Source organism: Shewanella sp. TB7-MNA-CIBAN-0143 (genome assembly GCF_040310065.1).
In the GTDB taxonomy this organism is placed as follows: Bacteria; Pseudomonadota; Gammaproteobacteria; order Enterobacterales; family Shewanellaceae; genus Shewanella.
In genome coordinates this window covers 57672-115342 of record NZ_JBEOPL010000007.1, presented here as the reverse complement: position 1 = coordinate 115342, position 57671 = coordinate 57672, and the positions used below count along the sequence as shown (strand labels likewise).

General features: G+C 41.5%; 47 protein-coding genes and 1 riboswitch (2 of these 48 cut by a window edge). Of the genes, 29 read left to right on the top strand and 18 right to left on the bottom strand.

Annotated features, from left to right (window positions below; all coding sequences use genetic code 11):
• The 6 genes from napA to serA all read right to left on the bottom strand — a co-directional run.
• Positions 1 to 1236 carry the start of a nitrate reductase catalytic subunit NapA gene (napA, locus tag AAEY97_RS07800; RefSeq protein ID WP_101086182.1) on the bottom strand. Its footprint begins 1248 nt before the window's first position, so 1236 of the gene's 2484 nt are visible here — the first part of the coding sequence; it begins with the start codon at positions 1234 to 1236; its stop codon lies off the left edge, out of view.
• 377 nt (positions 1237 to 1613) lie between these two features.
• Positions 1614 to 2792 carry a lipocalin-like domain-containing protein gene (locus AAEY97_RS07795; RefSeq protein ID WP_335690609.1) on the bottom strand — a complete coding sequence of 393 codons (1179 nt, stop codon included), beginning with the start codon at positions 2790 to 2792 and terminating at the stop codon, positions 1614 to 1616.
• Positions 2789 to 5386 carry an ABC transporter permease gene (locus AAEY97_RS07790; RefSeq protein ID WP_162022263.1) on the bottom strand — a complete coding sequence of 866 codons (2598 nt, stop codon included), beginning with the start codon at positions 5384 to 5386 and terminating at the stop codon, positions 2789 to 2791. Before AAEY97_RS07790 ends, AAEY97_RS07795 begins: the two co-directional genes overlap by 4 nt.
• Before the next feature lie 4 nt (positions 5387 to 5390).
• Entirely contained in the window at positions 5391 to 6095 is a 705-nt protein-coding gene (locus AAEY97_RS07785; RefSeq protein WP_101086180.1) for an ABC transporter ATP-binding protein, read from the bottom strand.
• Between the two features lie 145 nt (positions 6096 to 6240).
• Positions 6241 to 7203 carry a tRNA-modifying protein YgfZ gene (gene ygfZ / locus AAEY97_RS07780; protein WP_101086179.1) on the bottom strand — a complete coding sequence of 321 codons (963 nt, stop codon included), beginning with the start codon at positions 7201 to 7203 and terminating at the stop codon, positions 6241 to 6243.
• A gap of 166 nt (positions 7204 to 7369) precedes the next feature.
• Positions 7370 to 8599 (bottom strand): phosphoglycerate dehydrogenase, encoded by a 1230-nt coding sequence (serA, locus tag AAEY97_RS07775; RefSeq protein WP_101086178.1) that lies wholly within the window; start codon positions 8597 to 8599, stop codon positions 7370 to 7372.
• A gap of 192 nt (positions 8600 to 8791) precedes the next feature.
• Between serA and AAEY97_RS07770 the strand changes: the two genes are divergently transcribed.
• The 5 genes from AAEY97_RS07770 to katB all read left to right on the top strand — a co-directional run bounded on the left by AAEY97_RS07770 (position 8792) and on the right by katB (position 13340).
• Positions 8792 to 9415 (top strand): DUF2238 domain-containing protein, encoded by a 624-nt coding sequence (locus tag AAEY97_RS07770; RefSeq protein ID WP_162022264.1) that lies wholly within the window; start codon positions 8792 to 8794, stop codon positions 9413 to 9415.
• Between the two features lie 481 nt (positions 9416 to 9896).
• Positions 9897 to 10565, top strand: a complete 669-nt coding sequence (locus AAEY97_RS07765; RefSeq protein WP_101086176.1) for a helix-turn-helix transcriptional regulator — start codon at positions 9897 to 9899, stop codon at positions 10563 to 10565.
• Positions 10566 to 10710: 145 nt separating this feature from the next.
• Entirely contained in the window at positions 10711 to 11148 is a 438-nt protein-coding gene (locus AAEY97_RS07760; RefSeq protein ID WP_101086175.1) for a PaaI family thioesterase, read from the top strand.
• Positions 11149 to 11373: 225 nt separating this feature from the next.
• Positions 11374 to 11616, top strand: a complete 243-nt coding sequence (locus AAEY97_RS07755; RefSeq protein WP_350997861.1) for a hypothetical protein — start codon at positions 11374 to 11376, stop codon at positions 11614 to 11616.
• Between the two features lie 263 nt (positions 11617 to 11879).
• The gene (katB, locus tag AAEY97_RS07750) at positions 11880 to 13340 is read left to right on the top strand and encodes a catalase KatB (protein WP_350997858.1); all 1461 of its coding nucleotides are present in this window, start codon (positions 11880 to 11882) and stop codon (positions 13338 to 13340) included.
• Positions 13341 to 13492: 152 nt separating this feature from the next.
• On the opposite strand, the gene AAEY97_RS07745 is transcribed toward katB, so the two are convergent.
• Positions 13493 to 14977, bottom strand: a complete 1485-nt coding sequence (locus AAEY97_RS07745) for a CYTH domain-containing protein (RefSeq protein WP_350997855.1) — start codon at positions 14975 to 14977, stop codon at positions 13493 to 13495.
• A 236-nt stretch (positions 14978 to 15213) separates the two neighbouring features.
• On the opposite strand from AAEY97_RS07745, the gene AAEY97_RS07740 reads away from it, so the two are divergent.
• From AAEY97_RS07740 to putA, 4 genes are all read left to right on the top strand, one after another.
• Positions 15214 to 15894 (top strand): TIGR00153 family protein, encoded by a 681-nt coding sequence (locus AAEY97_RS07740; RefSeq protein ID WP_059747637.1) that lies wholly within the window; start codon positions 15214 to 15216, stop codon positions 15892 to 15894.
• Between the two features lie 25 nt (positions 15895 to 15919).
• On the top strand, positions 15920 to 17188 hold the full coding sequence (locus AAEY97_RS07735; RefSeq protein ID WP_101086171.1) for an inorganic phosphate transporter: 1269 nt from the start codon (positions 15920 to 15922) through the stop codon (positions 17186 to 17188).
• A 140-nt stretch (positions 17189 to 17328) separates the two neighbouring features.
• Positions 17329 to 17910, top strand: coding sequence for a TIGR04211 family SH3 domain-containing protein (locus tag AAEY97_RS07730; RefSeq protein WP_101086170.1), 582 nt, complete (start codon positions 17329 to 17331; stop codon positions 17908 to 17910).
• Between the two features lie 402 nt (positions 17911 to 18312).
• Entirely contained in the window at positions 18313 to 21507 is a 3195-nt protein-coding gene (putA, locus tag AAEY97_RS07725) for a bifunctional proline dehydrogenase/L-glutamate gamma-semialdehyde dehydrogenase PutA (protein ID WP_197708415.1), read from the top strand.
• 105 nt (positions 21508 to 21612) lie between these two features.
• On the opposite strand, the gene AAEY97_RS07720 is transcribed toward putA, so the two are convergent.
• Complete coding sequence (locus AAEY97_RS07720) at positions 21613 to 21897, bottom strand: hypothetical protein (RefSeq protein WP_101086168.1); 285 nt, start codon at positions 21895 to 21897, stop codon at positions 21613 to 21615.
• Between the two features lie 368 nt (positions 21898 to 22265).
• Here AAEY97_RS07720 and AAEY97_RS07715 point away from each other — a divergent pair, with 368 nt between their 5' ends.
• The 3 genes from AAEY97_RS07715 (at position 22266) to AAEY97_RS07705 (ending at position 25348) form a co-directional block, all read left to right on the top strand.
• Positions 22266 to 23609: a Na+/H+ antiporter NhaC family protein gene (locus tag AAEY97_RS07715; protein ID WP_101086167.1), complete on the top strand. Its 1344-nt coding sequence runs from the start codon at positions 22266 to 22268 to the stop codon at positions 23607 to 23609.
• A gap of 276 nt (positions 23610 to 23885) precedes the next feature.
• The gene (locus AAEY97_RS07710) at positions 23886 to 24578 is read left to right on the top strand and encodes a hypothetical protein (protein WP_350997850.1); all 693 of its coding nucleotides are present in this window, start codon (positions 23886 to 23888) and stop codon (positions 24576 to 24578) included.
• Between the two features lie 53 nt (positions 24579 to 24631).
• Positions 24632 to 25348, top strand: a complete 717-nt coding sequence (locus AAEY97_RS07705; protein ID WP_350997847.1) for a 23S rRNA pseudouridine(2604) synthase RluF — start codon at positions 24632 to 24634, stop codon at positions 25346 to 25348.
• A 3-nt stretch (positions 25349 to 25351) separates the two neighbouring features.
• Here AAEY97_RS07705 and AAEY97_RS07700 read toward each other — a convergent pair whose 3' ends face one another.
• Both AAEY97_RS07700 and AAEY97_RS07695 read right to left on the bottom strand, forming a co-directional pair.
• Positions 25352 to 27508, bottom strand: coding sequence for a S46 family peptidase (locus AAEY97_RS07700; protein ID WP_182743552.1), 2157 nt, complete (start codon positions 27506 to 27508; stop codon positions 25352 to 25354).
• Between the two features lie 215 nt (positions 27509 to 27723).
• Positions 27724 to 28926, bottom strand: a complete 1203-nt coding sequence (locus AAEY97_RS07695) for an aromatic amino acid transport family protein (protein ID WP_101086163.1) — start codon at positions 28924 to 28926, stop codon at positions 27724 to 27726.
• A 258-nt stretch (positions 28927 to 29184) separates the two neighbouring features.
• A riboswitch (yybP-ykoY riboswitch) is annotated at positions 29185 to 29296 on the top strand.
• Between the two features lie 95 nt (positions 29297 to 29391).
• Between AAEY97_RS07695 and AAEY97_RS07690 the strand changes: the two genes are divergently transcribed.
• The 3 genes from AAEY97_RS07690 (at position 29392) to AAEY97_RS07680 (ending at position 32015) form a co-directional block, all read left to right on the top strand.
• Positions 29392 to 29946: a TMEM165/GDT1 family protein gene (locus AAEY97_RS07690; RefSeq protein WP_192115431.1), complete on the top strand. Its 555-nt coding sequence runs from the start codon at positions 29392 to 29394 to the stop codon at positions 29944 to 29946.
• Positions 29947 to 29957: 11 nt separating this feature from the next.
• Complete coding sequence (gene mdtD / locus AAEY97_RS07685) at positions 29958 to 31367, top strand: multidrug transporter subunit MdtD (RefSeq protein WP_101086161.1); 1410 nt, start codon at positions 29958 to 29960, stop codon at positions 31365 to 31367.
• Between the two features lie 267 nt (positions 31368 to 31634).
• Positions 31635 to 32015, top strand: coding sequence for a SpoIIAA family protein (locus AAEY97_RS07680; protein WP_162022277.1), 381 nt, complete (start codon positions 31635 to 31637; stop codon positions 32013 to 32015).
• A gap of 100 nt (positions 32016 to 32115) precedes the next feature.
• On the opposite strand, the gene AAEY97_RS07675 is transcribed toward AAEY97_RS07680, so the two are convergent.
• Positions 32116 to 32310, bottom strand: coding sequence for a cytoplasmic protein (locus AAEY97_RS07675; protein WP_101086160.1), 195 nt, complete (start codon positions 32308 to 32310; stop codon positions 32116 to 32118).
• Positions 32311 to 32473: 163 nt separating this feature from the next.
• Here AAEY97_RS07675 and ohrR point away from each other — a divergent pair, with 163 nt between their 5' ends.
• From ohrR to lysS, 6 genes are all read left to right on the top strand, one after another.
• Positions 32474 to 32965 carry a transcriptional regulator OhrR gene (gene ohrR / locus AAEY97_RS07670; RefSeq protein WP_162022278.1) on the top strand — a complete coding sequence of 164 codons (492 nt, stop codon included), beginning with the start codon at positions 32474 to 32476 and terminating at the stop codon, positions 32963 to 32965.
• Positions 32955 to 34088, top strand: a complete 1134-nt coding sequence (rlmC, locus tag AAEY97_RS07665; RefSeq protein ID WP_101086158.1) for a 23S rRNA (uracil(747)-C(5))-methyltransferase RlmC — start codon at positions 32955 to 32957, stop codon at positions 34086 to 34088. The genes ohrR and rlmC overlap by 11 nt, the downstream gene beginning before the upstream one ends.
• A 178-nt stretch (positions 34089 to 34266) precedes the next feature.
• A complete protein-coding gene (gene chrA, locus AAEY97_RS07660; RefSeq protein ID WP_335690628.1) occupies positions 34267 to 35418 on the top strand; it encodes a chromate efflux transporter in 1152 nt (383 codons plus the stop codon).
• Positions 35419 to 35557: 139 nt separating this feature from the next.
• The gene (locus AAEY97_RS07655) at positions 35558 to 37222 is read left to right on the top strand and encodes a methyl-accepting chemotaxis protein (RefSeq protein ID WP_350997841.1); all 1665 of its coding nucleotides are present in this window, start codon (positions 35558 to 35560) and stop codon (positions 37220 to 37222) included.
• Between the two features lie 299 nt (positions 37223 to 37521).
• A protein-coding gene (gene prfB / locus AAEY97_RS07650) for a peptide chain release factor 2 (protein ID WP_162022282.1) occupies positions 37522 to 38620 on the top strand; the annotation gives its coding sequence in 2 pieces (ribosomal slippage) (positions 37522 to 37596 and positions 37598 to 38620; 1098 coding nt in all).
• Between the two features lie 54 nt (positions 38621 to 38674).
• Positions 38675 to 40177 carry a lysine--tRNA ligase gene (gene lysS / locus AAEY97_RS07645; RefSeq protein WP_182743557.1) on the top strand — a complete coding sequence of 501 codons (1503 nt, stop codon included), beginning with the start codon at positions 38675 to 38677 and terminating at the stop codon, positions 40175 to 40177.
• A 124-nt stretch (positions 40178 to 40301) separates the two neighbouring features.
• Here the strand turns inward: lysS and AAEY97_RS07640 are convergent, their stop codons facing one another.
• The 5 genes from AAEY97_RS07640 to AAEY97_RS07620 all read right to left on the bottom strand — a co-directional run bounded on the left by AAEY97_RS07640 (position 40302) and on the right by AAEY97_RS07620 (position 44667).
• A complete protein-coding gene (locus tag AAEY97_RS07640) occupies positions 40302 to 40730 on the bottom strand; it encodes a PaaI family thioesterase (RefSeq protein ID WP_350997838.1) in 429 nt (142 codons plus the stop codon).
• 62 nt (positions 40731 to 40792) lie between these two features.
• A complete protein-coding gene (locus AAEY97_RS07635) occupies positions 40793 to 42502 on the bottom strand; it encodes an FAD-dependent oxidoreductase (RefSeq protein WP_350997835.1) in 1710 nt (569 codons plus the stop codon).
• Between the two features lie 39 nt (positions 42503 to 42541).
• Positions 42542 to 42985 carry a transcriptional repressor gene (locus AAEY97_RS07630; RefSeq protein ID WP_350997832.1) on the bottom strand — a complete coding sequence of 148 codons (444 nt, stop codon included), beginning with the start codon at positions 42983 to 42985 and terminating at the stop codon, positions 42542 to 42544.
• 45 nt (positions 42986 to 43030) lie between these two features.
• Positions 43031 to 43312: a DUF134 domain-containing protein gene (locus AAEY97_RS07625; protein WP_059747677.1), complete on the bottom strand. Its 282-nt coding sequence runs from the start codon at positions 43310 to 43312 to the stop codon at positions 43031 to 43033.
• Between the two features lie 350 nt (positions 43313 to 43662).
• Positions 43663 to 44667 (bottom strand): WD40 repeat domain-containing protein, encoded by a 1005-nt coding sequence (locus AAEY97_RS07620; protein ID WP_350997829.1) that lies wholly within the window; start codon positions 44665 to 44667, stop codon positions 43663 to 43665.
• 218 nt (positions 44668 to 44885) lie between these two features.
• Here AAEY97_RS07620 and pyrC point away from each other — a divergent pair, with 218 nt between their 5' ends.
• Positions 44886 to 45923: a dihydroorotase gene (gene pyrC / locus AAEY97_RS07615; protein ID WP_101086150.1), complete on the top strand. Its 1038-nt coding sequence runs from the start codon at positions 44886 to 44888 to the stop codon at positions 45921 to 45923.
• Positions 45924 to 46050: 127 nt separating this feature from the next.
• On the opposite strand, the gene AAEY97_RS07610 is transcribed toward pyrC, so the two are convergent.
• Positions 46051 to 49485 (bottom strand): EAL domain-containing protein, encoded by a 3435-nt coding sequence (locus AAEY97_RS07610; RefSeq protein ID WP_350997826.1) that lies wholly within the window; start codon positions 49483 to 49485, stop codon positions 46051 to 46053.
• A gap of 645 nt (positions 49486 to 50130) precedes the next feature.
• Between AAEY97_RS07610 and AAEY97_RS07605 the strand changes: the two genes are divergently transcribed.
• From AAEY97_RS07605 to AAEY97_RS07595, 3 genes are all read left to right on the top strand, one after another.
• Entirely contained in the window at positions 50131 to 50574 is a 444-nt protein-coding gene (locus AAEY97_RS07605) for a DUF2057 family protein (RefSeq protein WP_157822782.1), read from the top strand.
• A gap of 828 nt (positions 50575 to 51402) precedes the next feature.
• Entirely contained in the window at positions 51403 to 52992 is a 1590-nt protein-coding gene (locus AAEY97_RS07600) for a S41 family peptidase (protein ID WP_350997823.1), read from the top strand.
• On the top strand, positions 52992 to 53384 hold the full coding sequence (locus AAEY97_RS07595) for a hypothetical protein (protein WP_350997820.1): 393 nt from the start codon (positions 52992 to 52994) through the stop codon (positions 53382 to 53384). Before AAEY97_RS07600 ends, AAEY97_RS07595 begins: the two co-directional genes overlap by 1 nt.
• Positions 53385 to 53750: 366 nt before the next feature.
• On the opposite strand, the gene AAEY97_RS07590 is transcribed toward AAEY97_RS07595, so the two are convergent.
• The gene (locus AAEY97_RS07590; protein WP_350997817.1) at positions 53751 to 55199 is read right to left on the bottom strand and encodes a DUF4892 domain-containing protein; all 1449 of its coding nucleotides are present in this window, start codon (positions 55197 to 55199) and stop codon (positions 53751 to 53753) included.
• Between the two features lie 328 nt (positions 55200 to 55527).
• Here AAEY97_RS07590 and AAEY97_RS07585 point away from each other — a divergent pair, with 328 nt between their 5' ends.
• The 4 genes from AAEY97_RS07585 to AAEY97_RS07570 form a co-directional block, all read left to right on the top strand.
• Positions 55528 to 55800, top strand: a complete 273-nt coding sequence (locus AAEY97_RS07585; protein ID WP_502959438.1) for a Flp family type IVb pilin — start codon at positions 55528 to 55530, stop codon at positions 55798 to 55800.
• Between the two features lie 61 nt (positions 55801 to 55861).
• The gene (locus tag AAEY97_RS07580) at positions 55862 to 56173 is read left to right on the top strand and encodes a Flp family type IVb pilin (protein WP_350997814.1); all 312 of its coding nucleotides are present in this window, start codon (positions 55862 to 55864) and stop codon (positions 56171 to 56173) included.
• 32 nt (positions 56174 to 56205) lie between these two features.
• Positions 56206 to 57588, top strand: a complete 1383-nt coding sequence (locus tag AAEY97_RS07575; RefSeq protein WP_350997811.1) for a hypothetical protein — start codon at positions 56206 to 56208, stop codon at positions 57586 to 57588.
• A protein-coding gene (locus AAEY97_RS07570; RefSeq protein ID WP_350997808.1) for a hypothetical protein crosses the window boundary here: on the top strand, positions 57588 to 57671 show its beginning. It continues 777 nt past the right edge of the window; the window shows 84 of its 861 coding nt (coding positions 1–84); it begins with the start codon at positions 57588 to 57590; the stop codon falls past the right edge of the window. Before AAEY97_RS07575 ends, AAEY97_RS07570 begins: the two co-directional genes overlap by 1 nt.

Here is a 57671-nt window from a genome sequence, read left to right as displayed (position 1 = left end):
TGAAGGTTGGCCCGTTAACGAGAATGGGCTGTTGCCCGGAGTGGCTATTTTACCGGTGAGTAAGTGGATGTTATAGAGCATGTTATTTGCCCACACACCACGAGTATGCTGGTTTATACCCATGGTCCATAAGCTCATCACTTTGATGTTAGGGTCGGCGTAAGCTTTTGCCATAATCTCAAGTTTGTCAGCCGGTACGCCGCTCATTTTAGCTGCGTATTCTACAGTGTAAGTGCTAACGAATTTAGCATACTCGTCAAAGCTAATCGGTTTGGCATCACCGCTACCTGGGTTTTTAGCTTTCTTTTCCAATGGATGTTCAGGGCGCAAGCCATAACCAATGTCAGTGGTACCTAGGGCAAATTTAGTGTGCTTGCTAACAAAGTCTTTGTTTACGGCTTTGTTTTGAATAATGTAGTTGGCAATATAATTTAAGATGACTAAGTCTGTTTGAGGCTTAAACACCATGGCATTATCTGCTAAGTCAAAGCTACGGTTCTCGTAAGTAGAGAGTACGTGTACGCGGGCATCTTTATGGCTTAAGCGACGGTCTGTTAAACGTGCCCATAAGATGGGATGCATTTCTGCCATGTTGGCGCCCCACAATACAAAGTGGTCAGCGGCTTCTAAGTCATCATAACAACCCATGGGTTCATCAATCCCGAAGGTACGCATGAATCCGCCAACAGCTGATGCCATACAATGGCGTGCATTAGGGTCGATATTGTTGGTCAGAAAACCTGCTTTATGAAGCTTAGATGCGGCGTAGCCTTCCCAAATGGTCCATTGACCAGAACCAAACATCCCTACAGAAGTTGGGCCTTTTTTGGCTATGCTGGCTTTCCATTTTTCGGCCATGGTATCAAAGGCAACGTCCCAACTTACTGGCGTAAAATCACCTTCTTTATCATATTTTCCATCTTTCATTCTGAGTAATGGCGAGGTTAATCGGTCCTTGCCATACATGATTTTAGATAAGAAATAACCTTTAATACAATTTAAGCCTTTGTTAACAGGGCTTTCAGGGTCGCCTTGAGTGGCAACAATTTTACCATTTCGAGTACCCACTAAAACACTACAACCTACACCGCAAAAGCGACATGGGGCTTTATCCCATTTTATTTCACTTTTACCTTCTGCAGCTTGAACGATATTAATTGGAATAGCGATACCCACGGCCGACGCTGCTGCGGCAGCGGCGTTGGCTTTTAAAAACTCGCGACGACTGATGCTCATGGTGTTCCTCACTCTTAGAATGTTGTACTTGGTACGTGATAGTCATTGGAGGTGACGTGATAGAGTGAGTCTAGACCTTACTAATAACATGGGTATACCTCAGAATGGGTATAGTGGTTAATAGTTGTGCAAGGTCACATTTTTCAGCGTGATGTAAATCTCATTTTAACAATTAGGTAAATGCTGTTTTAGAGATTGCTTGTAAAGCGTATTGTGCTTGAGATGCAGATTATTTGCGGATTAAAAGCCCATTGGTGCTCTGTTGCTAACATGGTACCAAGGAATGGGGAATTGAGATTTTGAGAGGTATGATCTTTGTAGGTAGGCCAAGGCTTGCTTATCTTCGAGAGCGCATTCCACTCGAATGGTAAACAGGCCTAGTAACCCGTAAGCTCCATATAACCTTGACCTTGGTGGCTGCCTTTAATCGTAATGGGGCCTTCCCAATATGAGGTTGATACTGGCATGTCGCTGTTGGGGTTAACGGCTTGAGTTGTGACGTCGATGGCTTCACTGTTAATGTTAATTCGCCATGCAATAGGATGATTGCCTAATGCCGTTTGTTGCCACTGAGTGGGTTGCATATCGATATCATTAGGGTTGTCTCGGCTATTAATATTGTGACCACTACCATCAGCGAACATCCTTCTAGCACTGTAAAAATGTGCTTGGTCATTTTCGCCGCGCAGTCTAAATGCCATTAACGTTGAGTTGTCGTCTAAACGCAGTGAAAACCAATCCCAACCTTGCTGGGCCTTGGTTAAAAATTGTGAACTCCATTCGCGGTCAAGCCAAGCTTTACCGCTGACTTTTTCAGTAACACCATGACGGGTAACTAGACCCGTTACATCAATAAAGGGTTGGCTGTAATAATAAGATGCCACGCTTTGGTCTGCACTTTTGCTGCTATAACCTTTATCGCCTTGTAATTGCAGAGGTTGCTGACTGTTTAGCTGTAATTGATAACTAAACTTATCACTAGCGACATTTAATGTGGCCGGAAACAGACTGTCAGACTGACTTAACCATTGCCAGTTTTGTAAATGTACTTCAAATGGTTGTGGTTTAACGCTTGCAAGTTGTGGGTGGCCTCGTGACCATTTTTCGGCCATTAAATGTTCAGTATTTGTGGTTACCGCGGCATGTGCCATGTAAAGCTGATTGGTCACCCAATTATTCGTTGTTGTCGCTTGAGGGCTTACTGGTGGTGTCATTCCGATACGAAATTGAGTCCATTGCACGCCTACATCTTCACCTGCAGCGGTGGTCAAGTTTGCGGTTAAATACCACCACTCAATTTTAAAGTCATCGTGAGCTAAGTGGTCTTGCGGAAAGAGTAAGGTTTTACCTTGAATTACTTCGCTATAACCTTCAGCAGAAGCTGACGACATACTGCTAATGGTAGACTGTTTTACTGCAACATTTTGCTGAGGAGAGCAAGCCACTAGCAATGCGCTAAGAGGAAAGACAATGACCATCAACCATTGCTTCTGCACTCTGTAGCTAACAGTTTTGAACGCGACGTTGAGTACGCTCTTGAAAGTGAAAGAGGTCATAGTGCTTCCTGTTGCAAGCTGGATATCAAGGGTTTTCTGGTTTGCCAATACAAAGGTAAACACACTGCAAGTAAACAACTGACCACAGCAATGATCACCACTTGAGCATATGCCGCCCAATCCCACACCATGGCGATGCTCCAGCCAAATGCTTGTAACGTGACTTTATGAATTAATAAATAACCCAGTAACGCGCCTGTCGGTAACGCGACCAAGCAGGTTAATAACACGATAAATAGCATTTGCACTAACACCATCATCCGTAATTGATTACGACTAACACCTAGAGCATACAAGCGGGCTAATGGTGCTTGCCTCGCTTGCGTTAGCATCATACAGGCACTGAATAAGCCAATGGCAGCTACCAGTAAGGTTAAGCTATTAAGCACTACAGTGATTGAGAATGTTTTATTAAATATGTTAATCGCTTCAGTTTTAATTCGCTGCTGGCTGTACATGTAAGCAGAAGACAGATTGATTTGCTGGCTAATATTGTCTTGTAGTGGAGTAATATCACCTTGATAAGACACGGCTAGGCTAATGGGTTTGGCGGGTAATTGAGATTGCTGCCATAAGGACTGAGTAATAATCGCTTCGCCTTGGGGATTACCGTAATCGTAATAAATTCCGCCAATGTTCAAGCTAGCTTGACCAAGTTGCGATAGCTGAACTTTATCGCCTATATTGAGTTGGTATTTTATCGATAATGGTTCACTTATCATCAGGCTTTCACCTGCTGTGAATGTTGTCCAAAAGTCATCGGCTGTGGTTTTAAATACAGTTGTTTCGGTTAAAGACAAATGGTCACGACTGACAAGGTGGATAGCAACCTGTGTTTGCGGCGTTTCAATTCGATTAAGGTTGCTGTCGACAGTCCATTGCTCATAAATCGCTTCAACCTTGGGATCTTGTTCCAATAATATCGTTAATGTATCGATTTGGTTCGGATTGGGTCTAATGTATAAATCTGCATGCAAACGGGCATCGAGCCATTTTTTTAAGGTAATTTCAAAACTCCCCACTAAGGTGTTCATGGCAATATTGGCACACAAAGCTAGCAGCATTGCCATCATCGCCAGCGCGAGAGGAGCAATAATCTCTTTGGTTTCGGCAATCACGTATTGCCACAGTCCTTTAGGCATAAATGGACTGAGTAAGTTAACTCCCCAATGTAAAAATTGAGGTAACAATAACGGAATCGCAACCGAGAGAATACCCAGTAATACTAGGCTATGGCGATACTGTTCGGTAAAGGCGAAGGCGATAGTACACACTAAGATTAGCAATGCTGCGATGATAAATTGTCGCCAATGAATAATGCCGAATTGTTGGCTTTGTGGTTGTTTTTGAGCCCCTTGCGCAAGTGGGGTGTTAATCAGGTTTATCAGCATGGGAATACAAGCAGCAAATGCCGCTGACAAGGTTAATATGAGTGCTTGTGCAAACCATTGCCATTGCCAGTTTCCGGGTAATAATTTGGCGCCATAAAGCTGTTCAAGAGTGATGGCGACCATAGGTTGTAGCCATTGCGATAATTGCAGTCCGACAATAAAACCTAATACACAGCCAATAAACACTAAACAGACTATTTCAATGCTTAGGGCAAGCATGATGGTGCGCCTATCGAGCCCTTGCTGCATGATTTGCACCAGCAATTTTTGACGCTTCATTAAGCTATAACGAACCCCGTTGTAGGCAATAAATAAGCCGACAACAAAGGCCAACATGCTCATGGCATCAAGATTAAGATGAAAGCTGGCAGTGAGGGCGGTAAGCGATTCGCCTTCACTCGTTTGGGTGGTGAAATTTAGCTTACTGGTATCAATACCTGCTTGGGTTAGGGTGTTCGTTAATCGAGCTATCAATTGCTCATCTGTTTCTGATTCGTTTGGGTCTGAGATATTTGCATTTGAAGAGGGTGAATCAAATACGGCAACGTAACTTAACTTACCCTGCATATTCAGCAAGGGCTGAGCGAGTGAGATATCGGCCAAAATTGCCGAACCAAGCCCCCACGAATCATCAATGGCAACGAGTTCAACAGCAGTGTCGTTCAGTATTATGCGGTCAGTGTTGTTGGTCACTTTATTCATACGTTCGCGCTGGCTTGCCGACATTAGCACTTTGGGTTTGCCTGCCAGTAATTCTGCTAGCGGAATATGCGTCGCTGTTATCGATGAGCTAGCACCTGATTTTTGCTGTTGCATGTTGCTGGTCATAGCGGCAACTACATCACTACTATTAACCCGCCATAATCGGCCTTGTTCATCGGTTGCGATGCCTTCAATGCTGGCAATGGTATTGAATCCTGCATTGGCTAATGCAAAATAAACTGCCTCATCAATACTGCTTTCTGTACGGTGGCTAATCGATAAGCGAGCTTGTTGGCTCATTAGTTCGGATACATTGCCATAGCTTTGTTTGGCGTTTTCGTTGGTGGCGTATACGCCAATCAGTAACGTTACCGCGAGCATGATGCCCAGTAAAATAGCACTGGCTTGCAGGGGGGCATGACGATAATGGCTGGCAAACAGGTGCAAGCATAACCTTAAGCGCTTAATTGAGAATAAGTATGATGAAGAGTTAGTTGTCATTGGCTTACCCTTGCAATGTCATGTCAGCAGGGTTAATCACAATCTGTTGATTTTCGACGTGCCAGCGATGCTGCATAAATGCGGCACATTGTTCGCTGTGAGTCACCATTAAAATACAACAGTTGGCTTGTTGAGCGAGTTCAGTAAGTAGTTGCATGACTTGTAATCCGGCGTGTTGATCAAGATTACCTGTCGGTTCGTCGGCTAATATGAGTTGTGGTTTGTGAGCTAATGCCCGCGCGATAGCCACTCGCTGTTGTTGCCCTCCGGATAAGTTTTCAACGTTGCGGTCTAACAATGGCGTTAATCCTAGCTGGTGGCAAAGTTCATCACACCAAGGGCTCCATGCTAACTGATTTAACGCCAGTGAAAATTGAATGTTGTCGCGCACATTTAATGGTGTGAGTAAGTTAAATTGTTGGAATATAACCCCGAGCGACTGACGTCGATATTGGCTCCATTGCTTATCTTGCCACTTTGTCACCGATCGCATGTTATCAGCCTGACGGATTAACATGTCACCGTTGTCTATGGTTTCAAAGCCACCAATGATATTCAGTAAGGTACTTTTACCGCTGCCGCTAGGCCCGGTTAATGCGATAGTTTGACCTTGCTGCAAAGTCAGGTTGACGTGATTAAGCACCGAATGAAATGACTCGCCATCGCGGAACCCTTTACTAATATTTTCTAAGGTGACGATAGTAGTCATAGTCGCTCCATAACGAATTAGCTTAATTGAAGTTCTGAATAAACAGAGTAATATTATCAATAATATACGTGATATAGATCATTAATGTTCAAAAAATAAAAAAGCGAGCCAATGGCTCGCTTAATGAAGATACAACATCAATTAATTAAGCATCTGCTAAAGAATATGGCAACTCGATAATAGTTAGCTGTGAGCTTTCATCTCCGGTAATACGAAGTTGAGCGTTGTTTTCGGTATCATTTGGCAACACCGCGGTAAGCAGTACCTTGTCACCATATTGGACACATTCAATGATATTGCCACCACGACGGAAGCCGCCTTCAAGGGCAATTTCTAATTGAGTGTCAGTGCTGATGGTTTGCTTGGTAGTACCAGACAAAATATACAATGCACGTTTATTGCCACCGCGATATTTCATCCTGGCAATGGTTTCCTGGCCCATGTAACAGCCTTTGGTAAAGCTAATGCCATTAATGGCTTGCAGGTTGCACATTTGCGCAACGTACTGGCCGGAATGAGCGGCATCTATGTTTGGATAACCGGCTTTAATTTCCAATGCTTGCCATGCACTTGCAGCAAACAATGTTTGTCCCGATTGGCTGATAATGGTTTGTGCTGCTGCATTGTTAATAATGGCAATAAAACGTTCACCATCACGAATAATCACACCTTGCTCAACAAGGTTAAGTGGTTGCGATACATCGCCAAAATGTTCAGTTGCAAAGGCTTGTGCTTTTGGGCCAGCAATACCCATTATTTGATAATCATTACTGACATCGGCGAGTTCGGCTTTACTGAATACAGCGTATTTTTGTAACTGAGGTAAATCCAAGCTTAAAGTACTTTTTGGCAGTAACATGAATAAGCTATCGCCGATTGAAAACCCACGGAAACTGGCGAGCATTTTACCTTTAGGGTCGCAATGAGCACCCCATTTCCACTCGTTTGTGCCAAGGGAGGTAATATCTGTGGTGACTTGGCCATGAATGAAACTGCGCCCTTGCTCACCAGTGATTTCGATTAACCCCATATGCGTCAAACTTGATAACATTAATTCAGGAGACGTGGCGATAAAATCCCAATCTGGTTGGTTTACTGAAATGGTCATAACTATCCCTAACGTGTGAATAAGACGGTATGGTTGGAGTGTAACGGATTAATAGAATGCTCAACAGGGGGCTATGGTTTTAAAGCCAATAAAAAAGCTACCTTGTGCACAAGGTAGCTTTTTTAGGAAGACAATTAACTCAAGTTAATTGCTTATAAAAGTCAGTTTAAAACAATACCCGCGCACGGATAGTGCCTTCAATAGATTTTAATTCAACCAATGCTTCTTCTGCTTGATCAGAATCGACTTCCATTACCACGTAACCAATTTCAGCAGTGGTTTGTAAGTACTGAGCAGCAATGTTAATGCCTTTTTCAGAAAACGCTTGGTTAATTTTAATCAATACACCAGGACGGTTTTGATGAATGTGCAATAAGCGTGAGGTACCGCTATGTTGCGCTAAAGACACTTCAGGGAAATTGACCGCAGACAGGGTAGAACCGTTATCTGAGTATTTCACCAGTTTGCCAGCCACTTCTACGCCGATATTTTCCTGTGCTTCAGCAGTACTACCACCAATATGCGGTGTGAGTAATACATTGTCTAAGCCACGCAGTGGAGAGATGAATTCATCATCATTCGACTTAGGTTCTACCGGGAATACGTCAATCGCAGCACCCGCAAGATGTTCTGACTTCAGGGCATCGGCTAAGTCTTCGATATCAACAACAGTTCCGCGAGAGGCATTGATAAAGAAACTGCCTTGACGCATTTGAGCAAATTCAGCTTTAGCGAACATGTCTTTAGTTTGCGGTGTTTCTGGTACATGCAGGCTAACAACGTCTGCTTGGGCCAATAACTTGTCCATAGAGTGAACTTGAGAGGCATTGCCTAACGGTAACTTATCTTCAATATCAAAGAAAATCACTCTCATGCCCAAGGTTTCAGCCAAAATACCCAGTTGAGTACCAATATGGCCATAACCAATCACACCTAAGGTTTTACCACGGACTTCAACACTGCCATTAGCACTCTTCAACCAACCGCCACGATGTGACATGGCATTGCGCTGTGGAATGCCACGCATCAGCATGATGATTTCACCAATCACCAATTCAGCAACACTGCGGGTGTTGGAGAAAGGGGCGTTGAAAACAGGAATACCCAGTTTCTCGGCCGTGGCTAAATCGACTTGGTTGGTGCCAATACAAAAACAACCAATCGCAACCAACTTTTCTGCACGGTGTAATACTTCCGCAGTAAGCTGGGTGCGGGAGCGTAATCCAACAAAGTGAGCATCTTTAATTGATGCAATCAAAGCCTCTTCGCCTAACGAGGCTTTATGGTATTCAATGTTGGTATAACCTGCACGTTCTAGTACATCGACCGCAGTTTGGTGGACGCCCTCCAACAGCAGGATTTTGATCTTATCCTTGTCAAGCGAGTGTTTCGCCATGATATGGGTACCCTCTTATCATTAAATGGTGCTTAAGCTAATGGTTATACTAATGCTTATACTAATAGTTATGATATAAATGCGGACTTCCGGCGCATTATCAAAGTAGCACTTTTTTAAGCGCTTGTAGAGGGCTAGATGGCTAAAGTTTATATTCTAATTTGAGAACAATATCTCATGGAGAGAATTAAGATGAAGAGTAAGGTTATATGGATAGGGATTTATCTATTAGTACTGTTGTGGTCAGTTAGCGCACCTAAAGATATGTTCACTTGGTGGTTAGAAGCGATACCTGCGTTAATCGCATTACCTATTTTATTTTTTAGTCGTAAAAGCTTTCCTCTGACTACGTTAGCTTATGCACTTATTTTAGTGCATTGCTGTGTGTTATTTGTCGGTGCACGTTATACCTATGCTGAAGTGCCGTTATTTGACTGGCTAGCGCAAGTGATGGGCGGCGAGCGCAATAATTACGATAAAGTCGGCCATTTTGCTCAGGGTTTTATTCCGGTAATATTAGCTCGCGAAATATTTATTCGTAAACATGTCATGCAAATAGGTGCTTGGTGTCAGTTTTTAGCAGTATGTTTTGTGTTGGCGTTTTCAGCTTTTTACGAATTAGTTGAATGGTGGGTTGCCATTGCTACCGGTGAAAATGCCGAGGCATTTTTAGGCACTCAAGGATATGTTTGGGATACTCAATCTGACATGTTTCTAGCATTAATTGGTGGGGTATGTGGCTTACTGTTGTTGTCGTCTCTTCATAATAAACAAATAGCGACCAAAATGGCGCTTAACCAGCAGTCTTTATCATAAGGCTCACTTAACTTATTTAGTTAGCTTATTTTGTCATAAAATGAGTAAATTTGGCTGCTAGCATTGATGAGAGATTGATGATGTTGATCGAATTGAAAGTATGAGCTTATCAGTCTTGGGTTAGTGATAAAGTCTACGCAAAGTCAGTCAAATTTACTATTCATACTTTAGACTTACATAATAGTCATATCAACTAACAAATTTTTACTATGCTTGCTGTATAGGAAGGTTTTTTATTATAAGAATCGTGATTGATAATGACCGACTTAACCTAATAGCCACTTTTTTGGTGAGTCGATTTATCTCGTAACGCGATTAACGAATGAAGAAAGAACATGCTCTAATATAACGACAAAAAGTAAACTATCTGCTCAGCCTAGTTTTGAAGGCTAGTAAACGTATTTCATTTACATATAGTATATAGCCTCAGGATGTGCTCAAGGTATGTTGAGTAATAATGTACTTTTCAGGGAGAAGAGTGATGAGTTCAAATATTGATGAGTTGGTGTTTTTGCACCAAATCGCAGCACCTTGCCATTTAGCTATTTTGGCAGAATCTATCGGGTTGAAAACTCGAATTGTAAAACATGCGGCTGAGCTTGAGTTAGAAAAAAAATCCAACAACTTTTATCTTGTTTCACAAAAAGGTGCGGCCTTAGACAGTAAGGGCATCCCGTTACTGGTATCGCGTTTAGTGGAGCATGTCCCTGTAGCATTGTACCAAGTTGAACGTGGATCACTTGATCAAGAGTCAGCATTACTCTTAGGCGTACGGGGTTTGTTATACAGTGATCAACGCATGGACTTAATGCTGACGGGTCTGCGTAAAATGGTTTCTGATGAATTGTGGTACGACCGTCCACTGATCAGTAAGATTTTTAGACGTTTAGTCCAGCAACTCGATACCAACGTTGAAATCCCTGCAGATACCGTGGCCATCCTCCAAAGATTAACAAGTCGAGAAAGAACCATTATTCAGCTTGTTTCTAGCGGTGCGCGTAATAAAGAAATTGCCCAGCGTTTGTGTATTAGTGAACATACTGTAAAAGCGCATATCTCATCTATTTTCCGTAAAACAGAGTCTCGTAACCGAGTTGAGTTATTGCGTTGGGCACAGACCTACCAAAGCCATTGCGAATTAGTGAGTTAACGTACATATAGATTTAGTGAATAACTATAAAAGGAGCTTAGGCTCCTTTTTAATGGGTTAATGTTATTGATCGCGTTTTTCTTTCAAAAAGGTAAGCTAATCAGTACACTGAGTTTTCTAATAATAATAATGATGGATATTAAGAATGAGTATTTGGTTTAACACTGTCACTTTAGAAGATTGTGCTCGTTTAGATGCAGGGATGCAGGGAAAGGGCACCTTAATGCAAACATTGGGCATTAAAATTACTGAAATCGGCGACGATTATATGGTTGCCACAATGCCAGCTAATCCAGCCGTACATAATCCATTAGGGATTGTTCATGGTGGTGCGAACGTCGCACTAGCGGAAACCGTTGCCAGCTATGCCGCCAACTTTGTGGTCGACTTTACACGCTACTATTGTGTTGGCCAAGAAATCAACGCAAATCATTTGAAAGCATCACGTAATGGTGAATTAACGGCAACGGCTAAACCTGTGCATTTAGGTAAACGCAGTTCGGTTTGGGAAGTCCTTATTCGTAACAGTGCGGGTGAACTTTGTTGTATTTCACGAATGACGGCAGCGGTTGTAGAGCGATAAGCTATTATAGATACTAGAATTCTAGTAATAAATAGGCCTTATAATCAGCGATAGACCAATGTTTTAATTTTGTTGATTCGGTATTATGCATATAAGGCGTTTTGCTTGTTTGAATGTAAAAACAGATGCGTTAAGCAATAAGGTTATTTCATTCACTGACTCACGCTAGCTTAAGGTTGTTACTCGCTTGCATTAGATGTAGGCATATCAAAATAAGGAAAATCCATGGACAGTATCAACATCTGGGAATGGGTAGGGTATTTAGCCTCTGTCGTTGTGGCTATTTCGCTGATGATGTCAGACATTAAAAAACTACGCTGGTGGAACTTAATTGGTGCAGGGTTGTTTGTGGCTTATGGCCTCGCGATTGATGCGATCCCTGTGGCGCTGGTTAACTTTTTTATTGTATTAATTGATCTCTATTATTTAGTGAAGTTATACCGTGAGCCTACTCCACCCGCTGAATAGTCACATTGTGTCTCGATAAAGCCAAATAATCAGTTTGGCTTTTTTATTGCCTGCATTTTAGTTTTAATCTGTTTTTCTTATCCTTAACAAATTACACAATCGCTTTTTTAGTTTGTAGTAATCTATTTTAATCGTTTTATGTAATTATGAAGTGCTTCTATTATGTATCCATCGAATGATGAGTTGAGTGAGGAAAATCATCATGGCAACAGTTTATGACTTAATTGAGCAGTGGTTAGTAGACCGCACATAGGAGCAAAAAAATGAATCAAGGTAATTATTTAACCAGCCAAAATGGCGCCCCGGTAGCAGATGATCAAAATTCAATCTCGGCTGGTGAACGTGGTCCACTGCTTTTACAAGATTGGCATTTAATAGAGAAGCTGGCTCATTTTAATCGTGAACGTATTCCTGAGCGTGTGGTACATGCTAAAGGGACTGGTGTATATGGGACGTTTACACTAACTAAAGATTTAAGTGAATTTACCATAGCGGATCATTTTAATGGTGTCGGCAAGCAGACTGAAACATTTATGCGCTTCTCTACGGTAGGCGGAGAAATGGGGTCAGCAGATGCAGAGCGTGATCCACGCGGTTTTGGACTACGTTTTTATACTGCTCGTGGTAACCACGATATTGTCGGTAATAATACCCCGACATTCTTTATTCGTGACGGTATTAAATTCCCTGACTTTATTCACACTCAGAAACGTCACCCACAAACTAATTTAAAAGATCCCCAAGCAATGTGGGACTTTTGGGCGCTCAATCCAGAGTCGATGCATCAAGTGACCATATTAATGTCAGACCGTGGTATTCCGGCTAACTACAGACAAATGCATGGTTATGGTTCGCACACGTTCTCGTTTTGGAATGCGAAGGGTGAACGTTTTTGGGTTAAGTTCCACTTTAAATCACAGCAAGGCGTGGTGAATTTAACCGGCGAACAAGCAGATATATTAAAAGGGATAGATCCTGATTCATCACAACGCGACATGGTGGCAGCAATTAATGATGCTAACTTCCCGCGTTGGACTGTGAATGTGCAAATTATGCCTGAATCTGATGCCAATACTTACGCCATTAATCCATTTGATTTGACTAAAGTATGGCCGCACAGTGATTATCCGTTGATTGAAGTGGGTGAACTTGAGCTAAACCGTTTACCACAAAACTACTTTGCTGAAGTTGAACAAGTGGCATTAGCACCAAGTAACTTAGTGCCTGGAGTGGGGGCGTCGCCAGACAAAATGCTGCAAGCCCGTTTGTTTTCATATGCAGATGCGCAGCGCTACCGTATAGGGACTAATTATAATCAATTACCCGTTAACTGTCCGCATGCCGCTAAAGCCAACCATCATCAACGTGCTGGTGCTATGGCAGGAACACAGTGTCCTTATCAAGGTAGCCAAACCGGTGGTGATGCCAGTGTTAATTATGGTCCTAACAGTGTTGCACCACTCACTGAGAATGCTAGTTTTGAAGAACCACCGTTACGTTTAGAAGGAGAGGTTGCCCGTTTTAGTCGTTACAACCAAGATGACTTTACCCAAGCGGGTAATCTATATCGTATCTTCAGTGAAGCAGAGAAAAATAGGTTGGTGGAAACGATTGCGGGCACACTCAGTCAAACGACATTAGATGTGCAACAAAAAATGGTCGATCATTTTACTAAAGCGGATGTTGATTACGGTCAACGTGTTAAGCAGGCTTTGGCAAAGTAACCTGTATTTTGCCAAAGAATAAGCGACGATTAAGGCCTTAACGCTAACAGATTAGTTGTTTAGTAAAACAGGAAGATAATCATTATCTTCCTGTTTTACTATTCATCACTAATATATGTGGGCGTGTAACCAATTATGGGGAATATGCACGCTTACCAGTAAATAGGGACTTTTAAGGCACTTTTTCGCGAGTGCTCCATGGCAAACAATAAACTGGTTTCTTTATTGTCTAACCAAGCTTCAATATTAAGCTGATGCTGTGCACTCAAATGCCTTAATATTTTATATGCAGATAACGTACTAATCCCTAACGCTAAGTCTTGCCATGGTGCCCGAAAAGCCTCGCGCTTTTTAGCGGGATACATTTCTCCATAAGCAAACCCAACTAAGATACTTTCATCCAAAGCATCAGCAACGTGTTGGTAATCAATACTGTTCATTTCAGCGGTTATCGGCATTGATCTTCCAATACGTTTCCATGAGGCTTGCTGTAGCTGGTTGGCAAATAAACCTAATTCGGGATAATGACGGCTTTCATTTTTGCCGCTTTCAGCGGTTAATAGCAAATCGACCAATGCCAATTGTAATTGACCATACTCAGGATGTTGCCATATTGAGCCTAATTGAGTTGATATCGACATTGAGTCGATATAGTTTTCTAGTTGTAGGCAAACAAGGGTTTTATTGTTGATGTTGGCAAGTGGTTTAGCATCGTCTTGTAATAATAAACAACAACTTTGCAGTGGGCTAACAAATGCCAGAGCATGCTCAAGATGATCGAATAATGGGCTGGTGTGCTGATCTAATAAACCAAATTGATTTAAGGTGAGCCTGAGTAAGCGCACACAGCGGCGTAATTCGCCCCACAAGGCTGATTGTTGATGAACATCACCAGTTGGCAGCGTTAATATATTCTCAATCAATTGCCAGCGCTCAAGACCTGTTTCTAATAATGTGCTCAAGGCTTGCTGCATATTATTGTTTTTTGGTAATGAGACATAATCAATATGCTCAATGGTGAACGGTTTTGATTTGCCTGCAAGTTGATAACCGCGTTGAGCTTTACTGGCTTTACCTAAGCGAAATGGTACTGACTTAGCGACTTCTGTTGCGAGTATTAATAATGCAGACGTCTCTCCTGCGAGTAATTCAAATTCGAGTTCGCATATAGGGTCAACTTTATCATCAGCAATTATTTCACCTACATCTAGTGCAACCTCAACAAGGCTATCATTAAGGTATATATGCCAAGTTTGACGCTCAAAGTTGGTTTCAAAAATACATTTTAGCGATGTTGACACCTTGTCGAGATCATTTCCCTCTGGCCAAATTTCTTTTGGGAAACGTGACAAGATCGGTGTTTTTTGATCAATGCTGACATTATATTCAGGACGGGAATGGATCCCTCCTACGACCCTGCCTGCTGTTTTTATGGTCTGTTCGAGTTGATTGTCAAAACCTCTTACGCGTAAGCCCATATCCCAACGACGCAGTTGTAAGTCGTCGGTATCGAAATATCCGTTGGTGAGTTTTTTCTGCCCTTGAGGGCTTGAATTAGGGTAGTCATTCAATATTTTTTTTAACAAATCATGATGTTGTGATTGAATGAATAGTTTTAACTCTATTTCTGCGTCCATTGACTTTATGTTTGCCTTGTCATCAAATATTCACTAATGCGTCACATTATCTTCATAATGTCATATTGTTGTAATAAAAATCTCTTAGGATAGCATTGCTCGCATCATATATACTGAGCAACGATAACAGAGAAACTGTCGTACGAAATTAAAAAACACAGTTTCATTATGCGGACGCTTGGGTTAACATGCGCCCGCTTTTTCCAAACTGGAATTTATTAAATAGGTAAACGGCAATGCCAGTAAACTCTATTTTAGGTGTGTTTGCAAAATCACCTCTTAAGCCTTTAGAACTACATATCGACAAAGTACATGAGTGTGCATCACTTCTTGTTCCTTTCTTTGACGCAACCAACTCAGGCGACTGGGATGAAGCGATAAAGATCCGCAAACAAATTAGTTTGCTTGAAAAAGAAGCGGACTCACTCAAACGTGAAATTCGCCTGACTCTTCCTGGTGGATTATTTATGCCTGTTGAGCGAACTGACTTGCTTGAGTTATTAACTCAACAGGACAAAATCGCTAACAAGGCAAAAGATATCTCTGGCCGTATTATTGGCCGTCAGTTAGTCCTTCCTCAGCCTATGCAAGATGCCTTTGGTGCTTATCTAAAACGTTGTTTAGATGCCGTATCACTTGCGAAACGGGCTATTAACGAACTCGATGATTTACTCGAAACCGGTTTCCGTGGTCGTGAAGTTGAGTTAGTTGCCAAAATGATTAATGAATTAGATCTTATCGAAGAAGATTCTGATGATTTACAAATTCAAGTGCGTCGTCAGTTGTATGCATTAGAATCTGAATTGAATCCGATTGATGTGATGTTCACGTACAAAATTATCGAATGGGTTGGAGGTTTAGCAGATATTGCTGAGCGTGTCGGTTCCCGCCTAGAGCTAATGCTAGCTCGTAACTAATCACAAAGGTTATCAAGGAAACAACATGGTTGATGTATTAGTCACCAACGGCCCTATGCTCATTATGATAGCGGCTGCATTTGGATTTTTGATGGCATGGGGCATTGGTGCAAACGACGTAGCCAATGCAATGGGAACCTCTGTAGGTTCTAATGCCATTACCATTAAACAAGCGATTATTATTGCAATGATCTTTGAATTCGCCGGTGCTTTTTTAGCTGGTGGTGAAGTCACGAGTACCATTCGTAAAGGCATTATCGACGCGAGTTACTTTACTGATGTCCCAGAATTGTTGGTATACGGCATGATTGCCTCATTACTTGCTGCGGGTATTTGGTTAGTTGTAGCGTCAGCGTTAGGCTGGCCAGTTTCGACAACGCATTCAATTATTGGTGCTATTGTTGGTTTTGCCGCAGTGGGTGTCAGTGCTGATGCAGTTGAATGGGGTAAGGTTGGCGGTATTGTAGGCTCTTGGGTAGTGACACCTGCTATTTCGGGTTTTATTGCTTATATCATTTTCCAAAGTGTGCAAAAGCTGATTTTTAATACCGATGATCCATTAGCAAGTGCTAAGCGTTATGTGCCTTTCTACATGGCATTGGCCGGTTTTGTGATGTCACTTGTGACCATTACTAAAGGCTTATCACATGTAGGCATAAACTTTTCAACACTTGAAGCATATGCATTAGCAGCTGTGGTTGCAGCCGTAGTCGGTCTTGCAGGTAAAATTGCTATTAGTCGTTTAAAAATGAGCGATAAAGCCGATCTAAAAACCCAGTATGGGAATGTTGAAAAAGTATTTGCCATATTAATGGTTGTGACTGCATGTTGTATGGCATTTGCCCATGGCTCAAACGACGTTGCTAATGCGATTGGTCCTTTAGCTGCTGTGGTTTCTGTCGTAGAAAGCGGCGGTATTATTGGTGCTAAAGCGGTTCTAGCATGGTGGATTTTACCACTTGGTGCTGTTGGTATTGTTATGGGTTTGGCCATTTTTGGACAGCGTGTGATGCAAACCATTGGTAAAAACATTACGCATTTAACCCCAAGTCGTGGTTTTGCTGCTGAATTAGCTGCCGCATCAACTGTGGTTATTGCTTCTGGTACTGGTTTACCTATTTCAACAACGCAAACGTTAGTCGGTGCTGTGTTGGGTGTGGGCATGGCGCGTGGTATTGCAGCAATTAATATTGGTGTAGTACGTAACATTGTTGTGTCTTGGGTTATTACTCTGCCAGCCGGTGCTGCACTGTCTATTTTGTTCTTCTTCATTATCAAGAACATCTTTAGTTAATTTGACTAAGACGCAATGAAGTATTAGCAGAAATGTGAACGCTGAATGTATTTAAGAAGGAAGTCATATGACTTCCTTCTTGCATTCAGAGCATTTAATAAATAGCATGACAATAAGTTTTCTGAGTTTGGATAAATACCGTGTTAAGAGTACTTTCAATCCTTATATTTTTACTTGCGCCAAGTGGCGTATTTGCAGCCCAAGCACCAACGCGATTTATTTCTGATGATGTGTTCACCTATATCCACGGTGGACCGGGTACAGAGTTTCGTATTATCGGTAGTGTTGAAGCGGGTCAGCCGATCACTTTATTGGATAATACCGAAGGTGATTTTACTCAAATCATTGATCATAAAGGTCGTGAAGGCTGGGTATTAACCAGTTTAGTTTCAGATCAGCCTAGTTTTCGTGAGCGTTTTCCTGAAATGGAAGCACAATTAAAACAGGCTAATGAGCAATTAAATAACATTACGCAAAATACTGACAATACTGAAGAATCTTTAACACTGTCTAACGAAAAGGTGTCTGAGTTAAAAGCCGCTCTTACCAAAGCGATTAAAGAACGAGATGATGCTAAGTCAAAAGTACAGCAAGCCGCGGATAACCAACGTTATGAAATGTGGCAGCAAGGTGGGTTAATTGCAGGTATTGGTGCGTTGATTGGTATTGTATTGGTGTATTTACCTCGTCCACAACGTCGTAAGAAAAGCCGTTGGATGTAACATCTCCAATAACGATGAGATTTTCGCGGATAAAGTGATACGACTAATGTCTCTCATTTGATTGTATAAAGGCCAACTATTCAAACGTTGGCCTTTTTTTTAATCTTTTTCTTGATGAAATATATTCATATTCCATGTTGGTATAATTATTAAAAAAGTTACTAATTAACATTAACTTAAACGTTTATTGTTGTTGTGATGTTAATTAACTAGCACATTGTTTCTGTCTGTTTCAGTGACCAAAATCAAACAATTATTAGCAAGTTTTCAACTTGAGTGTCCAAGTTCACATTTTGAATGTATAATCGCCGAAAATCAGATCGTACATTGTATACAAAATAAAATATTCGTGAATACAGTGTCCATTCAACAACGATAATAACCATCCTTAACCTGACCTAGATGGAAGCGAATACTATGTTCAAAGCGAGTGAAGTACTGGACGGCCGCTATGACAATGCCACTCTTGAGGAACTGTTTACTGCAGTGACCAACAACTACATTGTCGATGAAGAGCAATACCTGTCTGAATTAATTAAGCTTGTGCCTTCGTCTGAACAAGACATTGAGCAAGTGACTCGTCGTGCCCATGAGCTCGTGAGCAAAGTTCGTCAGTTTGAGAAAAAAGGTCTGATGGTTGGTATTGATGCATTTTTGCAACAATACAGCTTAGAAACGAAAGAAGGCATTATTTTAATGTGCTTGGCTGAAGCCTTGCTGCGTATTCCTGATGCTGAAACAGCTGATGCGCTAATTAAAGATAAATTGTCTGGTGCCAAGTGGGATGAACACCTAAATATGAGTGGTTCATTGCTGGTTAATGCCTCAACGTGGGGGTTAATGTTAACCGGTAAACTGGTTAAGTTAGATCGTAATACTGACGGTTCGCCAAGCAATATACTTAAACGTCTGGTTAATCGTGTCGGTGAGCCGATGATCCGTCAAGCTATGTTAGCGGCGATGAAGATCATGGGTAAGCAATTTGTGTTAGGTCAGGACGTTAAAGAAGCGCTTAAAAATAGCGAAGCTAAACGTAAGTTAGGTTATACCCATAGCTATGACATGTTAGGTGAAGCAGCATTAACCGCCAATGATGCGCAAAAGTATTTTAACGATTACAGCAATGCTATTCGCGATTTAGGCGAACAGCAATACGATGAAGCGAACTCACCAAGACCCACCATATCAATCAAACTATCTGCTTTGCACCCTCGTTATGAAGTCGCTAACGAGGATCGTGTATTAAGTGAATTATACGACACAGTTATTAAGCTGATAGTACAAGCGCGTGAACTTAACATTGGTATTTCTATTGATGCTGAAGAAGTTGACCGTCTTGAATTGTCATTGAAGTTATTTAAGCAGCTTTATCAGTCAGAAGCCGCTAAAGGCTGGGGCTTATTAGGCATTGTGGTGCAAGCTTATTCTAAGCGTTGTTTACCGGTGTTGTGTTGGTTGACGCGTCTTGCTAAAGATCAAGGCGATGAAATTCCGCTGCGTTTAGTCAAAGGTGCTTATTGGGACAGCGAGCTAAAATGGGCGCAACAAGCAGGCGAAGCTGGCTACCCACTTTATACCCGTAAAGCCGGCACGGATGTGTCTTATTTAGCGTGTGCGCGTTATTTATTGTCTGATGCCACCCGTGGTGCTATTTATCCCCAGTTTGCTACCCACAACGCGCAAACCGTTGCCAGTATTGATGCGATGGCCGCTGATCGTTTATATGAATTCCAACGTTTGCACGGTATGGGCCAAGAGCTTTACGACACCATGCTTGCAGAAAGCGGTGCTAAAGCGGTACGTATCTATGCACCCATTGGCGCGCATAAAGACTTACTGCCGTATTTAGTTCGTCGCTTACTGGAAAACGGAGCCAATACCTCATTCGTACATAAACTGGTTGACCCTAATACCCCAATAGAAAGCTTAGTGGTTCATCCATTGGTGACGCTATTGGGTTACAAGTCGTTAGCGAATCAAAAAATTGTTAAGCCTGCTGATATTTTCGGTGCAGAACGTAAGAACTCTAAAGGATTAAACATGAACATTATTTCTGAGTCAGAGCCATTTTTTGCTGCACTGGACAAATATAGCGATACTCAATGGACAGCAGGTCCATTGGTAAACGGTAAAACCTTAACGGGTGAAGTGCAAACCGTTGTTAGCCCATACGATACTTCATTAACGGTAGGTAAAGTGGCTTTTGCTGATGCTAACGCAATTGAACAAGCCATTGCTGGTGCAGATGCTGCTTTTGGTGGTTGGGCACGTACACCTGTTGAAACTCGTGCTAATGCACTACAGAAATTAGCTGATTTATTGGAAGAAAACCGTGAAGAGCTGATTGTATTATGTACTCGTGAAGCGGGTAAGAGTATTCAAGATGGTATTGATGAAGTTCGCGAAGCAGTAGATTTTTGTCGTTATTACGCCGTACAAGCTAAGAAGATGATGGCTCAGCCTGAATTGCTTCCAGGCCCAACAGGCGAGTTAAACGAGCTGTTTCTACAAGGTCGCGGAATTTTTGTGTGTATTAGCCCATGGAACTTCCCGTTGGCGATTTTCCTTGGTCAAGTTTCTGCAGCACTTGCAGCGGGTAACACGGTTATTGCCAAGCCTGCAGAGCAAACCTGTTTGATCGGTTATCGTGCTGTGCAACTTGCGCATGAAGCCGGTATTCCTACCGACGTATTGCAGTTTTTACCCGGTACTGGCGCTGTTGTTGGTTCTGCAATCACTGCAGATGAACGTATTGGCGGTGTGTGTTTTACCGGCTCGACTGGTACTGCTAAATTAATTAACCGCACCTTGGCAAACCGTGATGGTGCAATTATTCCATTAATTGCTGAAACTGGCGGACAAAATGCCATGGTTGTTGACTCAACATCACAACCAGAGCAAGTGGTAAATGACGTGGTGTCTTCATCGTTCACCAGTGCTGGCCAGCGTTGTTCGGCACTGCGAGTCTTATTTTTACAAGAAGATATTGCAGATCGAGTGATTGAAGTGATGAAAGGTGCCATGGAACAATTAGTGATTGGCAACCCAAGTTCAGTGAAAACCGATGTCGGCCCAGTGATTGATGCTACTGCTAAAGCTAACTTGAATGCCCACATTGATCATATCAGCCAGGTCGGCAAGTTAATTAATAAACTTGAATTACCTGCGGGAACTGAAAATGGCCATTTTGTAGCGCCTACAGCCGTTGAAATTAGTTCAATTAAGCTACTCGAAAAAGAACATTTTGGGCCTATTTTGCATGTTATCCGTTATAAAGCGGCAGATTTGGCAAAAGTGGTTGATGAAATCAACAGCACAGGTTTTGGGTTAACATTGGGTATTCATAGCCGTAATGAAGGCCATGCGCTTAGCTTAGCAGACAAGGTTAACGTGGGTAACGTATACATTAACCGTAACCAAATTGGTGCAGTTGTAGGTGTACAACCATTTGGTGGCCAAGGATTATCGGGTACAGGTCCTAAAGCGGGTGGCCCACACTACTTAACTCGTTTTGTGACTGAAAAGACTCGTACCAATAACATTACCGCTATTGGTGGCAATGCCACGTTATTGTCACTAGGCGATGCTGAAGAATAAACCTGAAGTAGTTGCATTAAGCCCACTTTTTAGTGGGCTTTTTGTTATCTCGAGTTTAGGTTATGTGACTCTAATGGGTATAAGGCTATTTAATTATGAGGCAATTTAATGATGACTCTGGATATCATTGCGTTGTAAGCCACGACTGACATTTTTACACAGTTTTCCAAAGCGGCTGATATCGCCAAGTGAAGGTATAACGCCCTGGGCAATGGCTGCGTCCCAGTAATTAACTTCAGCATCAACCAAATCGAGTAACTTTTTAGGGCAGCCAACACAGTTGTTGTTGGGGCCACAGCTAAATATACCGGGTTGATCAAATGGTAAGGTATTTTTTACTTGCTCAAGGAGTCGCTTCATTGCACTCACTCTGTCTGGTTTACGTTCCATAGCCTCACCTCTATATAAGTTAGAGAATCCTTGTCAGCGTAACAAATCGGCATTAGGTTATGATTAACGTACATCAATTTTTTAGTGAATAAAGAGACCTAAATAGATAAATTGATTATGGTTATGTAAAATATTTGTAGCAGTTCTCAGGTTTTAGAATAAAAAAACGCTTTGGAAGCAAAGAAGTCTAGACGTCTAGATTGACAGCGGCGAACAGTTCTCTTATTCTTGGCACAACTTGTTATGATGCGACTGCAATATTTAGCACCTTTAAATCTGTTGTTAAATAATCACCGATGACCGAGATTGTGTCGTACTCGCTTTTCTCATCCAACAATCCCTATTCGTTAAGATAAAGAGAGATCATTTTGACCAAAGCTACTTCATCAGTTACCACAGCAGGAAACAGCCCGGCATCGTTTGTGGCGTTATTACCGTTATTTTTGTTTTTAGGATTATTTATTGGCGCAGGCTTATATTTTCAAAGCCAAGGTGTTGATTATGCGTTCTATCAATTACCCAGTGTGATTGCGATTCTCCCTGCCATTGTGTTGGCGGTGTTGTTGTCGAAACAGAAAATAAATAGTGCGATAGAAACCTTTATTGAAGGTATTGGCCATAGCAATATTATAGCTATGTGTTTAATTTATTTATTGGCAGGCGCATTTGCTGCAGTGGCTAAAGCCACTGGTGGCGTTGATGCCACCGTTGCGCTTGGTTTATCGTTTATCCCATCAAATTTATTATTGCCAGGTTTCTTTGTTATTGCCGCCTTTATCGCGACCTCAATGGGTACATCTATGGGCACCATCGCGGCGGTAGCACCAGTGGCACTAGGTGTCGCAGACCAAGCACAAATTGATTATGCCTTAATGGCGGGTGCGGTGATGTCTGGAGCATTATTTGGAGACAACTTATCGATTATTTCTGATACCACGATTGCGGCAACACGTACTCAAGGTTGTGAAATGAAAGACAAGTTCCGTGAAAACTTAGTCTTTTCGATACCGGCGGCGATCCTCACCTTGATTGCTTTTTCGATTGTCGGTCAAGGACAAGCGGATATTGCAGCTCAGGACATCGAAATATTAAAAGTATTACCGTATTTAACCATTCTGGTGTTAGCTGTGATCGGTTTAAACGTCTTTGTAGTGTTGTCGTTAGGGATTGTACTTGCTGGCATGACAGGCGTGCTGAGCTCGGGTTATAGCGTTATTCAATTTGGTAATGATATTTATACTGGTTTTACTAATATGCAGGAAATTTTTATTCTGTCGATGTTAGTCGGTGGTTTAGCGGCGTTAATGCAGCAACAAGGCGGATTAACCTTTGTCAGTAAGCAAATTGAAGGTTTAATCAGTCGCTTTTCAAAAGCCAATGGCGAAGCATCAAGTCGTGCGGCAGAGTTAGGCATGGCAGCGATTGTTGCCGCCACTAATACCTGTGTTGCTAACAATACAGTATCGATAGTGGTCACCGGTGACATTGCTAAAGAGCTTGCTGAAAAACATGGGGTATCGCCAAAACGAGCTGCGAGTATTTTAGATATCTTTGCATGTATTATTCAGGGATTAATTCCACATGGTGCCCAAGCATTATTAATTGCCTCGGTGTTTACCATCAGCCCATTAACTGCAGTGTCTAATGCTTGGTACTGTATGATTTTGGCCGTTGTAGCGGTGATAATTGTAATATTGCGTCAACGTAATTAAATTGGCTACAGGGTAAATCACACTGTCGCTAAGGTTAACAAGATTAAGGTTAAGGTGACGATTTAGCCACTATTGCAACCAATGCCCAGTCAGTAACGATTGGGCATTTTTATTTTTGGTTTAAGTTTTTGGTTTAAATTTTGGTTTAAATTTTGGTTTAAATTTTGGTTTAAGTTTCGGCTTAGGTTTAGTTTTTTGGTTATGTGATTATCGGCTTTTACTTTTTTGCTTTCCGCGTTAACATTCTCATCCCATTTTTGACATAAGTATCGTTCAGTGACAGATAGAGTCCGTAATTATGATTTACACCTAGTGATTGTATTTATGTCATTGGCTGCGGCTGTAATCTGCTCTTTTGGTGTAGGAAGTGCGTTAATCGTGCAAGCCGACGGCATCAATTTGGACATGTTGACGATCCGCCCCGATACACTTGGCGATTATATGCATTCGTCGTTTGCAATCGTGTTCAATTTATCACTATTAGCAGGTGGCTCATGCTTCTTACTCGCCATGGTGGCGGTGTTTAATACTTTCCCTGATTTACTGAGCCGCTACATCGCCATTATTGGTGGCGTAGTGGGTGTGAGTATTGTGCTAATGGGTGTGTTTCCGATTAACTTTCTAGACTTACACCGTAAAGCGTCGACGCTTTATTTATTCAGTACTATTTTTTTGCATTGTATTTGCCTACTTGATTACTTTAAACCTGGCAGCACGATGACCAAGCGAATGCTTAGTTTGAGCATTATTTCACTGTGTAGTGGGTTATTATTATTAACGTTGTTCGATTGGAGTCAGCTGGATTTTACCGAATGCTCAACGGATTTACCTCAGTATTGTATTGTGTCCTCAGCCATGTGGGCATTAACGCAAGCGAATATTCTATGGTGTATTTGCCTTGGGTTAAGCCTACTGACAACCATTAAAACTCAACAACATAGCGTGTATCAATTTCTCGAAACCCGTTAACGTCTATTTATTCTTGCTTGAGTACTATCTATGACATCAATGCGATTAAATCTATGACATCATTGCGATTAAGTCATTATTTGGCGGTGTGTGGTGTGGCGTCAAGACGCCAAGCTGCACGGCTTATCGACAGTGGTCGAGTGAGTATTAATCATCAATTAGCTAAACACACTGACCGAATTAACCTTTGCGAAATCGAGACAATTCTAGTAGACGATAAACCGATCCTTGCTGTGCAAGATAAACAGTATTGGCTATATCATAAGCCTGTTGGAATTGATTGCCGTTTATTAGTTGATGATCCTCACAGCTTACTGCATGTATTACCTGAGTTACCAAGGTTGTATCCTGCAGGGCGTTTGGATAAAGATTCTCGTGGTTTGCTACTACTCACTAATGATGGTCAATTAACGCAAGCGCTCATGCATCCCGATTATTATCATCCTAAGACATACGTGGTCCAAGTTGATAAGCCAATTAGTGCTAGTTTTCTATCGATGATGACAAAGGGTGTCAGTTATGGCGATGTGCAAACTCGACCATGCGAAGTTCGGCCATTGAGCCTGGCGAGTGCAGAAGACAGGTTTGAGATTGTATTAACCCAAGGATTAAATCGGCAAATACGCCGTATGTGCAAAGCATTAGGTTACAAAGTGATTGATTTAATGCGAACACAATTATTAGATATACGTATTGATGAGCTTGCAGAAAAAACAATGCGGCCATTAACGACCGCAGAGTTATTGAGTCTTAAACGTGCAGTAAACTGAACGTTATCTAACGATTTCCATTTCAGCTAATAAGTTGTCAGCATTATCTAAATACTGCATTACCCATAGCATGTAGCGGCTGTCTACTTGGATAGAACGGTTACTTTGTGCGTCGTATCCCCAGTCTCCAATGATACTTTCGTACACACCATCAAACAGTAAACCCACTAGTTCAGCACGACCGTTTAAGGTTGGTGAGCCTGAGTTACCACCCGTTGTGTCTAGGGTAGATAAGAAGTTAACTGGTACAGAGTCAACCGCTTTGACGTAGTAATCGCCGTATTGCTTTTGTTTAATCAGCTCAAGTTGTTTAGCTGGCGCATCGAAAGGATCAACACCAGTGTCTTTGGCTAAAATGCCTTCTAAGCGGGTAAAAGGCACCGCCACTAAACCATCCTGTGGAGAATAACCTTTCACGTTTCCGACCGTTACACGTAGGCTTGAGTTTGCATCAGCATAAACAGGTTTTCCTAACTCGCGATTGTAGGCAATGATAGCGTCCATATATTGTGGACGTACTTTCATTAAGTCACCTTCTAATTGCTTTTTCTCTTTCTCGCGCGCCATGTCAGCATCATAGGTTTGTACTGCAAATTGAATGAATGGGTCGTTAGATGCTTTAAAGTCGGCAACCGATTTGTTCATCCATGCTAAGCGAGTTTCTTTATTGTTTAGCTTGGTGTTGGCGTACATTTTATCGAGTGTTTTAGCTAATGCTTTAGCATCGAACTTGCTGCTAATACCAAAGGCTTTATCTAAAGCGGCTAAATGCTGCTCTGCAGGTAGTGCAGCATAACGTGTCAGTAAATCGGCTAGCAGGGCTTTATCGACACTGGCGGCATAACGGCGATCAATCCGTTCCATGCTTGAAGTGAAGTTGGTCATGTCACGTTCTTGGTAGCCTGGTTCTCGTGCCATATCAGCTAAGGTTTTCTCATTAGCTAAGCGATACAAATCACGTGCGGTAGTGACCATAGTGGTGTAACCGATGTAACCTAATAAAATGTCACGTTGCTGATTTTGCTGACTCTTAGCCACTAACTTTTCTAAGCTTGATAGTGTTTCGCCATACTGCAGCTGGCGTTTTTTATCTTTACCAATCCAGTTTGCTAAATCGCTTTCTATTTTCTCACGATCAGCGAGCATGGTTGATTTTCCATAATACTCAATCATCGAGGTAAAGTTTTTAGCATAATTAGCTAAACCAGCAATCAAGCTTTCGTATTTAATCCGCTCGTCGCTGCCTTCAGAGGCTGTTTCTTTGATGATGCTAATCATGCGTTCTTGTAGGACTTTGCCTTCAGGATAAGCCCAATTAAACTGATTGTTAACTTCATCGGCTGTGCGGTAACGGTTGGTACGGCCAGGATAGCCAGCAACCATCACAAAGTCGCCATCGCTAACGCCTTTAGCTGATACTTTTAAAAAGCTTTTTGGCTCGTACGGTACATTGTCTTTGCTAAAATCGGCAGGCTTGCCGTCTTTAGATACGTAAGCACGATAAAATGAGAAGTCTCCAGTATGACGAGGCCACATCCAGTTATCGATATCACCGCCGTATTTGCCCACACTAGCGGCTGGGTTATAGGCTAAACGCACATCACGAATTTCTAACTGCTTAACAAGATAATATTCTAGGCCGCCATGGAAACTATACACCTGGCAACGGTAACCATCTTCTTTTTCACATTCAGCAACTAAGGTTTTTTCTTGTAGTTCTATACCTTTATAAAACTCATTACCCACTTTATCCATCTGGTTTGCTTTAACTTTATCAGTAACATTGGTTACCGCTTCAGTTACAAAAATACGTGAACCAGGTGTCGCAGGTAATTCTTCTGCGTAAGTTTTGGCTAAAAATCCGTCTTTAAGGAGGTTTTTTTCTGGGGTTGAGTTGTACTGAATTGAGCCATAGGCACAGTGATGGTTGGTAACCACTAAGCCTTTTGGCGACACAAATGATGCGGTACAACCACCGAGGCTGATAACGGCATTCATTGGGAATTCGGTTAATTTTGAAATTGAATCAGCGCTTATTTCTAAGCCTTTTGCTTTAAGTTCATCAGCCATAGCGGGAAGTTGATGTGGTTGCCACATACCTTCATCTGCCGCAGCGCCAAAGCTGGCTGCCATAGCGACAGTTAATAACCATTTTTTCATTATAATAATTCCATTTGGGGTATTCACGGGTAATCAATATTGCCGTAAGTCGTGTCGATTTCTTGTTTAATCATCTAGGTCAATGTTGGCGGACTATAAAAACGTCGGACCATAAAAACAAAAAAGTCAGGCTAAGCCTGACTTTAACAAATGTTTTACTATCTTAACAGCGTTTGAAAAACTCGCTTACAAATCCACTTTATCAGTCATCGGATTTAGGCTAATGCCACCATCAACTGCGCCACAACAATTAATGTGCCGAGCAATCCTGCGGCGATAAGCCCCAATGTGCCACCAGACACTTGATAACCGCCCATTTTCTGCGCGCGTTGCTTTAATGCCATCGCAATGGGTAAATAGATAATCATCACCACTAATGGAATGGCTGCAAAACCAAGCACTTTGAAAAACCCGTCTGGGTAGTAAAGCGCACATAACAGCGGCGGTATAAAGGTTATCAACCATGTTTTAGCACGACCAACAGCGTCATCTTTAGCTCGGGTCAGTTCGGCGACATAATCAAATAGACTCATGGTGACACCTAAAAATGAGGTCACCAATGCAAGGTTGGCAAACAGATCAATTGCTTGGCTGATAATGTGTGACTGGGCTAAGCCTTGCAAAGCAGCAACCAGTTTAGGCAGTGAACCACCAAAGCTATGAACTGTTTCGCCGCCTAAAGAACCTAGCGTTACGAGCAACCACAGGATGTAACAAACCAGTGGAATGGTCGATCCTATTAATAACACTTTTCTAAGTGATGCAGCATCACCTTCTAAGTAGCGCACAATGGTGGCAATACACACATGGAAACCAAATGAAGTGAATACCACTGGGATGGCTGCTAACCATAATTGTTGCAGGGCGGTGCCCGAAGCCACATCGGTTGAATAATTGTTTAATGCACTGATTAAATTAACGTCTGGTAATAGAAATGCCACCACAATGACCAGCAGCACCACCATAGAAGTAAATAAAATACGTGATACTTTATCAATCCATTTAACACCAATGGCAATCAAGCCACCAAAAATAACCGTAAACAGTATGACGGCGACTTGGTTGCTCATGTTAATGCCGATGGGTTGTAAACGGGTTTCTAATAGCGATGACCCTCCCATTAGATACACCATGGTTAAGGCGAATAATAAGCTAAGGAATGAGCCACCTTGAATGAGCTGGCCGACTTTGCCCAGTGTTTTACCGGTAATGGCATGGACGTTATCGCCGACACCACTATGAAGATTAATTTCTAACATCAGTAACGAGGTGTAAGCCGATAAACCCCAAATAACCACTAATAAGATTAATGCGGGGATCATCCCCAAAGCAGCTGTTGCTAATGGTAGCGCTAGCATGCCTCCGCCAATTGCCGTTCCCGCGACAATCGAAATAGAACCTAAAGTTTTAAAATTCACAGAAAACGTCCTGTTTAATTATTATTTTATTTGTGTCGGACATTAGCAGAAGGGTGACAGAGCAGGCAAGGATCTTTGACTGTTAAAGGCTAACAGCTATGTTTATAAACAATGACACAACAATAGACCAAACTTTTTTACACGTGATTATTGCAATAGCGTAGCATTACGGCGTTACGAGTAGGGTAAGGTTATTTATATGTCGAATTTACAATGTAAAATGAGTGCGTTGAATAAAATTATTTAATCGTTATAATGCGACTTGTTTTAGGGGAGTAGCTAATCTTGTCTTGCTGTTATGGCACACAAGATGTCTGTATCAACATAATTGGCCTCACGCCATGGTGCAGACAGTAACACACTGTTAATCAGTGATTTTACCAAGCGAGACCTAAGCACAGTAACTGCATCAAGGGGTATGCGGTGGCTCGTGCTTAGTTGTCATTTACCCCTAGGAATATCACATTGGAAGCTTTATTCGCCTCAACTCTTACTGTTGCCATCGCTGAAATAGGCGACAAAACTCAATTATTAGCCTTACTGCTCGCGGTGAGATTTAGCAATAAAACCGCTATAATCTCAGGCATTTTGTTCGCCACATTATTAAATCATTTTCTTGCTGCATGGCTAGGTCAATGGGCCATTGCGTGGATTGATCCACAATGGGCGACCTATCTGGTGGCCGGGTCATTTTTTGCTATTGCACTATGGGTGCTGATACCCGATAAAATGGATGATGATGATAATCGCTTCTATAAACTCGGTGCTTTTACTGCGACGTTTATTTTGTTTTTTATTGCTGAAATAGGGGATAAAACTCAAATTGCGACAGTAGTCTTAGCGGCAAAATACCAAGCACTGACATGGGTTGTCATCGGCACGACATTGGGAATGTTAATTGCTAATGTCCCCGTTGTGCTGGCTGGGCATTTTAGTGCTAACAAATTGCCGATGAAACTGATTCATCGCGGTTGTGCTGTGTTGTTTGCGCTACTTGGGGTCGCTACACTGCTGTGGTAAAAGGAGGTTCAATGTCCGATAACCAAGTTCTTGATGCAGATACTGCCCGCGGGTTGCCCTGGGTTGTTGCCATTGCTTTTTTCATGCAGTCACTCGATGGAACGATCCTTAATACTGCATTACCCGCTATGGCCAGTGATTTAAATGAAGACCCGCTGCGTATGCAAGGCGTGATTATCGCTTACATGCTCACCGTGGCATTGCTGATCCCTGCTTCTGGCTGGATCGCTGATCGCTTTGGCACCAAAAAAATCTTCTTTGGTGCGATTTTATTGTTCAGCTTTGGATCATTGCTTTGTGCATTGTCCAATTCATTAGACATGTTGATTGGTGCTCGGGTGGTACAAGGGTTAGGTGGTGCTTTAATGTTGCCAGTCGGCCGACTTGTAGTGCTGCGGGCATATCCACGTTCGGAATTGGTACGGATTATGGGCTTTATCACCATCCCCGGTTTACTGGGGCCACTGCTTGGTCCAACGATGGGCGGTTGGATGGTGCAATACTTGACATGGCATTGGATCTTTTTAATCAATCTGCCTGTCGGTGTAGTCGGTTGTTATGCGGTGTGGAAGTTCATTCCAGATCTTCGTGGTAAGGAAAAATCACGTTTCGATAGCTTCGGATTTTTGTTGTTTGGGGCTGCGATGTTATTGATCACCATCGCTATGGAAGGACTCGGCGAACTGCACTTACCACACTTACGGGTGATGTTGCTGTTATTTGGTGGTATGGCGTGTTTGATAGCATATTGGCTGCGGGCTGGTCGTATTAGTAATCCACTGTTTTCGCCATCGCTATTCAACACCAAAACATTTGCTATTGGTCTTTTTGGTAATCTGTTTGCGCGTTTGGGCAGTGGTGCATTGCCATTTTTGGTGCCGTTGTTGCTGCAAGTTGCACTGGGTTATTCACCATCTCAGGCTGGAATGAGTATGCTGCCGCTGGCCGCTGCAGCAATAATGGCCAAATCAGTGGCTCGACCGATTATCGAACGCTTAGGTTATCGAGTAGTGCTTACCGCGAATACTTTGGCGCTTGGCGTTATGCTGGCGACCATGGGCTTGGTTAGCGAACAAACTCCTTACTGGTTGCTATTAGCTCTGTTGGCGATTCTTGGCGCGATTAACTCGTTACAATTTACGGCCATGAATGCCGTGACCTTAATAGATCTTGATGATGTTAATGCCAGTAGCGGTAACAGTCTATTGTCGGTAGTAGGTCAATTATCATTAAGTTTAGGGGTTGCGTGTGCAGGTGCTTTGCTCGGTGGCTTCAGTACCGATGTCGGCAGCGGTACAGGGGGAACAGTACTTGGCGCTTTCCAACTGACGTTCGTTACCGTTGGTCTTATGACAATGTTAGCCGCAGTGATATTTTCGCAATTATCTAAAGACGATGGCCGTCGGATAACGCATTCATAACAGTGCATCATTTCGCCGATTTCGGATAAAAAAGGTATTTTGCGATTATTTATAACGCGGTATTTTTTACCAAAATGATGCTCTGAATATGATACAGATAAACCTCAATTTTAATTTCCCATTAGTTTTTTGTGCAGTCCGGCACACACTTCATTGTATGGTTGGTTAAAATATAAGCATGCATAAGCTTTATGGATAGCCGTGTGCATGTAAATGTGTAAGCGGATGGTAAACGGATAGTAAGCTGATAGTTAAAGGAGTCACGATATGGATATGAAGAAACATGGTTTATCGATAGGCATAAACCGAATTGAAAATGTGTTTTTTGTGACATTAAAAGCCATTGGCACATTAACCCACGAAGACTATCTCGTCATTACCCCTATGCTAGAGGGGGCATTAAGCCAAGTAGATCAACCTAAAGTGAGTTTGTTTCTCGATGCTACCGAGCTCGACGGCTGGGATTTACGCGCCGCGTGGGATGATTTAAAGCTGGGGTTAAAGCACAAATCTGAGTTTGAAAGAGTGGCCATTTGGGGCAATAGAGATTGGCAAGAATGGGCGGCCAAAGTCGGTAGTTGGTTTATTGCGGGCGAGATAAAATATTTCGACGATGAAGATGATGCGTTGAAATGGCTTCGATACTAATACGATGTTCAAGGTATGTTTATCTCGAATGATGCCTAGATCTTTACCGTTGTGATGGCATGATTAACCCTAGGAACAGATTCTCTAGGGCTATAAGCATTTACGCCGTGGTATTAACATTGTGACCACTGTTGCCAACGGGCTGCGGCGCAGGTGGTTGTGCTGCTTCAATGAGCTGCAATGCCATTTGACCTTCAATCTTTTGCTGTTCTTTAGCCATTACGGCCACTTTTAAGCTACTGCCAGAATCAATCGTTGTTGGCATTGAAGACGGTGAATTAACACTAATTGACATGGTTAACCTTAATATAAAGTCGGATGGTAATAGTATATCGGCTGAAAATCGAAGTGCTTGACACATTTTTGCTAAAAAGCATTCGTTGAGCTTTTTTTGATTATAGGTTGCGCACAACCAATGTTATAATTAACTCATATTATTGGTTAGTGGAGTGAAGCCTATGTCTAGTAAAGCGCTTACTGAGTCTCAATTACCTTCAGCGCAAAACCCGCTAGCACTTGAAAATCAAGTGTGTTTTTCATTGTATAGTGCGACTAATGCGATGATCCGCGCATATCGACCATTATTAGATGAGTTATCGCTGACTTATCCTCAGTATTTAGTGATGATGGTACTTTGGAAAGAGCCGGGGATTAGTGTTAAAACCTTAGGTGAAAAATTACATCTAGATTCTGGAACGTTAACGCCCTTGCTAAAGCGTTTAGAAGGTAAGGGCTTAGTGAGCCGTGGTCGCAGTGAGTTAGATGAACGCGTGCGAGTATTACATGTTACTGAGCAAGGCCAGCAATTACATCAGCAAGCGTTGAGTATTCCTGAACAGATGCGTTGTAAAGTAGGTGGCACTATTGAAAACTTACAACAATTAAAGCAACTGTGTGATCAAGCATTTACCATGTTAAATTCCGGAGAGGCGAGCAGCTGTGAAATGTGATTATTTTGAGCGTGGCGATTGTCTGTCATGCCGCAATATTCAACTACCTATGGTTGAGCAAGTGAGTGTAAAGCAACAACAATTAACCGATTTGTTTCGCGGTATCTCAGTTAAACAATGGTTAGCGCCAATATTAAGCGCAGAATCAGGTTTTCGTAATAAAGCCAAAATGGTCGTTTTAGGTGCCGCTCACAAACCTATTTTAGGTTTGGTTAATCCTAAAGGGGAGCCGGTCAGTCTATGCGACTGTTCGTTATACCCTAAAGATATGCAATTATTGTTACACCGTTTAGAACGATTTGTGCAGCAAGCTGGTATACCGCCTTATCGGGTCGATAAAAGCAAAGGCGAGCTAAAATTTATTTTACTGACTCGCAGCCAAAGTAGTGGCCAGTTTATGCTGCGTTTTGTATTACGTAGTGACCAAGCCATCGTGAGAATTGAACGAGAATTACCCCAATTATTACAAGAGTTTCCCGAAATCACCTTAGTCTCGGCCAATATTCAGCCAATCCACATGGCTATTCTAGAAGGCGAAAGGGAAATATTTTTAACGGAAACAACACGATTAGAAGAACAACTTAATAATGTACCGTTGTTCATACGGCCAAAAAGCTTTTTTCAAACTAATCCGGAGGTTGCCGCCCAGTTGTATCAAATAGCGAGGGAGTGGGTTACTGAATTCAAACCGAACTATATTTGGGACTTATTTTGTGGTGTCGGTGGATTTGGGCTTCATTGCGCTAACAGCAATACCCGTTTAACTGGAATTGAGATCGAATCTGAAGCAATAGAATGTGCCATCTTGTCAGCAACCAAACTAGGGCTTACACAAGTGGATTTTAGTGCACTCGATTCAACTCATTTTGCCAAAGGACAATCTGCTCAAGATAAACCGGATCTTATTATTGTCAATCCACCTCGGCGTGGATTAGGCAAATCATTATGCGATTTATTGAGTGAGTTTGCGCCTAAAGCAATCGTGTATTCTAGTTGTAATCCACACACCTTAATGAGCGATTTAGAGTGCATTACCGGTTATCAAATCACCAAAGTTCAAATGTTTGATATGTTTCCTCATACCGATCATTTTGAAGTACTGGTTATGCTAGAACAGCTGTAATAGTCTTTGTTATCAATTAAGGTGTTTTATAATCGAAATTAAGTACTCGTTTGGTGTCGCTAAATTATAGGTTATATCGAACAAAGGTAGCTGTTAGGTTGTGGTATATGTTGTCATCATAAAAATGTCATCTCAATGTCATAACATTGTTTATTAACATAAAAAAGGTACTAGGACGATGTGGCAAATTTTCAGTCGCTTTTTAGCATTAGGGTTAATCAGTTTCGGTGGCCCTGCCGCTCACATAGGCTATTTTAGAAAAGCATTTGTTGACGACTTACAATGGCTAGACGGTAAACAATATTCAAGTTTTATCGCCCTGAGTCAGTTTATGCCTGGGCCAGGCTCAAGCCAGATAGGGTTTGCAATTGGGTATCACCGAGGTGGTTTATTGGGCGGATTAGCCGCCTTTTTAGGTTTTACCTTGCCGTCTTTTTTACTGATGTTTTTATTTGCTGTGACCAGTGCTCAATGGTTGGAGATAACGGCCGTAGAGGGGGCTATTCATGGCTTAAAGCTACTGGCAGTAGTGGTCGTAGCGGATGCGACTTTGTCAATGTTCAATCAATTCTGTCAACGAAAAACCGCTAAAATACTCATGGCTGCCACCGCCGTTGCTATCATATTAATGCCTTCATTATTAATGCAAATTGGCGTACTAGTTGTGGCCGCTATTGTTGGAGTCATGTTGATGACTCGGGGTGAGCGTATTACGCCAGACACACCTGCTATCGAGCTTAATTATGCTTGGTTAGCGTTATTTATTATAGGCATCGCAGCATCTTTATATTTGATCAATCAACCTGACAGTCTTGGACAGATTTTTGCGCAATTCTTCCAAGTGGGCAGTTTAGTATTTGGCGGTGGGCATGTGGTATTACCCTTGCTTGAAACCAGTGTCGGTGAATACATTACCCCAGATCGATTTTTAACTGGCTATGCACTTGCGCAAGCCATTCCTGGCCCTATGTTTACCTTAGCAACCTTTTTAGGGGCAGATTTATGGTTAGAATCTCCTATTTTGGGCGCGTTAGTGGCGACGTTAGCTATTTTCCTTCCAGGTTTTTTATTGATGCTGGTGGGCTTAAAAAGTTGGCATTCTATTAGCCAGCATCCTGCCATAGCCGGTGCGTTAGCGGGGGTAAATGCAGCCGTTGTTGGTTTATTGCTTTCGGCGCTATATCAACCTGTGTTTACTAGTGCGGTGATCATGCCGCTAGACATGGCATTAGTGATCATTGGTTTTAGTGTATTAAAAGTCTTTAAGCCCGGTCTTGTATGGTTGGTAATAGGATTTGCAGCAATGGGCAGTGGATTGACAATGTTGTAAAACGGTTATTATATTGTATGATTTTGCGATAGGTCTCACTTTATTGAGTTGCAATAGTTTGTTAGCTTAACCATCTATAATAAATAGACTATTATATTGATAGACTATTACCTAAAAGACCTTCAAAAGGCTGGCCACTATGCTGAGATCTTCCCTACGCAATAAACTACTGGGGTTATCGCTAATTCCGCTTTCGTTAATCCTCGTCGTACTACTGAGTATTTTTTATGTTAATGAAAAATCGTCTTTAACCAAGGATATTGATAACTTTCGCAGTGAATTAATTTCAGAGCGTAAAAACCAACTAAAAGAAGCTGTTCAGATTGCCCAAGGAGTCGTTGAGTATCAACTTGCTTTGGGGAGCAATGGTAATGTCAATGGAGCCTTACGAGATTTACGCTTTGGCAGTGCAGGGTATTTCTTTATGTATGATGATGCCGGCGTCAATATTTTTCATCCGACTATGCCTGAACTTGAAGGCCAAAACAAAATTGACATGGCCGACCCTAATGGTACCAAAATTATTGTTGGGTTATTAGATGCGGCTAAATCGGGTACTGGTAATTTTTCTTATTATTATAAAAAGCCCGGTAGCGAACAGCTTGTAGAAAAACTCGGTTTCGCGGTAATGATCCCTAATACCAATTGGATGTTAGGCTCGGGCGCTTATATTGATGATATTGAAGAGTCTATTGGCGGGTATGAAACCTATAAAACTGAAGAGATGAATCAAAAAGCATTCATGTTTCTATTAATTGCTTTAGGTCTTACGGGGATGACTGCTTTTGGCGTGGTGCTGATGGCCCATAAAATGGTGGTGCCAATTCAAAATATGGCGTCATCGCTTAATGATATCGCTAAAGGTGAAGGTGATTTAACCAAACGTTTAGATATCACCAGTGAAGATGAGATTGGCCAATTAGGCAGCGCATTCAATCTGTTCATCGACAAATTACAACATATTATGGGTGATGTGGCTGGTGCGACCGACAGGGTTAAGCATGCGGCTCAAAGTATCAGTGGCCAAACAGTGTCAATGACAGAGCAACTCTACAATCACAATAATGAAATTGACCAAATTGTCACCGCGATCACCGAAATGTCGGCGACGGCGCATGACGTGGCCCACAATACTAATATGGTAGCTGAAGCCACGCATGCTGCCTCTGATAACGTCACGAAAGCGCAAGATTGTGTCGATACCTCATTAACGGAAGTGTCTAATTTAATGAACCAAATTGACAACGCTGCGGCCAACGTCAAATCATTAAGTGAACAATCTAAGAAAATTAATTCAGTGCTGAGTGTGATAGGTGGGATTGCCGACCAAACTAATTTACTGGCACTCAATGCGGCAATCGAAGCAGCCCGAGCGGGCGAGCAAGGTCGGGGTTTTGCGGTTGTTGCTGATGAAGTGAGAAACTTGGCTAGTCGAACCCAAGCCAGTACGGTTGAAATTAATGAAATGCTGGCAGAACTGAATAAGCTAGTGACTCAAACGGTACAAACTATGGAAGAAAGCCAGGTGAGTTGTTTGAGTTCGGTGGAGTCTTCTAGAGCGATTTCTGAAAGTTTAGGTGCCGTGACATCATCAGTAACCAGCATTAATGACATGAGTACTCAAATTGCCACAGCGGCTACTGAACAAAGCTCAGTGACCGAAGAAATCAATCGCAATATCAATTCAGTGCAAGAGATTGTTAATACGTTATTGGTGGCTAGTCAAGATGCGTCCGGTATGAGTAAAACCGTTGCTGATGATGGTCAGACGTTAGCGGAATTAGTGGGTCAATTTAAAATATAATGTTTACTTGGTAGGTAATTAAAAATGAACCCGAAGCGGTTCATTTTTTTTAGTCCAATTTTTAATCTACACCAGAGCCTAAATTTGAACCTATATTTGTTGAAGCAAACTTTAACATTATAAGCGGTCCATTTATTCTATTCATTCATGGGTAAGTGTTTTTCCAGATGTTGATTTGATGAAATATATTCGTCATTTGTTTATTAATAATCGGCCTTCCGGTCTAGGTTTAGTGCCTATCATGGGGTAAAATGCGCCGTTGCACCTTTTGTTAACCGCCAAATTTAAGTTGAATATTCATGTTTGAAGTTAATCCGGTAAAATTCAAAATTAAAGAGCTAGCCGAACGTACTGAGTTACTTCGGGGGTATCTTTGACTACGCTGCTAAAAGTGAGCGTTTAGAAGAAGTCAGTCGCGAGCTCGAAAGCCCTGAAGTGTGGAATGAGCCTGAACGTGCTCAAGCATTAGGTAAAGAGCGTGCTGCGTTAGTGGTTGTGGTCAAAACTATTGATGATATGGACACGGGTCTAGAAGACATCCAAGGGTTACTTGAGCTTGCCATTGAAGAAGATGACGAAGAAACCTTTAATGATGCTGCCGCAGAACTTGAGGAGTTAGACACTCGTCTGGCTGATCTCGAATTCCGCCGCATGTTTTCAGGTAAGAGTGATGCTTCAAACTGTTATCTTGATATTCAATCTGGTTCAGGCGGCACCGAAGCACAAGACTGGGCCAACATGGTTCTGCGCATGTATTTACGCTGGGGTGACGCGCATGGTTATAGCCCAGAGTTAATGGAAGTGACCGACGGCGATGTGGCAGGTATTAAAGGTGCTACGATTAAGTTCACTGGTGAGTACGCTTTTGGTTGGATGCGAACAGAGACGGGTGTGCACCGTTTAGTACGTAAATCGCCATTTGATTCATCAGGTAAACGTCATACTTCTTTCTGTTCTGTTTTCGTTTACCCTGAAATTGATGATGATATTGAAATCGATATCAATCCATCAGATTTACGTATCGACACTTACCGTGCTTCTGGCGCGGGTGGTCAACACGTAAACAAAACCGATTCTGCGATACGTATTACACATTTACCAACCAACACTGTGGTGCAATGTCAAAACGATCGCTCGCAACATAAAAACCGTGACTCTGCTTTTAAGCAATTAAAGGCGAAGTTGTACGAGTTAGAAATGCATAAACAAAATGCCGATAAACAAGCTGCTGAAGATGCAAAATCAGATATCGGCTGGGGCAGTCAAATTCGTTCATACGTATTAGATGACGCCCGTATCAAAGATTTACGTACAGGGGTTGAGAACCGCAACACTCAAACTGTGCTGGATGGTGATTTAGATAAGTTTATTGAAGCCAGCCTAAAATCAGGACTTTAATTAAATTAACTTTTTCCGCCATGTAAGTGTGGCGAGTAAACGCGAGAATATAATATGACTGAACACGTACAAGATGAAAACAAACTGATTGCTGAACGTCGCGCTAAATTAGACCACATCCGCACCAACTGTCCTGCGAATGCTCATCCAAATACATGGCAGCGTAGTCATAAAGCGGCTGAGTTACAGGCTCAATATGGCGAGCAAACCAAAGAAGCGCTAGAAGAGTTAGCTTTTCAAACCAGTATTGCTGGCCGTGTTATGGCCAAGCGTGGTCCGTTTTTAGTAATTCAAGACGTGTCTGGCCGTATTCAAGCTTATGCTGGTAAGCCAGTACAAGGCGACTTGAAAGAGCGTTATCAAGGTTTAGACATCGGTGACATTATCGGTGTTAAAGGTCAGCTGCATTTATCTGGCAAAGGCGACTTGTACGTTAATATGGAAGAATATCAGTTACTGACCAAAGCATTGCGTCCGTTACCTGAAAAATTCCATGGTTTAACCGACCAAGAAACTCGCTACCGCCAGCGCTATGTTGACTTGATTGTTAACGAAGACTCACGTAATGCCTTTATTATGCGTTCTAAAGTGGTTTCTGCTATTCGTAACTTCATGATCAAAAAAGAGTTCATGGAAGTTGAAACCCCAATGATGCACGTTATTCCTGGTGGCGCTTCAGCACGTCCATTTGTGACTCATCATAATGCATTAGACATGGCGATGTACTTACGTATCGCGCCTGAGCTATACCTTAAGCGTTTAGTGGTTGGTGGTTTTGAGCGTGTGTTCGAAATTAACCGTAACTTCCGTAACGAAGGTTTGTCACCACGTCATAACCCAGAATTCACCATGATGGAATTCTATATGGCATATGCTGATTACAAAGACCTAATGGACTTAACCGAAGAAATGCTGGGGTCAATTGCTCAAGAATTATTAGGCAGTACTAGCATGCCTTATGGTGAAGAAACTGTTGAGTTTGGTGGCGCTTATGCACGTTTAAGCATGTTAGAAGCGATTCAGAAATATAATCCTGACAATGCGACTATTCAAGCTATGACCTACGAGCAAGTTAAAGACGTAGAGTTTATGCGCGATTTAGCATCTAGCTTAGGCATCAAGCTAGAAAAATTCTGGACTTGTGGTCAGTTACTTGAAGAAATATTCGGTGAAACGGCTGAAACTAAGTTAATGCAACCTACTTTCATTACTGGCTACCCAGCGGATATTTCACCTTTGGCGCGTCGTAATGATAACAATGACTTCATTACCGATCGTTTTGAGTTCTTTATCGGTGGCCGCGAAGTGGCTAACGGCTTTAGTGAGCTCAACGATGCTGAAGATCAAGACAACCGCTTTAAAGCGCAAGTTGATGCTAAAGATGCAGGCGATGACGAAGCAATGTTCTATGACGCTGACTACATCACAGCACTAGAGCACGGTTTACCACCAACAGCAGGTCAAGGTATTGGTATCGACCGTTTAGTGATGCTATTCACTAACACGCATACTATTCGTGACGTGATTTTATTCCCAGCGATGCGCCCACAAGCGTAATGGCATAGGTTGGCAGTAGCTGACACTGAGGAATAATCAAAACCAGCTTTCGGGCTGGTTTTTTTTGACTAAAATTAACTGGAAATTTGTCTCGTACTGGTTAATTTGCTGCTTGCAAAAAACGCTAGCCGATGACGCCACTTTTAGGTTGGATAAACTTTGCCGATGCTGTCACGAAAGCTTTATTGTTAACAAAGAGCGCAGCTTCTAATTGGTACATCCCTAAACGTTGGCTCACCAATCGACCGACAATTTTGATGGCATCACCAACCTTTATGGGGGCAATAAAGCGGATGGTCATTTCGGCGGTTAATGCCTTAATACCTTGCATCAGCAAACAATGAGTCATAGCCGCATCGGCTAAGGCACTGGCAACACCGCCATGCAAGAAGCTGTTGTAGCCTTGAAGCTGCGGACTCACTTTATGATAACCGACAACTTGGTTATCACCGTCAGCAAAAAATTTACACTGTAACGACAATGGATTTTGTTTAGCGTCGCCACAGACAACACATTGACTGTGGCTTTGTTTGCAATCTTGATAATGGTTCACACAAGACCTTGTTTGTTCATTGTTATAGATGGCTTTAAGGTTCCCCTAAAGCCTGTTATAGACTAAAAGCGCGCATTAACCATTTGGTAGGTTTTATAACCACCAGTGAGGTTACGCACTTTAAAACCATGCTGTATTAACATGCGATAAGCGACATGACCGCGTAAACCCACCTGGCAAAATACCAGTAACTCTTTGTCTTTAGGGAGTTCGTTTAGTCGGTCTCGAAGCTCTGGCAGTGGAATATTCATTGCGCCTGCAATTGATCCCACGGCCGTGAGTTCTCCAGGGTTTCGAACATCGACAATGATTTGTTCTGCGGTCAAAGCGTGTAAATCTCGAGTGTGACATATGGCTTCATCACCTAATAATACATTGGCTGCGACCATACCTGCTTGATTGACTACATCGCGTGCAGAACTAAACGGAGGCGCGTATGTGAGCTCAAGATCGGCTAAGTCATGCACCGTCATACCAGCGCGTTGCGCCACGGCTAATACGTCCATACGTTTATCAACGCCGTCAATCCCTGCTGCCTGCGCGCCTAAAATACGGCCTGAACTAGGGCAGAACAATAGCTTTAAGCTAATAGGGTGAGCCCCAGGATAATAGCTGGCGTGGCTTGCTGTGTGGACATAGATTTTTTCAAATGGGATATTTTGCTTGAGTAAACTTTTCTCATTTAATCCTGTTGAAGCAATGGCCATATCAAACAACTTACAAATAGCTGTGCCTTGAGTGGCACGATATTTTTTATCACCACCAAGCATGTTATCGGCAGCTAATCGTCCTTGGCGGTTGGCAGGGCCAGCAAGGGGGATGAGTGTCGGATTACCAGTAACAAAATCTGCAGTTTCGATGGCATCGCCCACAGCATAAATATCTGCATCGGAGGTTCGCATGCCTTCGTCAACCCGAATACCACCGAGTGGGCCTAATACTAAACCGCACTCAGACGCCAAGCTGGTCTCAGGTTTAACACCAATGGCGAGGATGACTAAATCGGTTGCTAAGGTGTTGTTATCACTCAATGCTAGTTGCAGATGGTAGTGAGGTAATATTGGCTTATCATAATCACCGGTATTATCGGCTTCAGCCAGTTGTATCGGGTATTCATCAACAGCGGTTAAGCCGGTTTTTAAGCGTAAATCAACCCCATTATCAACCAGTTTTTGATGCAGCATATTGGCCATTTCAAGATCAACTGGCCCCATCACTTGGTCTGCTAGTTCGAGTAAGGTGACGTCTAACCCAAGGTGGCGCAGCGCTTCTACCATTTCTAAGCCAATAAACCCACCGCCTACTACCGTGGCATGTTTAGGTTTATGCAGTAGAAGATTCGACAGGATTTTATCCATATCAGGAATATTACGCAGGCTATGGACGAAATGGTTATTAATGCCGCTAACGGGTGGTTTTATTGGTGATGCACCGGGGCTGAGTAATAGCTTTCCATATGACTCTTGATACATTTCATTGGTCATAAGGTTACGTACGGTTAATTGCTTGGCTTGTCTATCAATCGCCACGACTTCATTATGTACCCTTACATCGACATTAAAACGCGACTTAAAGCTTTCAGGTGTTTGCAGTAATAGTGCGTCTCGGGATTCAATTTCACCACTAATATGGTAAGGCAAACCACAGTTGGCAAATGAAACAAATTCGCCCCTTTCAAGGATGATTATTTCAGCGGTTTCAGATACGCGTCTTGCTCTTGCTGCTGTCGATGCACCACCAGCAACACCACCAATAATGACTATTTTGGTCATGCAATTCTCCAATAAAATTAACGATTAACCTAGCGACTATCAATCAGACTTTTTGTGTCCTGATTTGCTATTAAGTGCTTTTTGGCAAGCAAAGCAGTGACCGTAAATATTGAGGCTGTGGTGGTGAATACTCATGCCGTGATGTTCTGCCGCTAATCCTAAGCGAAGCTCAATCAAAGGGTCGATAAAATCGATTAACTTGCCACAGGTTAAACAAATTAGATGATCATGCCGTGGTTTATTACTGAGCTCATAAACAGTATTTTTAGATTCAAATAATCGACCTACAACGAGGCCTGCTTGTTCAAAATTCGCCATAATTCGGTCTACAGTATGAAGGCTAATGGTCTCTCCCTGTGCATTTAACCCTTGATAGATATTTTCTACCGTTAAATGCTGTTCATCGATTTGAGTAAGAAACTCAAGTAACTTACACCTTTGAGTGGTTATTTTGAGACCAGATTCTTTCAATACTGCTTGCATTAGATTGACCTAAACACGTCGATACGTGTTAACTGTGTTTAATCTTCAGCTGATATTATTTGTCATCAACGCTTTGCCATTAATAAGACTATCAACCACCTTATGCCTAGCTCCTTTAACCAAGTTCGCCAACGTTTGACGAGAAATATTCATTGATTTAGCTGCTTCTTGTTGTTGCATCCCCAGTAAATCAACTAAGCGTAAAGCCTCCATTTCATCCTCTGCAAGTGGTACCTGTTCTAACTGCGTCATCGGAATACCATTGGGCTTAAAACAGATGTTGGCAGCTTGGCCGCATATGGTTCGGGGGATTTTAGGTCTTGCCATGTAACACCTCGTTTGTAGCATATGCCATATATACTGAATGTAGTTCACACATGCAAGCTCTATTCTTTATTGAGTATGAGATACAAAAAGATCTTTGATCTAGCCCATAAAACTGACTATTCAACGATACTGATTTTATCACCGTGCTAAATCCAGCCGGCTTTGGAATTGTTAGTGACTGTTTAGTGATGCTATTGATTCATACGGTTACTATCTGAGAGATTATTGATTACCAGTGATACGCCCAACAGTGCCAGTATCTATGAGGTGCCAATTGCCAGTCAATCACACGAACAATGCAAATCAAATAACGCTGTTATGATTTTTTATTATCTCTGATGGAGATAAACTTATAAGCTCCAGGTCTCAAGTGCGCCATCTGAGCTTAAGGTCAATAGCTTACCATTAGGTTTGATCACCATTGAAAATACCGTGGTGCCAGCGTTATAGGCGGTGATATCCCAATGGGAAAGCTCTTTTCCTGATGAAGCATCCCAATAGATAACACTTTGTTTTGACGTTGCGGTAATTAAGTTTTTGCCGTGATTGACGAATAACGCCTGCCGAAAATAGCGATAGCGCTCAAGGTAATCCAGATGACTTACTGGCTGCGTTGTTTGGGTATCGATAATGACATTGTTATCGAGTGCATCGGCAATAAATAAGCGCCGATTAGCGTCATCAAAACTCACGCTGGTGATTTGTTGAGGACGTGAGAAACTGCTGATCAACTCACCGCTATAAGCAGCCCAAATATGGACATCACCATCAAGTCCTGTCGATAAAACCTGTTGTTCAAAGCCTGATAGCTCAACATGATTAACGGCGGCGCTGTGTTGTTTAAACAATGACATTGTCATGCTACTTCGTTGTATCACTGTGATTGAACCATCATTCATCCCCACCAAAATAGTGCTGCCTGTTTGGCTCAGAAAAAGGCTCGAAATGCTGGCATCGGGATTAAATCCGTGGGCGGGCCAACGTATATCTAATTTGCCTGTCTCAAGGTTAAAAACGGATATTTTTTGTTTGCCAGCCGTCGCAAGGAATTGTTTGTTACCAGACAACGCCAGCAGATAATTGGTTTCATCAAAGTCATCGTCAGACCATTGGCGTAATAGTTGGCTTGTTGCCACATCCCAAATTGATAATGTACGGCTTCTGCCTAATGTGACAGCCATACTGGCATCGTTAGACAGTACGCCATCAATTAGCGTTTCTTGTACGAGTGGTTGAATATTATCGGGGGTTTTCATCACCTCAGCTTGATTGCAGCCAGAGACAGCCATCATTATCGTGATGACGCTAATAAGGTGCACACTTATCTGTAATCTAAATCCGGCATTAGCTAACAATTTAATTCCCCCTATAAAAAGATGCTTTCAACATAATAGCATAGAGCGTTACCGCCGGTTTTATGGGCTCGCAACTGCATGAATCGTGAAATATTTACTATAAATGGCATGACTTTTTGCTATAGCAAAGTCAGCGTTCAAATTATGCATCTATTAAGAAAAAGTGAATTCAGGCACAATAACGGCTAACAATCTGTTATTTAAGCCAAGGAACCCACATGACGCAAATTACCTTAACCACTCCCGATGATTGGCATCTTCATTTTCGAGATGGGGATATGCTAGGTGAAACGGTTCCTGCGACGGCTAGACTGTTTCAACGCGCGATTGTGATGCCTAATTTAGTCCCACCAGTAACGACCGCTACAATGGCTTTAGCTTATCGAGATCGTATCTTGGCGGCGCGCCCAGCCGGAAGTAGTTTTCAGCCGTTAATGACGCTATTTTTAACTAATAACACCAGCGCTCAAGATATTATCGATGCCAAAGCGGCAGGGGTAGTGGCTGGAAAGTTATACCCAGCAGGTGCGACCACAAATTCAGATGCAGCAGTTAAAGCCTTGGATGAGTTGTTTCCGATATTTGAGGTTATGGCGCAACAAGGCATGTTGTTATTAGTACATGGTGAAGTAACAGAATCGCATATTGATATTTTTGATCGCGAAAAGATGTTTATCGATCGCTATTTATCGCGCATTGTCGAAGCCATTCCTAGCCTTAAAGTGGTGTTTGAACATATCACCACTAAAGAAGCGGCTGAGTTTGTCGCAGAGGCTTCAGCTAATGTTGCTGCAACCATTACCCCACAGCATTTATTGTTAAATCGTAATGATTTACTCGTCGGTGGTGTGCGTCCGCATAACTTTTGCTTACCCGTATTAAAACGCAACATTCACCAGCATGCATTGCAAGCTGCTGTGGCGACAGGCTCAAGTAAATTCTTTTTAGGTACTGATTCTGCCCCGCATGAAAAACACCGCAAAGAGTCAGCCTGTGGCTGCGCAGGTTGTTACAGTGCCTGGAGTGCATTAGAACTCTATGCGCAAGTATTTGATAACTTAGGGGCATTAGATAAGTTAGAAGGTTTTGCCAGCTTACATGGCGCAGACTTTTATGGCTTACCACGCAACAGCGGCACTGTGACGCTAGTGAAACAAGAATGGACGGTACCAGAAGAGATTATTCTGCCAAACGGTAATCCTATCGTGCCATTTTTTGCAGGACAAAAAGTGAATTGGAAAGTGAAAACGGCTTAAGTTAATCACTAAGTTATCTAGGTAATTAACGCAGCATGCTGTTTTTATCACGGGTAGCTAAGTAGAAATAGCTTAATAACCAAATAGATTTATTAATGCCTGTCAGTTTGCTGACAGGCATTTTTGATCAACGTCTTATTAAAGATCTCTTATTGGCTGTTTCATTTGTTGCCTGCGCCTGTAAAAGTGCTTCAAATGCTGCTTGGGGTAATGGTTTACTAAATAAGTAACCTTGGCCGTAATCACATTTCAATGCATTAAGCAGATGATACTGCTCTTCTGTTTCAACGCCTTCTGCCACGACCGTTAAATTGAGACCATGCCCCATAGCGATTGCCGCACCAACAAGTTCTAGATCGCCCGGATCGACGGTTATATCGTTAATAAAGCTTTTATCTACTTTTAAGGTATTGAATGGGTAACTGCGCAGGTAACTGAGCGACGAATATCCGGTACCAAAATCGTCCATTGAGATACTGACACCAATGTCGTTAATGGATATCAAGTTACTGTCGATGACGGCGTCGCCACTGAGTAAGACTCCTTCGGTGATTTCCAGTTCAATAGTGCTAGGATTAATCTGATGTTTATCTAGCTGGATATTAAGCATATCAACAAAGGTATTTTCCCTGAATTGTTTTGGGGACACGTTAATGGCAATTTTAAAATGAGGATTATAGGTTTGTTGCCATTTTTTGGCTGTAGCAAATGCAACCTCGATAACATATTGACCGATTGTGACAATGAGTCCCGTTTGTTCAGCAATAGGGATAAACTCATCAGGAGTGACTTGACCGAGCAAAGCATTATTCCAGCGTAAAAGGGCTTCCGCGCCGATAATTTTGCGGTTCTTGATATCTACAAAAGGTTGAAAGTAAACCTCGAGCTCTTTTTGCTTCAATGCACTGCGTAATTGCTCTTCAACTTTCAAGCGCCGATTCATATCGTGGTTCATTTGATGTGTATAGAAATTATAGGTATTTCTGCCGCGATCCTTTGAATGGTACATGGCTGAATCTGCTTGTCTTAGCAATTCTTTGGGGTCTTCACTATCTAGCGGGTAAAGGGCAATACCAATACTGATGGTTGACACTAGCTCACGATTTTCGAGCCTAAAAGGCTGGTAAAATTGCTCGAGTAGCTTACGGGCAATAATTTCAACTTCAGTGGGTTCATTAATATTGCTCAATATAATGATAAATTCATCACCTCCCAACCTACCCACAACATCACTTTCTCTAATGGTATTTTTTAACCGAACCGCCGCTTGGATCAACAGTTCATCACCAACAGAGTGACCCATGGTGTCATTAACCTTTTTAAAATCGTCTAAATCAATAAACAATACTGCCACATTATTTTTGGCTCGATGGGCGTCTTTAAGCATTTGCGACAATCTATCAAGTGACAGTAGTCTATTAGGCAGGCCTGTTAAGCTATCGTAATGGGCTTGATGAAGAATTTTTTCTTCTTGTTGTTTGTATTGAGTGACATCTTGTTTTAGGGCTAGATAGTGTTTAGTGACGCCAGCGTTATCAAAAATAGGTGCAATATGAGCATGTTCCCAAAAAATATCGCCGTTTTTCTTTTTGTTTTGCAGCTCGCCTTGCCATGCATGTCCGGTAGAAATAGCATTCCATAATTCTTTATAAAGTGATTTTGGGGTTAATCCCGACTTTAGCATGCTGGCCGATTGGCCAATGACTTCACTCGCGGCGTAGCCAGAAATTTTTTCAAAGGCACTATTCACATATTCAATTTTGCTGTCGATATTAGTTAATATCATTGATATTGGGCTTTGTTCTATTGCTTGTGACAATGTAAGAGCTTGTTCTTCAGCCTTTTTTTGGGCGCTTAAATCGATATCGATGCAGTACATTTCTGCTTCATTATCGGTATTGTTGATTAACGTATGGGATGAATAAACCGCTACATTACTACCATCTGCACGTTGCAGGAGTAATTCTTCAGCGAGAATAGGAACCCCATCATTAATCCATGCATTGACGTTATTGATCACATGTTCTCTGTAAGGTGGGGGAATAATGAGGTCTTCTAATTGCTTCCCTAATGCTTGCTCTTTGGTATATCCATAAAGCTTTTCACTGGCTTGGTTCCAAAAAATGACCGAACGGTTTTTATCATAACCTTGGACCGAAATTGAGGGTATTTGTTCGAAAATATGTCTAAACTTAGATTCACTCAGAAGCAGTTTTTGTTCGGCATTAATGCGCTGTGAAATATCTTTAACAAAGCAGAATAACATCCCATCATCACCATCCCAAAAGCTGATGCTCACCTCAACATGAAACAAATGACCTAACTTATGTCGGTGTTGAGAGGTGTAATTAATAGACTTTGTTTGCTTAACTTTAATGACATTTTGAGTAGAATACTGGTGTTTTTCACTGGTTTCGATCTCTCCAATCGGTTTATTGCTCAGCTCGTCGAGAGTATAACCGGTCATATTAGCGAAACTCTGATTCGACTCAATTATTTTGCCGTCCACAGACACAATAACAAAGCCATCTTGCGCGGTACTGATAATATTACGATAAGTACTTTCACTGCGGCGTAACTGTTCTTCAATGAGTTTTCGGTCGGCCATATCTCGACTTACGCCCACAATCCCCTCAATTTCCCCAGACAAATTAGTAAAAGGCGTTTTATGGGTTTTAAAAATATGGGCGATTCCATCGGGTGTTGTGACCCATTCTTCATTCATCCACGGCTGGTTTTCTCGTAATACAAAGCGATCGGCTTTGATAAAGCTGTCTGCCTGTTGACGATCAAATAAGTCATAGTCTGTCTGATGCTTAATATCCTCGGGTTTAAGGTGTAACGCTTCAGAGAATGCCTTGTTACAACCTAAATAAATCCCGTCGACCGATTTGTAAAAAATGATATCGGGAATGCCATCAATAATGCTTTGTAACAGGTTTTTCTCGGTTTCGAGGAGGCCTTTGTGATGATGTAACTCTTGATATATTTGTTGCCTTTGTTGATGCTGTTTTAGCAATAACCCCACTAGCATGGTGCCACATGTATATACCGTTAATAATGTCGGACCAATTGTGAGAATAATGTCGTATTTATCTACCACTGGCATGAGTAATAAACACAGCAAAACGCCAATCTCCACCACAAACCCCATGGCCAGTAAGTTTTGCCAATTGGGTTGTTTGTTTGCAGACTTCATCCAGTATCGCCAGCCTAACCCAATGGCAGAGCTGATAATAATAATTAAGGTTCCAACGTATAAACCGGCGCCGCCTTGATAAATACGGAAACAAGCAGCGAGTAACACGGCAATCAATGTCGGGATAAAACCAAAAAATAGCCCACTTAAACTTAACAGTACCCAGCGAGTATCAAAAAATATCCCCGGCCTTAACTCCCAAGGATTATTCATGACACAAATTGCAATCATTCCGATAAAAACCCCACTCAAGACATTTCCATATTTCTTGGGGGCTATCTTTTGTAATTTAATGGCATCATAAATAACGACAAGTGCCAGTAACAATACGGTGTTACTCATCAAACTGAAAAAACTATCCATTCTTTCCCCGCATAAAAAGAGCATTGCCTTCTTTTACTGTAGTTCAAATCTGATAATAATAAAAAAATAAACTATTTTTATCATTACGTTAATAAGATTTTTACCGTTATTATCTAACGCCTGTGACCATTATTATCTAACGCCTGTGACCATTGAAATCTGAGCAAAGGTTCAAATAAATGGCATGATCAAGTTTAGTCGTTAAACGGTATTTTTGTGTACTAAATCTTCATCCGTTGACGAGTTCTGTGAAACACCGCGCTTCATTTTTATCGGCTGTAAATGTAGGGGGAAAACGCAATCTAGCTAAAACGATAGAATGATGACTTATCTAAGGATGAATGGCTGAATATTGAACGATTATTCAGCTATTCAATAGCTTGAGTTTCTGTCGAATGACAGGGTGTTGAATGATCTGTCATTGGCGTGTGTTAATTCATTTCGGGGCTATGCATTATAAAGCCGATTACATTTATAAAATGCTAACTATCAATAATACAATAAGATAAAGCTTAACGAGTGACACTAATTTGTATTAAGTCATTTTTAATATAAAAAGTTGAAATTTATTTGTATATATCGAGGTCTTTTACATTAATACCAACATACTTAATCGTTAAGTATGAAATATGGATGAATATTATTATGACGACTTCATTTTCTGTAAAAATGTTACTCACCTCAACCACCGTAGGCTTAACGCTATTATTTGGCATGCCAGCTCAAGCATCGAGTATTACAGTACCGGACTCAATGATAGTTGAAACCGTGAATGGTCAGAACGTCAGTATAAAAAATACGATTGGACTTAGCCGTGGGCAACAATTGGTTGAAATTAACTATCGCGACTTATTTCAAGATAATGCTGATGATTCAGGCCATTGGGTACGTTCTGAATCCTTGTACCTCACATTAGAAGTTGCTGAAAATCAACGTTATGAGCTTGCTACACCTGATATTTATAGTGCTGAAGCTGCTCGTGATTTTTTAGATAACCCACAAGTCACGCTGAGTATTAATGGTCAACAACACAAAAGTGTCGCATTATTGACTCAGTCGCAGTTATTAACTCAATTAGTGTTGAGGTAAGTTTAAAAGTGGTTAGCAAGTCTTATCATCAGAAGCGGCTTGCTAAAAATTATTTTAAGACACTGCTACTTTCGTAATACGGATTCTATATCGCCGATTCTATAACTTGTTATTGTGTAAATATTAATTTAAGTAATAATATTTCTAGTTGTTAGTTTATTTGTTAATTTATTTGTTTTTTTGATAACTTCAGCTCAGTAATTTTATTGAGTTGATATTATTGAGTTGATATTATTGCGTTGGTATTGTCGATTAATGTTGTTTGGATTATTTTGTTAATGATATCTATAGGTTGATTTATAGTTTTTGTCGTGTTTTTAGATATTTATTGAAAATAGTAGATTCAGTTTCATCATTAATGTGTATTTAGTTTCCTCCATTCAAATTTTCAACACGCCAACTAGCTTTTATACTATGTTGTCGAACATATTTGCCATTTTTCTGGGGTATTGAGTTGTAGAATACAGCTGCCCAACGCTTATTGCTCATGAGTGTTTGCTTTAAATAATAGATACCGAGTCAATGACTTTTATCAATGGATTATATCGTAAATTATTGATAAATATGGGCTATTATGGCATATAAAAATGGAGTTGATTTTGTTGTGTTCATCCTACGATGAACACAACTTACCAAAGCAGTCCTTAAACAATATCGTTGGTAAGCAAAGCATTGGTTCTTGTAAGATGAACTCGCGGCGCGATAATCAATTCATTTATTGATCATTCTCTGTATTTTAGTAAATCATTTGCGTTAATATACTGTTGCATTCTAGAGCAGTTATTTGTAATACAAATGGCTAACATAAAGTAAAATAAAGGAATATTAATGCAGTTACTTTTTAGGAAAGCTATCACTCCGTTATTGGTTACCGCCAGTTTAACCGTTGCAGGTTGCAGTGGTGGGGGAAGCGAGTCAGCCAGTAATAATGTCACACCTCCGGTGACAGACAGCAGTAGCATCACTTGGACCAAAGGCCAGTTTACTCCATACGCGGATGTCGCATTACAGTGCAAGGCCGATCAAACTGGATCTGAACTCACCGAAAAGCTTTGGCTTCGCTCATGGAGTAACGACACTTACCTTTGGTATGATGAAATTTTCGATCGCGATCCAGCTCCTTATACCGTAGCGCAATACTTTGATTTATTAATCACAGATGAACTGTCTGAAACCGGTAATGTAAAAGATAAGTTTCATTTCTCAATGCCGACTGATGAATGGGAGCAATTAAATCAATCTGGCGCATCATTCGGTTACGGATTTAACCTGTCACTTCGCAATGCATCTGCGGGGGTAACTCGTCAGGTCACCATTACTTATAGCGAACCTAATTCACCGGCAGTTGCCGCGGGAATAAATCGCGGCGCTATTATTGTTGCTGTAGATGGCGTCAATGTGGCTAATGCTGACGATAGTGCAAGCATAGATACATTAAATGCAGGGTTGTTCCCAACTCAAAGTGGCAAACAAACGACATTTACCGTGCGAGATCTCAATGCCAGTGTCGATCGCAATGTCATATTGTCGGCCACCACAGTTATCTCTACCCCGGTACAAAATACCCAAGTAATCCAAACCGCAAGCGGCAAGATTGGATACTTACAATTTAACTCTCATATAGCGACTGCTGAGCGAGGGTTGTTTGATGCTATCACCACGTTAAGCGAAGCGGATGTAGAAGATTTAGTCCTAGATTTACGCTACAACGGTGGTGGTTTACTCGCCTTAGCGAGTCAGTTGGGTTACATGATAGCAGGTGATACCGCGACCAATAATCGCATTTTTGAACGCACCAGTTTTAATGATAAATATCGAACTATTGATCCCGTAACTAGAGCAATACTCGAGCCAACGCCGTTTATTCCGGAAACAATAGGCTTTAATACTGGGTTGCTGCGTGCAGGGATTACACTGCCTTCACTAAACCTCAAGCGGCTTTATGTATTAACAACAGCAGATACTTGCTCGGCCAGTGAAGCATTGATGAATAGTCTGCGTGGTATTGATATTGAAGTGATTCAAATTGGTGGTACAACGTGCGGAAAGCCTTATGGATTTTACCCAACACCAAACTGCGGCACCACTTACTTTAGCATTCAATTTAAAGGCGTGAACGATAAAGGTTTTGGTGATTATTCAGATGGTTTTGTGCCCACTTCAAGTCCAACACTCGACAGTGAAATTGAAGGTTGTGCGCTAAGCGATGATTTAAACCATGCGCTTGGTGATACCAATGAGCGACTCTTAAGCGCCGCATTGTATTACCGTGATAATAACCAGTGTCCAGCGCTTACGTCATCAGCGGCTAAAGTGTCAGCGGCCCCAACAATGATGGATAAAGGCTTTATGTTGAAAGATGACCGTCACTCAACATTGCTTAAAAATAATCGGATAATGTCGACAGGAGCCATGTAATGTCCCGTTTATCTTCTGGTTTACTTATCGCTGTAGTGATGTTTTCCACGGCTTTTATGGGATGTGGTACTTCAACTGCCGGAAACGATAGTGCGGTTCCTGCGCTAATCGCGTCCCCAAATAGTGCCAGTGTGGATGAACTACAAGCGACTATTGCCAGTTTGTTGAATACAGACCATGTGATGATTGCTCAAAGCGCGTTTACAGACACCAGTGTCTTGTCTATTGAACCTGCAATGCACAAAGACACTAATGGTCGTTTATTAATGGGGCGCTCAATCGTGATGCCAGAGAGTGTGCAGCTGCTTATTCATGGCGATACATGCTTGCTTGAGCACGCCAAAAGCGGCCAACGTAAAATATTGCAAATAACCACCTGCCGAGCCGAGTAACACTGGCTAACTTATGGCGTAGTTACCTGTTAATTCAGGCTTGGACTCAGTCGTACCAATGACGAAATATTGTCATTGGTACTACTGGGATATTGCTGGTTTATTACCGGAGTTTTATTGTCAATCTGATGGATATTATTGTGGTTATTTAACGCTTCAGCGTTAATCACAATAATGAGTTAAGAGTTAAGGATTGAGTTAAGAGTTAAGGCCTGAGTTAAGAACTAAATTCAGGACTAAATACAGACTACGTATTAACCTTGTGTCTGGTAAGTAAAATGTTCTTAGTTAATAGAAAGGTAGCCTAGGCTACCTTTCTATGATTACTTCTCCAGTGAGATAATTATCTATTATCCGTAGCAGAGGTTATTTATTATCTGAACGTATCACTAACTCAACGCGGCGGTTTTGTTTCTGGCCCGCTTCATCAAGATTATTGGCAATAGGCGAGTACTCACCAACCCCTTTGGCTTCAACTTGTTGTGCAGAAATAGAGAACTGTTTAATCAAACGGGTTTTAATTGCAGTCGCGCGTTTTTCTGACAAGGTTTGGTTATAAGCTTGCGAACCTTGATCGTCTGAATGCCCTACCACATAAAACAGTTGTTTAGGGTGTGTTTGTAGGTATTGAGCGACAACTTCAACAATCTGATAAGCTTCTGGCAGTAATTCGTCGCTATCATATTTAAACAACAAACCGTCCAGCGCCACATGGCCTGTTTTGGCTATCTCGTCGGTTAAGCCCTGCAAATCAATTCCCACACGATTATTGTTTAACGTGGTTTCTTCAATGATTCTGATTTCAGCAGCGAGATTGCCAACAAAGCCAATCACATACACCATAACGTAAACATTTCCCTCGGGCCGATCTAACTTATACAATCGATAAAATTGACTGTCATCACGACCATTGGACATGAGTAATTTTAAAGCGTTATACATTTCTGTTTTTCGACCACATAGCTCACCTGTACAAGCATAAACTTCCTTAAAGCCAAGCCTAGTTAACGCGTTTTGGTAATTAGCATTAATCTCGTATTCAGAATAAGTTCGAGGTAAGTTATAGCCAATATCGGTTATTTTTCCGTCTAACATCTTAGTCTCAAATTTCTTGCCGTTTTTACCTATTAATACGGCGATTTGTCCAAAACTATGGGTGGTATATTCATCAATATAAGCACCAGGTATACGAGTTAACATTGGATGATCGGCAGAGTTTTTTTCATCTTTTTTGCTATTGTCTGTTACTGCTATTTCACTCACCTCTTGTGATAAATAGCTCTGGTTAGTGGTCACCAAATCTAATGGTTCATCGATTACTTCTATAATATCGATCTCTACGTTGGTGGCGCGCTGCCAGCCAGCCGCATATATGGACACATGTACTTGTTTTTTAGGAAGGGTGATATAAGCAGTAATTAACGAGGGTGAACTTTTTGAAATTGTATATAGCGGTTTTATAAATTTGCCTAATTTCTCCTCACTACCACAACTTGCTTGCTCGCATTCAAAAATGATCTCGGCATTTAGCGCTTTTAGCTGATTTTTATAGTTATTGATTAAATGAGCAGGTGTATAAGACGGCGGTAGCTCATAGTTGGTTCTAGTTAGTTTTCCTTTCACTTCTTTTGATTGAATATTTTTATCGTCAATTGCCGTGATCAATTGCACAGGCGTGAAGTGCCTTAATTCATTTTTTGTTTCTTTTACCTCTTTAGGCTCAGAAAATAATTCTTGTGATGTTGCCGAATAGGCATTCATCGCTGGCATCGCCGAAATGATGATTGCCAATGACATTAGCGCGGATTTTAACATATCAACTCCCTGTTGTGTATGTTGATGGTGGTAATATGAAATTAAATCAAACAGCAAGACGTAATATTTCAATTTATGCATAATATTACCAGATAATGATTTTTTATGAATAAATTTGAATCTATAGCGTAAATTTAAGTGATATTAATTCCAACATTTTTGTTCCTTATTATTAAGTTAATTAGCATTGCTACATTACATGGTATAGGTTTTTGTATTTTTATAGTGCCAAGTGATAATTGATTTGTTTTATTTTTGTGAAATAATTTGCAGGTTGTAAATATTGATTTTTAGATAAACAATTAACTTTAACATTGGAGGTTCGAAGGTGAACAAATTGAAACAAAAAGGTCAAGGTATGACCGAATATATTATTATTGTAGCGTTAATTGCCGTTTCTGCAATTGGTGTTTATAGCTTTTTTGGTCAAACTATCCGTAACCAAGTTGCTGGGTTATCAGCTGAAATGTCGGGTCAAGATTCAAGTGGTCAAATAGGTAAAGCTGTTGCATCTGCAGGGAAAGCAGATACTGTGGCAGATAAAGAATATAACTTAGGTAATTACGATAAAGCAGCAAACTCGAGTGCTAAAGGTAATTAATGCTTAGCCGATGTAGCCAGATATTGGGCTATGTCGGCTTTTTTATCAAAGGGATTCTGATATGAAAAAAAGTCAATTAGGTCAAGGTATGACCGAATACATCATCATTGTGGCATTAATCGCTGTTTCGGCAATTGGTGTATATAGCTTTTTTGGACAAACTATCCGTAATCAAGTTGCTGGTCTTTCCGCCGAAATGTCAGGACAAGATTCAAGCACACAGATTACAGCTGCGCAAACTTCTGCCGCTGCTGCGAATACAACAGCTAATAAAGATTATAACTTGGGCAATTATAATGAAGGAGCAAATTCGGCTGCAGGAGGAAGCAGTTCAGGTGGTGGAAGTACTGGCGGGGGTACTGTAGTAGATTAATACCTTAAAATAACTCATGGATGAATTTACTAATGCAACCTAAAACCAAATTTTTAAAGCAAAAAGGTCAGTCTTTAGTCCTGTCTTTAATATTAATGTCTTTTGCTGCGATGACAGTTTTATACAGCTACAACACGGCTCAATTAAATATAAAGTCAACAAAACTACAGCATACAGCTGATAACGCAGCTTATAGTATCGCAACCATCGCAGTGAGAGATTTTAATTTTAAAGCGTACACAAATAGAGCTTCTGTTGCCAATCAAGTTGCGGTAGCCCAAATGGTTGGTTTATCTTCATGGTTTAATATGACCGAGCGTTTTACTGAAAATGCATGTACTGCTCTTTGTTGGGTTCCTTATTTAGGGCAGGTCATTAGTGCAATACGAAGTGGCGTCGGTTATGCAAATCAAGTAGTACAACCATTTACAGAAATAATGATTACTGCTGAAAATGTAATATTGGGTATTCTTCGTTTTTCTCAAAATGCAATTCATTATGCAAGTGCAGGCGCTTCATTTACTACAGCAAGAAAAATCGTGAATGCAAACGATGACAAAGCTGAATTAAGTTTTGCGCAAAACCCTCAGCTTATCGAAAATATACACAATGTTTGGTTTACCTTTCAAAAGGAACACAATCGTGATCTTCAAAACAGAAATAATACACAGTTTACTGATTTTAAAGCCGTTATTATGGATTCAAGAGACCCCTTTAGTGAAAATAGATCTTATAAGTTAAGTTCTATTTGGAGCCAAACAATTTGGCCGTTACGCTGGAAAACGCAAAAAGCTGGTGGAAGCGAACTTATCTCAAACAGGAATGATGCTGAAACTTGGACTTCAATGGATACAATTGGATTTCATTTATCTAAATATCGATGTAGCTGGTCAGGGTGTCGTTGGCGTGGCTTCAGTGAAACTCCAATTGGTTGGGGGGCAACTCGTTCTGATGACAGAGCCAATATTACCCGCTTAGGTAGCTCATCACTTTGGGGACGTAGCAGGGATGTTAACAAAACATCTTCTAAATATGCAGCGAATAATCAGCAGACATCAGGAAGTTATAGTGGTGTCCAACCTTTTTATGGCTTATCAAATTCCGCAGTTAAAAAGAATCATACAGATAATATTGTCGTTGTTGTTTCAAAAGAACAGAACGATGCAAGGACAACAAGCTCTGTTGATTTAGCCGGAAACAATATAGACCCAGCAACAGCAGAAAAAATGTTAGGTGATAGATTAAATTCTATATCAGCATCACAGGCCTATTACTCTAGACCAACTGATTTATGGACTCGAGCAGATGGTAAGCATGAATATGGAAATTTATATAATCCATTTTGGCAAGCTCGATTAACAGACACCACGAATTTAGAACGAACTATGTCCTTAGCATTAACGAGGTTGCTTTAATGGTTGCTGTGGAACAGAAAGGACAAGCATTGGTTGAAGGCGCAATTGCACTTACCTTTGTCATTATTCCTTTATTAATTCTA

Bases quoted from the DNA above. Each gene is read 5' to 3' on its own strand.
- AAEY97_RS07795 (WP_335690609.1), bottom strand. From the start codon at position 2,792: ATGACCTCTTTCACTTTCAAGAGCGTACTCAACGTCGCGTTCAAAACT.
- AAEY97_RS07790 (WP_162022263.1), bottom strand. From the start codon at position 5,386: ATGACAACTAACTCTTCATCATACTTATTCTCAATTAAGCGCTTAAGG.
- AAEY97_RS07785 (WP_101086180.1), bottom strand. From the start codon at position 6,095: ATGACTACTATCGTCACCTTAGAAAATATTAGTAAAGGGTTCCGCGAT.
- ygfZ (WP_101086179.1), bottom strand. From the start codon at position 7,203: ATGACCATTTCAGTAAACCAACCAGATTGGGATTTTATCGCCACGTCT.
- serA (WP_101086178.1), bottom strand. From the start codon at position 8,599: ATGGCGAAACACTCGCTTGACAAGGATAAGATCAAAATCCTGCTGTTG.
- AAEY97_RS07770 (WP_162022264.1), top strand. From the start codon at position 8,792: ATGAAGAGTAAGGTTATATGGATAGGGATTTATCTATTAGTACTGTTG.
- AAEY97_RS07765 (WP_101086176.1), top strand. From the start codon at position 9,897: ATGAGTTCAAATATTGATGAGTTGGTGTTTTTGCACCAAATCGCAGCA.
- AAEY97_RS07760 (WP_101086175.1), top strand. From the start codon at position 10,711: ATGAGTATTTGGTTTAACACTGTCACTTTAGAAGATTGTGCTCGTTTA.
- AAEY97_RS07755 (WP_350997861.1), top strand. From the start codon at position 11,374: ATGGACAGTATCAACATCTGGGAATGGGTAGGGTATTTAGCCTCTGTC.
- katB (WP_350997858.1), top strand. From the start codon at position 11,880: ATGAATCAAGGTAATTATTTAACCAGCCAAAATGGCGCCCCGGTAGCA.
- AAEY97_RS07745 (WP_350997855.1), bottom strand. From the start codon at position 14,977: ATGGACGCAGAAATAGAGTTAAAACTATTCATTCAATCACAACATCAT.
- AAEY97_RS07740 (WP_059747637.1), top strand. From the start codon at position 15,214: ATGCCAGTAAACTCTATTTTAGGTGTGTTTGCAAAATCACCTCTTAAG.
- AAEY97_RS07735 (WP_101086171.1), top strand. From the start codon at position 15,920: ATGGTTGATGTATTAGTCACCAACGGCCCTATGCTCATTATGATAGCG.
- putA (WP_197708415.1), top strand. From the start codon at position 18,313: ATGGAAGCGAATACTATGTTCAAAGCGAGTGAAGTACTGGACGGCCGC.
- AAEY97_RS07720 (WP_101086168.1), bottom strand. From the start codon at position 21,897: ATGGAACGTAAACCAGACAGAGTGAGTGCAATGAAGCGACTCCTTGAG.
- AAEY97_RS07705 (WP_350997847.1), top strand. From the start codon at position 24,632: ATGACATCATTGCGATTAAGTCATTATTTGGCGGTGTGTGGTGTGGCG.
- AAEY97_RS07700 (WP_182743552.1), bottom strand. From the start codon at position 27,508: ATGAAAAAATGGTTATTAACTGTCGCTATGGCAGCCAGCTTTGGCGCT.
- mdtD (WP_101086161.1), top strand. From the start codon at position 29,958: ATGTCCGATAACCAAGTTCTTGATGCAGATACTGCCCGCGGGTTGCCC.
- AAEY97_RS07680 (WP_162022277.1), top strand. From the start codon at position 31,635: ATGGATATGAAGAAACATGGTTTATCGATAGGCATAAACCGAATTGAA.
- AAEY97_RS07675 (WP_101086160.1), bottom strand. From the start codon at position 32,310: ATGTCAATTAGTGTTAATTCACCGTCTTCAATGCCAACAACGATTGAT.
- ohrR (WP_162022278.1), top strand. From the start codon at position 32,474: ATGTCTAGTAAAGCGCTTACTGAGTCTCAATTACCTTCAGCGCAAAAC.
- chrA (WP_335690628.1), top strand. From the start codon at position 34,267: ATGTGGCAAATTTTCAGTCGCTTTTTAGCATTAGGGTTAATCAGTTTC.
- AAEY97_RS07655 (WP_350997841.1), top strand. From the start codon at position 35,558: ATGCTGAGATCTTCCCTACGCAATAAACTACTGGGGTTATCGCTAATT.
- lysS (WP_182743557.1), top strand. From the start codon at position 38,675: ATGACTGAACACGTACAAGATGAAAACAAACTGATTGCTGAACGTCGC.
- AAEY97_RS07635 (WP_350997835.1), bottom strand. From the start codon at position 42,502: ATGACCAAAATAGTCATTATTGGTGGTGTTGCTGGTGGTGCATCGACA.
- AAEY97_RS07630 (WP_350997832.1), bottom strand. From the start codon at position 42,985: ATGCAAGCAGTATTGAAAGAATCTGGTCTCAAAATAACCACTCAAAGG.
- AAEY97_RS07625 (WP_059747677.1), bottom strand. From the start codon at position 43,312: ATGGCAAGACCTAAAATCCCCCGAACCATATGCGGCCAAGCTGCCAAC.
- pyrC (WP_101086150.1), top strand. From the start codon at position 44,886: ATGACGCAAATTACCTTAACCACTCCCGATGATTGGCATCTTCATTTT.
- AAEY97_RS07610 (WP_350997826.1), bottom strand. From the start codon at position 49,485: ATGGATAGTTTTTTCAGTTTGATGAGTAACACCGTATTGTTACTGGCA.
- AAEY97_RS07605 (WP_157822782.1), top strand. From the start codon at position 50,131: ATGACGACTTCATTTTCTGTAAAAATGTTACTCACCTCAACCACCGTA.
- AAEY97_RS07600 (WP_350997823.1), top strand. From the start codon at position 51,403: ATGCAGTTACTTTTTAGGAAAGCTATCACTCCGTTATTGGTTACCGCC.
- AAEY97_RS07595 (WP_350997820.1), top strand. From the start codon at position 52,992: ATGTCCCGTTTATCTTCTGGTTTACTTATCGCTGTAGTGATGTTTTCC.
- AAEY97_RS07590 (WP_350997817.1), bottom strand. From the start codon at position 55,199: ATGTTAAAATCCGCGCTAATGTCATTGGCAATCATCATTTCGGCGATG.
- AAEY97_RS07580 (WP_350997814.1), top strand. From the start codon at position 55,862: ATGAAAAAAAGTCAATTAGGTCAAGGTATGACCGAATACATCATCATT.
- AAEY97_RS07575 (WP_350997811.1), top strand. From the start codon at position 56,206: ATGCAACCTAAAACCAAATTTTTAAAGCAAAAAGGTCAGTCTTTAGTC.